This is a genomic window from Saccharopolyspora karakumensis (assembly GCF_004349225.1).
Classification (GTDB): domain Bacteria; phylum Actinomycetota; class Actinomycetes; order Mycobacteriales; family Pseudonocardiaceae; genus Saccharopolyspora; species Saccharopolyspora endophytica.
The window spans coordinates 1-55,929 of sequence record NZ_SMLA01000044.1 but is presented as its reverse complement, the minus strand read 5'-3'; the positions used below and the strand labels follow the sequence as shown (position 1 = coordinate 55,929).

The window sequence follows — 55,929 nt, the reverse complement described above, 5'->3', positions numbered from 1 at the left end:
GGCCATCAGACCCGGCATCTCGTGCTCGGCCAACCGAATCTGGTGCCGACCCGCCTCGGCCAAACCCAGATCCTTCACGGCGAACTCCAGGCCGTTGACCTTCTGCAACTTGACGCTCATGACTTCCCTTCTGTTTCTTTCTGATCAGCAGCTGATGGACAGCGGAATCAGGTGTTGAAGTACTTGGCTTCCGGGTGGTGCGCGATGATCGCGTCCGTGGACTGCTCGGGGTGCAGCTGGAACTCCTCCGACAGCACGACCCCGATCCGCTCCGCCTCCAGCAGGTCGACGAGCTTGGCCCGGTCCTCGATGTCCGGGCACGCGCCGTAGCCGAAGGAGTAGCGGGCGCCCCGGTAGCCGAGCTTGAAGAACTCCCGCACGTCGGAGGGGTCTTCCTGCGCCACGTTCCCGCCGTTGGCCCAGGCCATCTCGCGCCGCACGCGGCGGTGCCAGTACTCGGCCAGCGCCTCGGTGAGCTGCACGCCCATGCCGTGCACCTCCAGGTAGTCCCGGTAGGCGTTCTTGGCGAACAGCTCGTTGGCGAAGTCGGCGATCGGCTGGCCCATGGTCACCAGCTGGATCGGCAGCACGTCGACCTGACCGGTCTGCTCGGCCTGCTCCCGCGTGCGGAAGAAGTCGGCCAGGCACAGCCGGCGGTCGCGCTTCTGCCGGGGGAAGAAGAACCGGTGCCGCTCCTGGGCGTCGGGCTCCTCCTTGTCCAGCACGACGAGGTGGTTGCCCTCGGTGACGCACGGGAAGTAGCCGTAGACCACCGCCGCGTGCTGCAGGATGCCCTGCGTGGACAGCTCGTCGATCCAGTGGCGCAGCCGCGGCCGGCCCTCGGTCTCGACGAGTTCCTCGTAGCTGGCGCCCTCGCCCTTCTTGGCGCCGCGCAGACCCCACTGACCGAAGAACGTGGCCCGCTCGTCCAGCAGCTGCAGGTAGTCGTTGACCGCGACTCCCTTGACCACCTTCGAGCCCCAGAACGGCGGCGTCGGGACCTCGACGTCGGCGGCCACGTCGGACCGCGTCGTGTCGTCGTAGCCCGGCTCGTCACCGGCCTCGGCCTTGCGCTTCTCGGCGATGCGCTGGGAACGCGCGCGGCGCTCCTTGCGCTCGGCCTTCTTGGCCTCCTCGGCGGCGTCCTCCTCCGGTGAGTCACCGCGCTTGATGGCCATCAGGCGGTCCATCAGGTGCAGGCCCTCGAAGGCGTCCTTGGCGTAGCGCACGTCGCCCTCGTAGACCTCGTCGAGGTCCTGCTCCACGAAGGAGCGGGTCAGCGCCGCGCCACCGAGCATCACCGGGTACTTGTCGGAGATCCCGCGGGAGTTCATCTCCTGCAGGTTGTCCTTCATGATCACGGTGGACTTCACCAGCAGACCGGACATGCCGATCGCGTCGACCTTGTGCTCCTCGGCGGCCTCGATGATGGCGTTGATCGGCTGCTTGATGCCGATGTTGACCACGTCGTAGCCGTTGTTGGAGACGATGATGTCGACCAGGTTCTTGCCGATGTCGTGGACGTCGCCCTTGACCGTGGCCAGCAGCAGCTTGCCCTTGCCGCCGGAGTCGTCCTTCTCCATGTGCGGTTCGAGGTAGGCCACCGCCGCCTTCATGACCTCGGCCGACTGCAGCACGAACGGCAGCTGCATCTGGCCGGAGCCGAAGAGCTCACCGACGACCTTCATGCCGCCGAGCAGGTCCTCGTTGATGATCTGCAGCGGGGCCTTCTCCTGCATGCCGGCCTCGAGGTCGTCCTCGAGTCCGTTGCGCTCACCGTCGATGATCCGCTTCTGCAGGCGCTCGAACAGCGGGAGCTTGGCCAGCTCCTCGGCGCGCGAGGCGCTGGAGGACTTGGCGGTCTGACCCTCGAAGAGCTCCATGAGCTTCTGCAGGGGGTCGTACTCGCCGTCCCGCCGGTCGTAGACCAGGTCCAGGGCGACCTTGCGCGGCTCCTCGTCGATCTTGTTCATCGGCAGGATCTTCGAGGAGTTCACGATCGCCGAGTCCAGCCCGGCCTCGCGGCACTCGTTGAGGAACACCGAGTTGAGAACCTGGCGCGCGGCCGGGTTCAGACCGAAGGACACGTTGGACAGACCCAAGGTGGTCTGCACGGCCGGGTGGCGCTTCTTGAGCTCCTTGATGGCCTCGATCGTCTCGATGGCGTCCTTGCGGACCTCTTCCTGACCGGTGGTGATCGGGAAGACCAGGCAGTCGATGATGATCGCGGACTCGTCCAGACCCCAGTTGGTGGTCAGGTCCTCGATCATCCGCTCGGCGACGCGCAGCTTCCAGTCCTTGGTGCGCGCCTGGCCTTCCTCGTCGATGCAGGTGACCACGACGGTCGCACCGTGCTCGCGGACCATCTCCATGACCCGGTGGAACCGGCCGCCCGGCTCGGTGCCGTCCTCGTAGTTGACCGAGTTGACCGCGCAGCGCCCGCCCAGGTGCTCCAGACCGGCCTCGATCACGTCGGGCTCGGTGGAGTCGACCATGATCGGCAACGTCGAGGCGGTGGCCAGCCGCGAGGCCAGCTCCCGCATGTCGTGCGTGCCGTCGCGGCCCACGTAGTCCACGCACAGGTCGAGCATGTGCGCGCCCTCGCGGGTCTGGGCCTTGGCGATCTCGACGCAGTCCTCGTAGCGCTCCTCGAGCATCGCCTCGCGGAACGCCTTCGACCCGTTGGCGTTGGTGCGCTCACCGACGTTGAGGATCGAGGCGTCCTGCTCGAACGGGACGCTCTGGTACACCGAGGACACCGACGGGATGATCTCCGGCGTGCGCTGGGTGGGGGTGGTGCCGCCCACGGCCTCGGCCACCGCGCGGACGTGGTCGTTGGTGGTGCCGCAGCAGCCACCGACCAGCCGTGCGCCGTAGTCGCGCACGAAGCCCGACAGCGCCTCGGCCAGCTCCTCGGGCTGCAGCGGGTACACCGCGCCGTTGGGGCCCAGCTCCGGGAGGCCGGCGTTGGGCATCACCGACAGCGGGATGCGCGAGTTCTGGGCCAGCACCCGCAGGTGCTCGCTCATCTCGGCCGGACCCGTCGCGCAGTTCATGCCGATCAGGTCGATGCCGAGCGGTTCCAGCGCGGTCAGCGCCGCGCCGATCTCGGAACCGACCAGCATCGTGCCGGTGGTCTCCACCGTGACCTGCGCGATGATCGGCAGCTTCTGGCCGGTCTGGGCCATCGCGCGCTTGGCGCCCACGATCGAGGCCTTGGTCTGCAGCAGGTCCTGCGAGGTCTCGACCAGGAAGACGTCGATACCGCCGTCGAGCATGCCCAGCGCCTGCTCGCAGTAGGCGTCGCGCAGCTTCGCGTAGGGGGCGTGCCCCAGGGTGGGCAGCTTGGTGCCCGGTCCCATCGAGCCCAGCACGAACCGCTTGCGGTCCGGCGTGGAGAACTCGTCGGCGGTCTCCCGGGCCAGTCGCGAGCCCACCTCGGCCAGCTCCCGGATGCGCTCCGGGATGTCGTACTCGGCGAGGTTGGCCCAGTTGGCGCCGAAGGTGTTGGTCTCGATCGCGTCCGAGCCCGCTTCCAGATAACCCCGGTAGATCGAGGTCACCACGTCGGGTCGGGTCACGTTGAGGATCTCGTTGCAGCCCTCCAGGTTGGCGAAGTCGTCCAAGCTGAGGTCGTAGGCTTGCAACGCGGTTCCCATGCCGCCATCGGCGACGAGCACGCGCTCGTCGATGGCGGACAGGAACCCGCTGGGATCGTGGTCTGACATGCCGCTACTCCCCGTTCGTCAGCGCAGCTTCGGCCCGACCTCGGCGGCAGCCTCGTCGCCGTAGGCCTCGGCGATGCGAGCCAGGAACGAATCCCGCTCGACGTCGTATTCCTGCGGGCCGTCGGTCTCCAGCGAGACGGTCGCCAGCGTGCAGCCCAGCTGCAGCGACCGCTCCAGGCTCAGGCCGCCCTTGAGGCCCGCGAGGAAGCCGGCGCGAAGCGCGTCGCCCACACCGGTCGGGTCGCCCTTCTGCTTCTCCTTCGGGGGCTCGACCAGCAGCGTCGGCTCGCCCTTGGCCTCGACCTGGACGCCCTTCGCGCCGAGCGAGGTGACCCACTTGCCGACGCGGCCCAGGACGTCGTCCTTGGTCCAGCCGGTGCTCTGCAGCAGGAGGCCGTGCTCGTACTCGTTGGTGAACAGGTACTGCGCGCCGTCCACGAGTTTACGGATGTCGTCGCCTTCCATGCGGGCCAGCTGCTGGCCCGGGTCGGCGAGGAAGTTGTAGCCCCGGTCCCGGCACTCCTCGGTGTGGCGCACCATCGCCTCGGGGTCGTTGGCCGAGATGACGACCATGTCGAGACCACCGAGGCGGTCGGCGACGGGTTTGAGCTCGATCTCACGGGCCTCGGCCATCGCACCGGCGTAGAACGAGGCGATCTGGTTGAGATCGGTGTCGGTCGTGCACAGGAAGCGCGCCGTGTGCTTGGTCTCCGAAACGTGCACGGACTCGGTGTCCACGCCGTGCCGGTCCAGCCACGCGCGATAGTCGTTGAAGTCCTGCCCGACGGCGCCCACCAGCGTCGAGGTCACGCCCAGCTTGCCGAGGCCGAAGGTGATGTTGCCGGCGATGCCGCCGCGACGCACCTCCAGCTCGTCCACCAGGAACGACAGCGAGACCTGCTCCAGCCGGTCGGCCACGAGCTGGTCGGTGAACCTACCGGGGTAGGACATCAGGTGGTCGGTGGCGATCGAACCGGTCACCGCAATCCGCACTTCAATAACTCCTTCACCAGGGCAGGCTGCGGGGAACTGCCATGTGGGCGGCGCCCCGCAGCCTGCGACAGCTTCGTCGGTAGTGCCCGGAGGACACGTGGAATGGCTCGCGGCCGCGGCAGGCGGCGCAATCGCCGCTCACCCGGCCACCTGCAGCGTGCACCGTCGCGGGCCCGGCGGCCGGTTCTCCTGCGAGGACGCCTCGACGTCGTGCACGTGAGTGCATGCGTCGGGGCGTCCTGCGCAGGGGGTCGGCCTCAGGTGCCCGCCGGCACCGCTGCGTTCGCCGTTCCGCTCTTACAGACCGGCAGCGCTCTTGAGAGCCTCGGCGCGGTCGGTCTTCTCCCACGGCAGGTCGACGTCGCTGCGCCCGAAGTGACCGTAAGCCGCGGTCGGGGCGTAGATGGGCCGAAGGAGGTCGAGGTCACGGACGATGGCGCCGGGACGCAGGTCGAAGACCTCGTTGACCGCGGCCTGGATCTTGACCGGGTCGACGTTCTCGGTGCCGAAGGTCTCCACGAACAGCCCGACCGGGGCGGCCTTGCCGATCGCGTAGGCGACCTGGACCTCGATGCGGCCGGCCAGACCGGCGGCGACCGCGTTCTTGGCCACCCAGCGCATGGCGTAGGCCGCGGAGCGGTCCACCTTCGACGGGTCCTTGCCCGAGAAGGCGCCACCACCGTGGCGGGCCATGCCGCCGTAGGTGTCGACGATGATCTTGCGGCCGGTCAGACCGGCGTCACCCATGGGGCCACCGACGACGAAGCGACCGGTCGGGTTGATCAGCACGCGGGCGTCGCCCGAGTCCAGACCGGCCCGCTCCAGCTCCGGCGCGATGACGTGCTTCTGGATGTCGCCGACCAGCTGGCCGTCGAGGTCGATCTCCTCGGCGTGCTGGGTCGAGAGCACCACGGTGTCCAGGCGAACGGCCTGGTCACCGGCGTACTCGATGGTGACCTGGGTCTTGCCGTCGGCGCGCAGGTACGGCAGCGTGCCGTCCTTGCGGACGTTGGTCAGGCGACGCGACATGCGGTGCGCCAGCGTGATCGGCAGCGGCGCCAGCTCGTCGGTGTCGTTGCAGGCGTAGCCGAACATCAGGCCCTGGTCGCCGGCACCCTGCTTGGCGATCTCGTCCTCGCTGCCCTCGACGCGCTTCTCGTGCGCCTCGTCGACACCCTGGGCGATGTCCGGGGACTGCTGACCGATGGCAACGTTCACGCCGCAGGAAGCGCCGTCGAAGCCCTTCACCGACGAGTCGTAGCCGATCTCCAGGACCTTCTCGCGGACCAGGGTCGGGATGTCCACGTAGGCCTTCGTGGTGACCTCGCCGGCGACGTGCACCTGGCCGGTGGTGACCAGGGTCTCCACGGCGACGCGCGAAGCCGGGTCCTGGGCCAGCATCGCGTCCAGGATCGAGTCGCTGATCGCGTCGCACATCTTGTCCGGGTGGCCCTCGGTCACCGACTCACTGGTGAACAACCGGCGGTTGATCTCACTCACGACTGCTCCTCACCTCACAAGCTTTGCAGCTTTGATCCTTGCGTACGGTAGTCAGGTTGTTTACCCGGGGGACCTCACACTCGGGCGTGAATGATGCCCCACGCGAGGTTCCCCGCCTTGCCCCCCGACACCCAGTTCTTGAGGCCGGTCTTCATCTTGTTGCGGTAGGCGTCACTGATCTTGTCGGCGAGATCACCCTCTCGCGATTCCAGCTCCTGCAGGACTCGGCCGTAGTGGATGGCCAGGTACTCGGTCAGGTCCTCGAAGTCGAAGGTCTGCAGACCCAGTCGGGCCAGCTCACGCCGGTAGAAGCCGGGCGACCCCATCGTGTCCAGGCTCAGCCGATCGAGGATCGGGCCGAGCTCCGAGCGCTTGGCGGTGTCGGCCGCCATCGGGTCGGTGAACAGGAAGGACCCGGTCGGCTTGAGGACGCGGCTGACCTCCTCCAGCACGCGCGGGCGGTCACCGCTGTGCAGGATCGCGTCCTGCGACCAGACGATGTCGAAGGCGTTGTCCTGGAACGGGATGTCCTCGAAGGAGCCGTCCTTGACCTCGATGAGCTCGTCGAGCCCCTCGGCCCGGTTGAACTCGATGTTCCGGGCGTTCTCCACCTCGGAGAGGTTCAGGCAGGAGACCTTGCAGCCGTAGGTCTTGGCCAGGTATCGGGCCGCGCCGCCGTAGCCAGCGCCGATGTCGAGGATCCGGGTGTCCGGGGTGATCTCGACCTTGGAGGCCATCCGCTCGACGGTGCGCCGGGAGGCGGTGTCGATGTCCTGGTCCGGGGTCTCGTAGAGGCCGACGTGGATGTCGTTGCCGCCCCAGACGTGGTAGTAGAAATTGTCCGCGTCTTCGGAGTTGTAGTAATCGCGGGCGGTGTGCACCGCGGTCGAGTAGACGTCGGCAAGATCGTCTTCCTCGACGTACTTCTTCTCCGCGACGTGGATGTAGAAGTCCGGCTCGCCTTCCTGGTAGGTCTCCTGGAAGTCGCCGTAGGTGTCGATCCGCTGGAACCCGACCTCGCGCATGAGGCGGCGGACGTAATTCTTCCGGAGCGGGTACATGTTCAGGAAGAACTCAGATTTGTCCGGGAAGGTGTACTTGAACCTCGCCAGACCTTCGTCGACGTAATCCGGCTCGGCGGAAACGTCCTCACCCGCGTAGTAATAGGTGTGCTTCGAGCTGAACCCGTCGTCCAGAATTGAGTCGTAATTCCGCTGGTCGATGATCAGTACGCCGTCGTGCTTCAGCATGGCGTAGAACTCGGCCAGGGTCTTGCGCCGGTCCCGCTCCGAGAACAGGTGCGTGAACGAGTTCCCGAGGCAAATGATCGCATCGTATTCGCCGTGGACGTCACGATTCAGCCAGCGCCAGTCGGCGTGGACGACGCGCAGAATGTGCCCACCGTACTCGAGCCCGTTCTGGAATGCTTTGGCCAGCATCTGCGGGCTGCCGTCGGCGGAGACGGTTTCGAAGCCCTCCTCCAGCAGCCGGACCGAGTGGAACCCGGTTCCGGTGGCCACATCCAGGACGGACTTGACCCCACGAGCCTTGAGCTGATCGATGAAGAAGCTGCCCTCGCTCTCGTAGCGCTTCTTCCAGTCGATCAGATCATCCCACTTCTCCACGAATCCACCGACGTACTCGTGGGTGTAGTGGTCCGACTCGCGGACTTCCAACGGATTCTCGCCGAAAACCTGCTCTTCACGTGCCACCAGATCGGCCGTGTCAGGCGAACCAGCCTCGTCAGAAGTCAAGTCGTCCACGCTCTTGGCCATTTTCACTCCCACCACTCACGTTGGTCATGCGCCAGCCCACGCACTTCAGGCATGCGCAAATCCGTGCCGCGAGCATGTCGTCTCGCGGCCGTGCGGGTCGCCACTGCGAAAAAAGGCAACACCTCCGACCGGCGCGGGCAGCCGAGAAAATGCTCAAGGCCGCAGCACCAACGCCGATCGCACTCGGTCGGCACCCTTGCCAACCGGCGTGACGCATTTCCGTGCGTCGCTTAACCAACCTAGGCGAAGGAGATCACGAAGCAAGCGTACAAACGTGTGACGGTAATCACCGCAATGCGATGAATGCGTGATTCCCATTGTCACCCTGGGTGAAAAAATGCGCGACCACCAGGGAATATTGGAGATCATTTTGGGGTCGATAACGATCACGCAAGTGCAATAAAACACCGGGAGATGTACGCTTACGCGCGCCCGATATAGCACAATTTTTGCGCCATATCAAGAGTTCCGATCGACAAAGATTTTGTGAATAGCCGATGCGGCGGTTGACTTTTTGCTCCCCGTAACCCTTGCATCGAAGAGCGGAGCACGGATGTTACGGCTTTCCGGTCCGCAGCGCCATAGCTTTTTCAGGACCGTCCGTCAATCGGTGCATCCGCTCCTGGAGCGCCGAACCGATCCAGCGCCCCGGACGGTGCCGACACCGTCCGGGGCGGGAGCGAACCCGGCCCGGAACACGGCGCCAGCGGCCCTCAGTCAGCTCCTGAGGCCGGGGAAGTCGTCATCGCGGTGCTCACCCCGCGCGCGCTCCCCCGAACCGTGCAAATCGCTCTCCCTGCCTCGCAGCTCCACCCGCCGGATCTTGCCGGAGATGGTCTTGGGGAGTTCGTAGAACTCCAGCCTCCGCACGCGCTTGTACGGCGCGAGGTTCTCCCGGGCGAACCGCAGGATGGACTCCGCCGTGCGCTCGTCGGGCTCGTGACCGGCGGCGAGCACTACGTAGGCCTTGGGCACCGACAACCGCAGCTCGTCCGGCGCCGGCACCACCGCCGCCTCGGCGACCGCGTCGTGCTCCAGCAGCACGCTCTCCAGCTCGAACGGCGAGATCCGGTAGTCGGACGCCTTGAACACGTCGTCGGTGCGCCCGACGTAGGTGATGTAGCCGTCCGCGTCCCGGGACCCGACGTCGCCGGTGTGGTAGTGACCGCCGCGGGTGACCTCGTCGGTGCGCTCGGTGTCGTCGGCGTAGCCGGTCATCAGGCCCACCGGCCGGGGCTGCAGGGCCAGGCAGATCTCGCCCTCGTCGGCCTCCTCCCCCGTGGCCGGATCCAGCAGCGCCACCTCGAAACCGGGCAGCGCCCGGCCCATCGATCCCGGCCGCACCTGCTGACCGGGGGTGTTGGCGACCAGGACGCTGGTCTCGGTCTGACCGAACCCGTCGCGGATGGTCACGCCCCAGGCCCGGCGCACCTGCTCGATGATCTCCGGGTTCAGCGGTTCACCCGCTCCGACGACCTTGACCGGCGGGGTGCTCAGCGAGCCGAGATCGGCCTGGATGAGCATCCGCCACACCGTCGGCGGCGCGCAGAAGCTGGTGATCGCGCACCGCTGCATCTGCTCCAGCAGCGCGGCCGGGTCGAAGCGCGAGTAGTTGTAGATGAACACCGTCGCCTCGGCGTTCCACGGCGCGAAGACGTTGCTCCAGGCGTGCTTGGCCCACCCCGGCGAGGAGATGTTGAGGTGGACGTCCCCGGGCTCCAGGCCGATCCAGTACATCGTGGACAGATGACCCACGGGGTACGAGATGTGCGTGTGCTGAACGAGTTTCGGCTTGGCCGTGGTTCCCGAGGTGAAGTACAGCAGCATCGGCTCGTCGGCTCGGGTCGTGGCATCGGGGGTGAAATCCTCGTCCGATCCCGCGCTGTCGCCGTAGGAGTGCCATCCCTCCACGGTGGACCCGACAGCGATGCGGGTGTAATCACCCGGGACGTCGGCGAATTTCGCCGCATCGTCCGATGTGGTCACCACATGCCGCGCACGGCCGCGGTCCACCCGGTCGCGCAGGTCCGCCGAACCCAGCAGCGGGGTCGCGGGGATGATCACCGCACCCAGCTTCATCGCGGCCAGGATGGTCTCCCACAGCTCGACCTGGTTGCCCAGCATGAGGATCAGCCGGTCGCCGCGCGCGACTCCGAGCCCGCGGAGCCAGTTGGCGACCTGGTTGGAGCGGCGGGTCATCTCCGCGAAGGTGATCTTGCGCTCGCCACCGCCGTCCTCGACGATCCACAGCGCCAACCCGTCCGGGCGACGCTCGGCGATGGTGTCGAACCACTCCAGCGCCCAGTTGAACTCCTCGAAGCGGGGCCAGCTGAACCCCCGCCTCGCCACCTCGTAGTCCTCGCGATGCCGCAGCAGGTAGTCGCGTGCGGCCAGGAACGTCTCGCCAGGCGTACTCGCCGTCGCTTCGCCGAACACTCCGGCCCCCTTTTCGTCTCGGCTGCGCTGCCGGGGCAAGAAGTGGACCATGTCCACGACGGGCTCGGCCACTCCGACGAGCCGAGCCGATTGCTCCGATGTGCGGGTCCTGGCTCGTCGGCGTTGACTCCTCGTGCGGTTGTGGTCATTGTTGTTGATTACTGGTGATTTTCTTTCGGAATTTCCGGCGTCAAGGAGGACACCGTGTTCCGACCTGTCACAACGATTGCCACCGCCCTCCTGCTCACCTTCTCCGGAGTACCCGCTTCGATGGCCGCACCCGAACCAGCCTGGCAACCCGAGGCACCACCGCTGACCACCCCGTGGACCGACCAGGTCGGCCCCGACAACGCCCTGCCCGAGTACCCGCGCCCGCAACTGACCCGCGAGCGCTGGCTGAACCTCAACGGCCTCTGGGACTACACCGGCGGCGACAACGCCACCGAGCAGATCCTGGTCCCCTACCCGCCGGAATCCGGGCTTTCGGGGGTGCAGCGCCACGACGACCAGATGCTCTACGAGCGCACCTTCGACGTGCCCGCCGACTGGTCCGGCCAGCGGCTGATCCTGCACTTCGGCGCCGTCGACCAGCGCGCGGAGGTCTCGGTCAACGGCAAGCAGGTCGCCGTGCACGAAGGCGGCTACACCGCCTTCTCCGCCGACATCACCGACGCCGTGACGCCCGGTGCGCCCCAGCGGCTCACGGTCGCCGTCTCCGACGGCAACGAGACCCAGCCCTACCCGGTGGGCAAGCAGCGCAACGATCCCGGGGGCATCCTCTACACCGGCGCCTCCGGCATCTGGCAGACCGTCTGGCTCGAACCCGTCGCCCCGGCGCACATCACCGGGCTCGACATCACCCCCGACCTGACCGGTTTCGGCCTCACCGCCGACGCCGCCGCCGGCAACGGCGAGCAGGTCGAGATCGCGGTGCGCGATGCCGAGGGCAACGAGGTCACCAGGACCAGCGGCCCGGCACGCGAGCCGGTGCGCGTCGACGTCCCGCAACCGCACCTGTGGACCCCGGACGACCCGTACCTCTACGACCTGACGGTGCGGCTGCTGGGCGCCGGCGGAGCCGTGCTCGACGAGGTCGGCAGCTACACGGGCCTGCGCACGACCGGCCTGGTCAACGACGAGCAGGGCCGGCCGCGGATGGCCCTCAACGGCAAGATCGTGTTCCAGCACGGTCCGCTGGACCAGGGCTACTGGCCGGACGGCATCTACACCGCGCCGACCGACGAGGCGCTGCGCTTCGACCTGGACAAGACCAAGGAACTGGGCTTCAACATGGTCCGCAAGCACGTCAAGGTCGAACCGGCGCGCTGGTACTACTGGGCCGACAAGCTCGGCCTGATGGTCTGGCAGGACATGCCGTCGCTGCCGATCGACCTGGCCATCCCGCCGGAGGAAAGCCCGCCGCCGACGGAGGAGATGGAGGCCAACTACCGCTCCGAGTGGGTCGACATCATCGACCAGCTGCGGAGTTCGACCTCGATCGTCGCGTGGGTGCCGTTCAACGAGGGCTGGGGCGAGTTCGACACCGCCGAGATCACCGACCTGACCCGGCGCACCGACCCGACCCGGTTGATCAACCCCTCCAGCGGGGTGAACTGCTGCTACTCGCTGCCCGACAGCGGCGCGGGCGACATCTACGACGACCACACCTACGTGGGCCCCGGTGCGCCGACGGTGAAGGACGGCCGGGCGATCGTGGACGGCGAGTACGGCGGGCTGGGCCTGGCCGAGGAAGGCCACCTGTGGCCCGGCGAACCCAGCGCGTACGAGATGACCGAGAGCAGGGAGCAGCTGACCCAGCGCTACGGCGAGGTCAGCGACGAGCTGGCGCGCATCATCGGGGCCAACGGCCTGTCGGCGGCGATCTACACCCAGACCACCGACGTGGAGAACGAGGTCAACGGTTTCCTCACCTACGACCGGCAGATCATGAAGCCGGACGTGGCCTCCGTGCGCGCGCACAACACCGCCGCCATCGAGGCGGGAAGCCGGTGAGGAGACCGATGAGATCAACGAAGATCAACAGACGTGGCGCGCTGCTGGGGGCGGCAGGAGCGGCAGGAGCGGCCGGTGCGATGGCGGCCCTGCCCGGGGTCGCGCACGCCGCGCCCGGCGGTCCCCCGACCGCCAGCGGCCACCTCTACGAGATCGGCGCCGGGAAGCAGCGGGTGGTCGTCGGCGGCGTGGCCGCCTCGATGCTGTCCTGGAAGGCCGACGGCCAGGAGATGCTGCTGACCCACGACCCCGACGACGTCGGCGAGGGGTACCAGGGCAAGACGATCCTGCCGTGGGCCAACCGGATCGACCACGGCGCCTACACCTTCGAGGACCAGGAGCTGCAGGTCGCGATCAACGAACCGGAGCGCGACGCCGCGCTGCACGGGCTGATGAGCTTCGTGGAGTGGTCGCCGGTGCACCACCGCGCCGATGCGGTCGTGCTCGAACACGTCCTGCCGCCGGACTACGGCTACCCGTTCCAGCTGGCGTTCCGCATCGAGTACCGGGTGGACGACCGCGGTTTCTCCAGCACCCTGTCGGCGACCAACGTCGGGCGCGGCCCGGCGCCGTTCGGCACCGCCAACCACACCTACCTGGCGGCGGCTCCGGGCACCCGGATCGACGACATCGTGCTGGAGATCCCGGCCGACACCTACTACGTGGTCAACGACCGGCTCATCCCGACCGGCACCGCGCAGGTGGAGGGCACCGACTACGACTTCCGCACCGCCCGTCCCATCGGAGACACCGAGATGGACACCGCCTTCACCGGCCTGCACCACGCGGGCGGTGAAGCGGTGGTGCGCTTCGGGCGGCCGGACGTCGACGTCGAGCTGTGGGTGGACGGGACCCACCGGTACCTGCAGGTCTACACCGACGACGATCCCAGCACCGACCGGCCGGGCCGGGCGGGGCTGACCGTGGAGCCGATGACGTTGGCGCCCAACGCTTTCGTCACCGGTGACGGATTGATCGTCCTGCAGCCGGGGCAAACCCACACCGGCAGCTGGGGCTACCGCCTCGCCGGGTGACCGCCTGCCGTTCGGGGGTGGAGGTTCCAGCGCGAACCTCCACCCCCGGATGACCGTTAGGGTGTGTCCCGTGGCCGAATACATCCAGATCCCCACGCCGGCAGGCAAGTTCGACGCGTTGACCGCGGGCCCCGAGGAAGGGCGCCCGGTGCTGCTGCTGCACGGCTTCCCCGAAGCGGCGGTCGAGTGGAGCGAGCAGCTGGGCGTCCTCGGTGGCGCCGAGTGCTTCGCCGTCGCACCCGATCAGCGCGGCTACTCCCCCGGCGTGCGCCCGGAGCAGGTCGCCGACTACCGCATGAGCGAGCTCGTCGGTGACGTGCTGGCCATCGCCGACCACTTCGGCTGGGACCGCTTCGACCTGGTCGGGCACGACTGGGGCGCGGCGGTGGCGTGGTCGGTCGCGGCCGAGCACCCCGACCGGATCCGCACGCTCACGGCGGTGTCGATCCCGCACCTGGACGCCTTAACCCAGGCGGTCCGCGAGGACGAGGACCAGCAGCAGCGCTCGGCCTACATGCAGGCGCTGCGCTCCTCCACGGCGGAGAAGACGCTGCTGGCCGACAACGCCGCCAAGCTGCGCCGCATCTACTACCCCGGCGTTCCCGAGCACCACGTCGACGACTACGTGCAGCGGCTCACCGAGCCGGGCGCGCTCACCGGTGCGCTCAACTGGTACCGGGCGTCGCGGTTCAACGAGGAGATCGGCCCGATCACCGTGCCGACCCTGTTCGTGTGGAGCACCGAGGACGTCGCCGTCGGGTCGACCGCCGCGCTGGCCACCGAGCAGCACGTCACCGGCCCCTACCGGTTCGAGATGCTGCAGGAGGTCTCGCACTGGATCCCCGAGGAGGCGCCCGAGTCGCTGACCCGGCTGCTGCTGCAGCACCTGCTCGCGCACCCCGAGTGACGTCTTGCCGGTCATCGTCCGGGCGGTGAGCATGAGATCGGTCCGGGTTTCCGACGCGCCGTAGGAGTGCTCGTGAAGGGTTCCGAAGGTCTGCTGGCCACCGCAGCCGCCGCCGGTGTCGACATCTGCTTCGCCAATCCCGGCACCACCGAGATCCCGCTGGTCGAGGCGTTCGACCAGGAAGCCGGGGTGCGCGCGGTGCTGGGGCTGTCCGAGGGCGTGGTGACCGGTGCGGCCGACGGCTACGGCCGGATGACCTCCGAGCCCGCGCTCACGCTGCTGCACCTCGGGCCGGGGTTCGCCAACGGCATCGCGAACCTGCACAACGCGCGTCGTGCTCGCACCCCGATCATCAACCTGATCGGTGAGCACGCGTCCTGGCACCAGTCGGCCGACGCCCCGCTCAACAGCGACATCGAGTCGCTGGCGCGTCCGGTGTCGGGCTGGGTGGGGCGCACGACGTCGGCGGCGACCGCTGCCGGCGAGTTCGCCGAGGCGTACCTGGCGGCGTTGCGCGACCGGCTGCCCGCGACGCTCATCGCCGCGGCCGACCACATGTGGGGCCAGGGCTCCATGCCCGTCGAGGTTCCCGCCGCACCCGACCGCCCGCAGGTGGACGAGCAGCGGATCGCCGAGATCGCCAAGGTGCTCTCGTCCGGACGCCGGCCCGTGCTGCTGCTGGGCGGGCAGGCTCTGGAGAACCCCGAGGCCATCCGCACCGCCGTGCGCATCGCGACGAAGGCCGGTGGCGAGGTGCTCGCCGAGCGCGGCAGCGCCCGCGTCGAACGCGGTCCGAAGATTCCTCCGGTGCGGATGCTGCCCTACTTCCCGGAGGCCATGAGCGCCACGTTCGAGGGATTCTCGGATCTCATCCTCGTCGGGGCCCGCACGCCGGTGTCGTTCTTCGGCTACAAGGGCCAGCCCAGCCATCCGCTGCCCGACGGCGTGAAGGTCCACGAGCTGGCCGATGCCGACGTCGACGCGCTCAACGCCCTGGCCGCGCTCGCCGAAGCCACCGACAGCGCGGCGGAGAAGCTCCCGCAGGCCAAGCGTCCCGAGGTGGCGGCCCCGACGGGAGCGCTGGACGCGGACGCGATCGCGGCGGCGATCGTGCTGACCCAGCCCGAGAACGCGATCGTCGTCAACGAGGGCGTCTCGTCCTCGGCGGCCTATCCCGCGATCGCCGACGCCGCGCCCGCGCACTGCGAGCTCTCGCAGACCGGCGGTGCCATCGGCATGGGGATGCCCGTGGCCACCGGTGCCGCGATCGCCTGCCCGGACCGCGCGGTCATCAACCTGCAGGCCGACGGCAGCGCCGCCTACACCGTCCAGGCTCTGTGGACCCAAGCGCGCGAGAAGCTCGACGTCACCACGGTGATCTGCTCCAACTCGCGCTACCGCATCCTCGACGAGGAGCTCCGGCGCGCGGGCATCGACGATCCCGGCGCCGCCGCGGCGTCGATGACCAGCCTCGCCGATCCGGCCCTCGACTGGCTGCAGCTGGCCCGGGGCTTCGGCGTGGACGCCACCCGCGCCACCACCGGCGAGGAACTCCGCGCCGCCCTGAGCCGCGCCTTCACCGAATCGGGCCCGCACCTCATCGAAGCGGTCCTGTGACCCGCTGAGGAGTCGACGTGCGAAGAGCCCCACCGCTCGGTGGGGCTCTTCGCACGTCATCGGGCTCGCCTCAGATGGTCCAGGTGTCGTTGCCGTGGAGCAGCTTCTGCAGGTCCGCGGGCTTGGAATCCGCCGCCTGAGCGACCTGCTCGCGGGCGAGGTCGTCGTAGGTGGGGCGGACGGTGTTGCGGAAGACGCCGGTGATCGCCGGGCTGAGGTCCTGGCCGCCGAGGCGGGACAGGGCGAAGGCCAGCGACGGGTCCTCGCGCTCGGCATCGTGCACCACGACGTCGGCGGAGTCCACTTCGGACAGCTTGGCGACGCGGAGCCCGTCCGGCCCCTGCACGACGCCGTAGCGCTCGTCCTCCGGTCCGAACACGATCGGCTCGCCGTGGGCGAGCGAGACGATCCGGCGCTCCTTCTCCTCGTTGTCCTTGAGGACGTCGAAGGCGCCGTCGTTGAAGATCGGGCAGTTCTGGTAGATCTCCACCAGCGCGCTGCCCCGGTGCTCGGCGGCGGCCTTGAGCGTCTCGGTGACGCCCGCGCGATCGGAGTCGATCACCCGCGCCACGAACGAGGCCTCCGCGCCCAGGGCCAGCGACACCGGGTTGAACGGGTAGTCCAGCGAACCGGCCGGGGTCGACTTGGTGACCTTGCCGACCTCGCTGGTCGGCGAGTACTGGCCCTTGGTGAGCCCGTAGATCCGGTTGTTGAACAGCAGGATCTTCAGGTTCACGTTGCGGCGCAACGCGTGGATCAGGTGGTTGCCGCCGATGGACAGCGCGTCGCCGTCACCGGTGACCACCCACACCGACAGGTCCGGCCGCGAGGTCGCCAGACCCGTCGCGATGGCCGGGGCACGTCCGTGGATGGAGTGCATCCCGTAGGTGTTCATGTAGTACGGGAACCGGCTGGAGCAGCCGATGCCCGAGACGAACACGATGTTCTCGCGCTTGAGCCCCAACGACGGCAGGAAGCTCTGCACCGCGTTGAGCACGACGTAGTCGCCGCACCCCGGGCACCAGCGGACCTCCTGGTCGGACTTGAAGTCCTTGGCCTTCTGCGGCGCATCGGCGGCCGGCACCCCGGCCAGTCCGCCGAGCGACGGCATTCCCAGCTCGGTGGCGGTCACGCGGACACCCCCTGCAAGACATCGGTGAGCACGTTCTGCAGTTCTTCGGCCTGGAAGGGCAGGCCTGCGACCTTGGTGTAGGACTGCACGTCGACGAGGTAGCGGGCGCGCAGCAGCATCGCCAGCTGGCCGAGGTTCATCTCCGGCACGATCACCCGGTCGTAGCCGCGCAGCACCTCACCGAGGTTCGCGGGCATCGGGTTGAGGTACCGCAGGTGCGCCTGCGCGACCTGCAGGCCCTGCGCCCGCACCCGGCGGCACGCGGCACCGATCGGCCCGAACGACGAGCCCCAGCCCAGCACCAGCACGCGGGCCTCGCCGGAGGGGTCGTCGACGGTGAGGTCCGGGACCTTCACGCCGTCGATCTTGCGCTGCCGCAACCGGACCATGTGGTCGTGGTTGTCCGGGTCGTAGGAGATGTTGCCCTTGCCGTCGGCCTTCTCCAGACCACCGACCCGGTGCTCCAGCCCCGGCGTGCCCGGAACCGCCCAGTCGCGGGCGAGGGTTTCCTCGTCGCGCACGTAGGGCCAGAACTCGCCGGAACCGTCGGTGGCGTTGGGCTCGGTGGCGAACTCCACGCTCAGGTCCGGCAGCGACGTCACGTCCGGGATCAGCCACGGCTCGGACCCGTTGGCGATCGCCCCGTCCGACAGCAGCAGCACCGGCGTACGGTACTCCAGCGAGATGCGGGCCGCGTCCAGCGCGATCTCGAAGCAGTCCGCAGGCGAGCACGGTGCCAGCACCGGCACCGGCGACTCGCCGTTGCGGCCGTAGAGCGCCTGCAGCAGGTCGGCCTGCTCGGTCTTGGTCGGCAGACCCGTCGACGGGCCACCGCGCTGGATGTCGCACACCAGCAGCGGCAGCTCCAGCGCCACTGCGAGGCCGATCGTCTCCGACTTCAGCGCCAGGCCCGGTCCGGACGTGGTCGTCACGCCCAGCGAACCGCCGAAGGAGGCACCCAGAGCGGCGCCGACACCGGCGATCTCGTCCTCGGCCTGGAAGGTGGTCACGCCGAAGTTCTTGTGCTTGGCCAGCTCGTGCAGCACGTCCGAGGCCGGGGTGATCGGATACGTCCCGAGGAACACCGGCAGCTTGCTCTGCTGCCCGGCCGCCACGATCCCGTAGGCCAGGGCGGTGTTGCCGGTGATCTGCCGGTAGGTGCCCTCCGGCAGCTTGGCCGGGGCGACCTCGTAGGTCACCGCGAACGACTCGGTCGTCTCGCCGTAGTTCCAGCCCGCCCGGAACGCCAGCACGTTGGCCTCGGCGATGTCGGGCTTCTTGGCGAACTTCTCCCGCAGGAACCGCTCGGTGCCCTCGGTCGGCCGGTGGTACATCCACGACAGCAGCCCCAGCGCGAACATGTTCTTGCAGCGCTCGGCGTCCTTCTTCCCCAACCCGGTGTCCGCCAGCGCGCCCTGGGTCAACGTCCCCATCGCCACGCGGTGCACCGCGTAGAGCTCGTCGAGGACCTCGCCCTCCAGCGGGTCGCCCTCGTAGCCGACCTTGGTGAGGTTGCGCTTGGTGAACTCGTCGGTGTTGACGATCAGGATCCCACCATGCGGAAGATCGCCGAGGTTCGACTTCAGCGCCGCCGGGTTCATCGCCACCAGCACGTCCGGCCGGTCGCCGGGGGTGAGGATGTCGTAGTCGGCGAAGTGGAGCTGGAAGCTCGACACACCCGGGAGCGTGCCTGCGGGGGCCCGGATCTCGGCCGGGAAGTTCGGCAGCGTGGCCAGGTCGTTCCCGAAGGCCGCGGCCTCCGAGGTGAACCGGTCGCCGGTCAGCTGCATGCCGTCACCGGAGTCACCGGCGAAGCGAATCACGACCCTGTTGAGCTTCCGGGTCCCGTTCGTCCGGTGTCCGTTCGTCGCACCCAATTGATCCGTTCCCCTTCAATTGCAGGCAACGTTCGTCCTGTGGCGAACGATACAGGTACGGGAGTGGCCGCGATCACGGAGTCGATCTTGGCGACCACCGTGCGCGATCCTCTGCGCGGAACGATCCAGTTCCAGATCTCCGCGCAGGCAGGAGTACCTGTATCGATGGTGCAACCGGGAGGTGAACGGACGCTACGGGCTGCTCATCGACAAATTTGTGATCTGCCACACGATGACCGCTTCCCAAGATGCGGGAAAACGATCGCTCAACTGGCCGATGCCCACCCGGGGCCGGGTCGGATTACATCTCAAACCGGACTACAAGTCCGATCGAGCCTGCCCGTGGAGGACACCATGCCGCTGCATCCGGAAGCCGAACCCTTCGTCGCACAGGCGAAGCAGCTGTTCCCCGACCTCGGCGGCGAGGTGACCGACGCCGCGACGGCCCGCAGGCTCTCAGCGGCCAGAGGCGATGACCGGCCGCGCCAAGCGGTCGAACGCGTCGAGGGCCGGCTGATCCCCGGCTCCTACGGCGTGGAGATCCCGGTGCGGATCTACTGGCCGAGCCCCGGGACCGGCCTTCCGCTGCTGGTGTACTTCCACGGCGGCGGCTGGGTCTTCGGCGACCTGGAGTCCCACGACGGCCTCGCGCGCTCGCTGGCCAACGAGGTCGGGGCCATCGTGATCTCGGTCGACTACCGGCTCGCACCCGAGCACCGCTACCCCGCCGCAGTCGAAGACGCCTACTCCGCGACCGTGTGGGCCGCCGCCCACGCCGCCGAGCTCGGCGGCGACGCCTCCCGGCTGGCCGTCGCCGGCGACAGCGCAGGCGGCAACCTCGCGGCGGTGACGTGCCTGCAGTCCCAGGAGCGCGGCACCCCCGAGGTGGCCTTCCAGCTGCTGATCTACCCGGTCACCGACCACGACTTCACCACGCAGTCCTACGTGGACAGCGGGCCGGACTGCCTGCTGACCAAGCAGCACATGATGTGGTTCTGGGACGAGTACGCCCCCGACCTGGAGGTCCGCGACCACCCCCACGCCTCGCCGCTGCGCGCCGACGACCTCACCGGCCTGCCGCCCGCGCACGTGCTCACCGCCGGCATGGACCCGTTGTGCAGCGAGGGCAGGCGCTACGCCGAGCGACTCGAGGAAGCGGGTGTGCCGACCTCGACCCAGCACTGCCCCGGCCTGTTCCACGGCTTCGCCCCCGACGCCGCGGCGATGCCGGTCGCGGCCGAGGCGATGCGCGAGGTCTACGCGGTGCTGCGCACAGCGCTCGGCTAGCGTTCCCGCGCCTCCAGTGGTGCGCTGGGGACGAGACGAGAGCGGGGGTGGGCCAGGTGGCCGACGAGGTCGATGTCGTGGTGATCGGCATGGGGCCGGGTGGCGAGGACGTGGCCGCCCGGCTCGCACGTGCCGGGTTGTCGGTGGTCGGAGTCGAGTCCCGTCTGGTGGGCGGCGAGTGCCCGTACTACGCGTGCATCCCGACCAAGATCATGGTGCGCGCCGCCGACGCCCTGGGCGAAGCTCGCCGCGTGGGGGAGCTGGCCGGGTCGTCGACCCTCCGGCCGGACTGGTCCCCGGTGGCCGCCCGCATCCGCGACGAGGCCACGACCGGCTGGAACGACGAGATCGCGGTCCGCCGGTTCGAGGGCACCGGCGGCCGCTTGGTGCGCGGCGTCGGGCGCATCACCGCGCCCGGTGAGGTGACGGTCGGCGAGCAGGTGCTGCGGGCCCGGCGCGCCATCGTGCTCAACCCCGGAACCGAACCGGCCGTCCCCCCGATCGAGGGCCTGGCCGGCACTCCGTTCTGGACCAACCGCGAGGCCGTGTCGATCGAGAAGGTCCCGGAGTCCCTCGTCGTGCTGGGCGGCGGCCCCGTGGGGCTGGAGTTCGCACAGGTCTTCGCCCGGTTCGGCAGCGAGGTCACGGTCATCGAGGCGCAGTCGCAACTGCTCCCGCTGTCCGAGCCGGAGGCCGCCGAGGTGATCACCGATCGCCTGCTGGCAGAAGGGGTGCGCGTCCGGGTCGGCGATGCCGTGCAGCAGGTGTCCCACGACGGGCGCTTCCAGATCTCCACCGAGGGCGAGCAGTTCGAGGCCGATCACCTGCTGGTCGCCACCGGTAGGCGCACGGATCTGGGCGCGCTCGGCGTGGCGACCGTGGGCCTCGACGACACCGCCCGCACGATCTCCGTCGACGGCCGGATGCGCGCCACCGACGGCGTCTGGGCGGTCGGCGACGTGACCGGGCACGGAGCCTTCACCCACTCCTCGGTCTACCAGTCGCGGATCGCCGCGGCCGACATCCTCGGCGAGCAGGTCACCCCCGCCGACTACCGCGCGATGCCGTCGGTGACGTTCACCGATCCGGAGGTCGCCGCGGTCGGGCTGACCGAGATCCGAGCCGTCGCCGAGCTCGACCGGGTGCGCACCGCGATCTCCCGGTTGCCCGAATCGACCAGGGGTTTCATCCATAAGGTCGGCAACGAGGGACTGGTGAAACTGGTCGCCGACGGCGATCGCGGTGTTCTGGTCGGTGCCACGGCCGTCGGCCCGTCCGGCGGTGAGATCATCGGCGCGCTGGCCGTCGCGGTGCACGCCGAGGTCCCCATCGCCCGGCTCAGCGAGATGATCTTCGCCTACCCCACGTTCCACCGGGCGATCGAACCCGCTCTCGACGAGCTCGCCGCCGGCTAGTCGCGGGCCGCGCCCCGCCGGCGCTTGCGTTCGTACATGTCCTTGTCCGCGGCGTGCACCAACTCGTCGCGGGTGGCGTGCGGATCGGTGGTGACGGCGAGCCCGACGCTGGTGCGCAGCCGCAGGGTCGTTCCGCTCACCGTCACCTCCCGGTTGAGGCGCTGTTCGATGCGGTCCCGCAGCGCGGCGGCTTCGGCTGCGCTCTCGACCAGACCCACCACGACGAACTCGTCGCCGCCGAGGCGCGCGACCGCGTCGCCTCCCGGGACCGCCTCCTGCAGCTCGTGGGCGGTGGCGATGATCATCTTGTCCCCCATCAGGTGGCCGTACTGGTCGTTGAGCGGTTTGAGCTCGTCGAGATCGGCCACGATGACGGCGAGCATCCCGTCTCCCCGGGCGAGCCGCCTGAGCCCCAGGTCCATCAGGTCGGCCAGCATCGTGCGGTTGGCCAGCCCGGTGAGCGGGTCGTGCAGCGCGAGCTGCGCCAGGCGCGCATCGGCGAGGCGGCGCTCGCCGATGTCGTCGTACTGGCTGACCACGAAGGCCGGCCTCCCGCTGGCCCCGGGGACGGCGGTGGCGCGGATCAGCATCCAGATCGCGTGGCCGTCCTTGCGCCGGTAGCGCTTCTCGATGTTGACGCTCTCCACCACGCCGTTGACGAGATCCTCCAGCGCCGCGCGTCCGCGATCGTCGTCGTCCTCGAAGGTGACCTCGCTGAAGTGCTTGCCGAGCATTTCCTCGCGGCTGTAGCCGAGCATGTCGCAGAGCGTGTCGTTGACCTCGGTCCAGTACCCCTTGAGGTCCAGCAGCGCCATGCCGATCGGAGCGTTGGCGAAGCTGCGCTGCCACAGCAGTTCGGCCTCGCGGCGCCTGGTGATCTCCTGGCTCTGGGAGAGGAAGTAGACGGGGGCACCGAGGGCGTCCCGGATGAACGAGCGCGAGACCAGCACCCAGATCACGGTCCCGTCGGAGCGGATGTAGCGCTTCTCCAGCGGCACGTCCGACTCGATCGGCCCACCGGCGTCGATGTCATCGGGGTGCGTGACGCTGCGGTAGTCGCGACCGACCAACTCCTCCGGGCGGTAACCCAGCATCGTGCAGAACGCATCGTTGACGTGCAGGTACTTGCCCTGCAAGTCGATGATCGCCATGGCTGCCGCAGCCTGTTCGAAGAGCGGCTGCCAGGGGTTCGGCGCAGCGTTTCCGCCCGGTGGTGAGGAGTTGGACATACGAAACGCACGATAGCCGCCGCGCACCGGGCACGCATCGACTGACGAAGACCACATCTCCGCGTAAGACTCCGAACACGGTGCGTTACTATCCCGGCACCGATCCAGTCGAGCGCGGAGCGTGTGCAATGGCGGGAACCTCGGTGGGGCGCGCCGTCGATCAGATCCGGCGGATGCTGCGCAGTCAGGAACTGCTTCCGGGACAGCCCCTGCGCCAGGAGGCGCTGGCCGAACGACTCGGGATGAGCCGGGTTCCCATCCGGGAAGCCCTCAAGTCGCTGGAGGCCGAAGGCGTCGTGCGCCACCAGCCGAACGTGGGCTACACGGTGACCCGGCTGTCCTCCGACGAGCTGCAGCAGTCCTACCTGATGCGCGCCGCGCTGGAGTCCACGGTGCTGCGCCGGGTTCCGCAGTTCAGCGACGCGCAGCTGGTCGACCTGCGCGAGCTCAACCGGAGCATCGAGGCCGCCGCCGAGGCCACCGACGTCCTGCGGATGACCGAGCTCGACCACGACTTCCACTTCGTCATCTTCCGGAGCTCCCGGCTAGACCTGATCGTCGACGAGATCGAGCGAATATGGACCATGACCGAGCCCTACCGCTCGGTCCACTTCTACGACCAGGGCACTCGGCGAAGGCTGGTGCGCGAGCAGCGCATGCTGATCGACGCGCTGCGCAAGGGCGAGACGGCCACCGCGATCTCGATCATGGACGCGCACCGCAACAGGCCGGTGCTCCCGGTCCCCGCCACCTGCGGAGCCGCGATCCCCTCAGCGCGCTGACGTCTTCGCGGCGCTAGAGCGAGTCGATGCGGGCGGCGATGCCGTCGAGGACTCGGCGCAATCCGTACTCGAACGGAACGTCGGCCTTGCGCGGGCGGCGTTGGGCCACCGCGGCCATGACCTCGCAGACCGTCGGGAAGGCCTCCTGCTGACCGAACTCGGCCAGCATCGCCGCGCTGATCATCTGCGGCCCGTCGGAACCCCGGTCGGCCACGAAGGGGGCGCTGCCCCGCACGAAACCGTTGACCAGCAGCACGATGTTGAGCATGTCGGCGGGTTCCAGGCCGGTACCGCGCAGTGCCGCCAGCCCCGCTTCCAGGAAACCGACCTCGTTCGGCCCCATCACCCGCGGTCGGGTCACCAGCGCCAGCGCCCACGGGTGCCGTTCGAAGACGCTGACGTTGGCGCGGGCCCAGGTTTCCATCGCACTGCGCCACCCGGTCCGCTCGCCGATGTCCGGTGGAGCGCCGATGGCCGTGTCGAGCATCAGGCTGGTCAACTCGTCCTTGCTCGGCACGTAGCGGTAGAGCGACATGGTGCCGACGCCGAGTTCGCCGGCAAGCCGTTGCATCGACAGCGCTTCCAGGCCTTCGGAATCGGCGAGCCGGACCGCGGCCTCGACGATGCGCGGCAGGCTCATCGTGGGTTTCGGTCCGCGCGGTGGGCGGCTCCTGTCGCCCCAGAGCAGTTGAGCGCCACTGGGCTGGACGTGTCGATCGGTCATCGCTGTCCATCCTCGTGCTCGACGTCGGCGTCTGCGTCGCGCGTAGAGGCTACGCCGAACGGGTTAACAACCCGTGTTCTGCACGGCGTGTTCGGAGATCTTCGCGAGTCCGGTTCGGCGGCATCACCCCCAGCCGATGCCGCCGAACCGCCCCGACCCCATCGCTTCGCAATCCCCTATTGCGTGCGGCATACGCATATTACCGCACGGCCCCGACGGCGAGTTCTAGAGGAGCTCCTCCGGCACGTCCACCAGCCGGGCGCGCAGGAACTCCCCCACTGCCTTGCCGATCGGGTCGACGCGCAGGTTGCTGGACCCACCGGTGCCCAGCAGTCCGCGCAGCACGAAGTGGACGGCGCGCAGGTTCGGGAACTCGTGCCGCACGATCTCCAAGCCCTCGGCCTCCGGCATCAGCCGGCGCAGCTCATCGGCGGTGAGCAGGCTCCGCAGCCACGGCCAGGCGTCCGGGTTTGACACCCACAGTCCCACGTTGCTGTTGCCGCCCTTGTCCCCCGCCCTGGCGTGCGCGACGCGACCCAGCGGTGCACGCCGAGTGGCACGCGGTTCCAGCGGCGGCGGTTCTGAATGCTCCGGCTGGGCGGGCTTTTCGACGACCGCGGGAGGTTCGATCTCGATGCGGGATCCGTCCTCGAGGACCACGACGTGCCCGACCGCCCCGACGTCCAGCAGCGCGGGCCAGTAGTCGATGCGCGTGCTCGGTGTCGCCGCCTGCCGAGCGGCGGTGTCGGTGAAGAACCCCGGGATGCTCGACAGGTACAGCTGACCCACACCGGAGACCAGCCGTTGCAGCGGTTCGCGCTCGGCCGCGGTGGCCATGATCCGCACCTGCACGGTGGCGTCCCACTGCCGCTGCGGATCCGCAGCGGCGACACCGATCGCGGAGACGTCCAGTTCGGCCTCGGAGTCGTCCAGCAGCGCCGCGGCCTGCTCGCGGATCAACGCCACCTTCTCCTCGATGTCGAGACCTGTGGCGTAGAGGGTGGTGACGATCTGGTGGCCGATCGGCGCGAACAGCGCCACCTTGGTCGTCGGCGGTGGCGGCGAGCCGGTGGTGCCCGACAGCTGCACCCGGTCCGGCCCGATCTCGCTCAGCCGCACGGTGTCCAGGTGCGCGGTGACGTCCGGGTTGAGGTAGCGCGGGCCCTGGATCTCGTAGACCAGCTGCGCGGTCACGGTGTCCACTGTGACCGCTCCGCCGTGCCCGGAGTGCTTGGTGATGACGGTCGTTCCGTCGGAGTCGATCTCGGCGATCGGGAAGCCGGGTGCGGCCACGCCGGGGATCTCGGCGAAGCCGGAGAAGTTGCCGCCGGTCGTGTGCGGCCCGCACTCGATGATGTGCCCGGCGACGACGGCCGCCGCGAGCCGGTCGAAGTCGGTGCGCTCCCACTCGTGCCACCAGGCGGCGGGGCCGACGGTCAGGGAGGCGTCGGTGACCCGCCCGCACACCACGACGTCGGCTCCGGCGCGCAGCGCGGCGGCGATGCCCCAGCCGCCGAGGTAGGCGTTGGCCGCGACCGGCCGCGCTCGCCAGCTCGACAGCGGTTCGCCGGTGTCCATGCCGGCCAGGTCGTGCCCCTCGGACTGCAGCTCGTCCAGTTTCGGCAGGACGTTGTCGCCCTCGACGTGGGCGACCCGCAGGTCCGCTCCGACTTCCGCGACCAGGCGCCGGACCGCCTCGGCCAGCCCCGCCGGGTTGAACCCGCCCGCGTTGACGACCACTCGCGTGCCGCGCTCGGCGATGGCGGGCAAGTGCGGTTCCAGCTGTGTCAGGAAGTACTCGACGTAGCCGCGCGACGGGTCGTTGCGGTGCCGGGCGGAGAGCATCGCGAGGGTGAACTCGGCGAGGTAGTCACCGATGAGGACGTCGACCGGATCTCCCGCCATCGCCTCGTCGAGCGCGCTGCGCCTGTCTCCCAAGTAGCCCGAGAACCCTGCGATCCGGATCGGCCCAGCCATAGATCCCACCTCATCCTGGGTCGGCGAACTCGTCGGTGACGCTAGGCACAGTGAGGCGACGAGCACAAGAACGCGGCCGGGGCCCGATCTTGACTGCGCGCACGCGCGGCCCTTAACGTTCGCTAAGTTCCGCCGTGCACGGTTTCGCCCTGCAGCGCGCGGTTTTCGCAACCCTGCCTGGAGGAAGAGCCCGTGTCGACAGCAGAGCGGATCAGCTGCACCGTCACCGATGGAGTGGCCGACGTGCGGTTGAACCGCCCCGACAAGCTCAACGCCATCGACCAAGCGATGTTCGAGGAGCTCGTCGCCACCGGCGAACGGCTGCGCGCCGATTCCAGCGTGCGCGCGGTCGTGCTCTCCGGCGAGGGGCGCGGGTTCTGCGCCGGGCTGGACTTCAGCGTCTTCGGCGAGATGGCCGAGGGCGCCCGCCCGCCGCGCCTGGAGACCGACGGCCCGGCCAAGGCCCTCGCGCAGCAGGCGGTGCACATCTGGACGCTGCTGCCGCAGCCGGTGATCGCCGCGGTGCACGGCGTCTCCTACGGCGGCGGGCTGCAGATCGCGCTGGGCGCCGACATCCGGCTGGTGGCCCCGGACGCCCGGCTGTCGGTGCTGGAGATCAAGTGGGGCATCAACCCCGACATGACCGGCACCCAGGTGCTGCCGGAGCTTGTGGGCCGCGATGTCGCCAAGGAGCTGACGTTCACCGGCCGCGTGGTCAGCGGCGAGGAGGCCGTCGCACTGCGGCTGGCCACCCGCGTCGAGGAGCACCCGCACGCGGCCGCCCTGGCGCTGGCGCGGGAGATCGCGGGCAAGAGCCCGCAGGCCATCCGCGAGTCCAAGCGGCTGCTCGACCTGGCCGGGCGCATCCCGCTCGACGAGGGCTTCGAAGCCGAGCAGGTCGCGATCCACTCGCTGATCGGGACGCCGAACCAGCTGGAGGCCATCTCGGCGAACCTGGAGAAGCGCACCCCCCACTTCGCCGACCCGGCCTAGTCCAGGTCGCTCGCGGCGCTGGCCTGCACCGCGTCCGCCACAGCAGCGAGCGCGGGCGAGTCGAGCTTCCACTGCTGCCAGTACAGCGGCACGTCCACGCCGCGGTCCGGTGCGATGTCGACCAGCGCACCGGACCTCAGCAGCGGATCGGCCTGCACCCGCGGAACCATCCCCCAGCCGAGGCCCACCACGATGGCCTCGACGAACCCCTCCGAGGAGGGGACGAAATGCCGGGGGCCACCGGCGCCCCGACCTCGGCTGATCGTGCGCGCGAAGGCGTCCTGCAGATCGTCGTGGCTGTCGAAGATCAGCACCGGCACCTCGTCGAGGACCTGCGCGAGCGACCGCTCCCCCTTCCGCCCCGGAGCCACGCACGCCAGGTAGCGCATGTGCCCGAGCCGGCGCACCGAGCAGCCCTGGACGGGGTCCGGGGTCGAGGTCACCGCCGCCATCACCCGGCCTTCCCGCAGCAGCGTCGTGGTGTGCGACTCGTCGGCGCGGTGCAGCTCGAAGCAGATCCCCAGGTCCTCGCGAACCCTCGCCAGAGCCGGCACGAACCAGGTGCTCAGCGAGTCGGCGTTGACCGCGATGGGCAGTGTGTTCGGCGCACCGCTGCCCGACATGCCGAGCTCGGCGGCGACGTCGCCCTCCATCCGCGCCAGCTGCCGGGCGAAGCGCACCACGACCTGGCCGGAGTCGGTGAGCTGCACCGGCTTGCTGCGGATCAGCAGGACGCGCCCGGTGCGCTGCTCGAGAGCTTTGAGCCGCTGGCTGACCGCCGACGGCGTCACGTGCAGCGCGGCGGCAGCGGCGTCCAGCGTGCCGCCGTCGACCACGGAGAGCAGCGTCCGGACGTGCTCCAGGGGCAGATCGAGATTCACATTCTCTAATGGTAGTTCAGAATCTTTAGCTGTACTGTCCGTCGATCGGGCCCTAGCGTCGGTCGCATGGCAAACGCCCTGCTCCCGATGTCCGCGGGTTTCGCGACCTGCATGTCCCTGATCGTCTCGATCGGAGCCCAGAACGCCTTCGTGCTGCGCCAAGGCCTGCGACGGCACGCCGTGCTGCTGGTGGTGACCATCTGCGTCGTCTCGGACGTCATCCTCATCGCCCTGGGAGTGGGCGGCTTCGGAACGCTGGTGACCAGCTCGCCCACGCTGCTCACCCTGTGCACGGTGGTCGGCGGCTGCTTCCTGCTCTGCTACGGGATCCTCGCCGCCCGGCGGGCGCTGCGCCCCGCGTCCGGCCTCGACGCCGGCACCGGCGAGACGGGATCGCGCAAGCGGGCGGCGCTGACGTGCCTGGCCATGACGTGGCTGAACCCGCAGACCTACCTGGAGACGATCCTGCTCATCGGGTCGGTGGCGGCCGGTTACGGCGCGATGCGGTGGGAGTTCGGAGCGGGTGCGCTGGCGGCCAGCTGCGTGTGGTTCGTCGCCCTCGGGTTCGGGGCGCGACTGCTGACCGGGTTCTTCTCCCGCCCGGGTTCGTGGCGCGTGCTCGACGGCGTGATCGCGGTGATGATGGTGTCGTTGGGGACCAGCCTGCTGGCAGGCGCGTGACCTCTGGATTCACCAAGATGGTCACTTGATGGTGTTGTCTTGCAGCGGCTTTCGAGCCTGACCACCTGATCGTGTAGGCGCTTCTCGCTCGCACTTTCGAACGCCGAGATGCACCATTGACACATGCGTTCGACAGGGATCACCCGAGCCTCCTCGTCCACCTCTGATGAAATCCTGCGCACTTCACCACTGTTCGGCTACCTGAAGCCGGACTCTGTTTCCGAAGCACGTCATTCGCTTCGACATGGGGCTCATACCCATGTCGGACAACGCTGCCGGGCCGTGGCCCGAGAGCCACCGCCCCGCACGCGCTGATGCCCGAGCGTCCTAGACCTCATCGATCCTCATTTGGCCGGTGCTCCCGGCGACATGGTGCTTGACAACTGCAGAGTGGGAAGAAGCGGGCGCTCACACCCCCTCCGGGCGAGCAGGCCACTCCGGCATGAACTCGGGGTAGTCCTGGCTCACCCGGAGGGGGAACTCCGGAGGACGCTTGGCCAGGAACGAACCGATCCCCTCGGCCGCGTCCGCCCCGGCGCCGAGCACGTTCATGCCCTTGGAATCCAACCGGTGCGCCTCCCACGGCGACGACGCGGAGAGCATTCCCCACATGAGCTGGCGGGCCACCGCCACCGAGACCCCCGAGGTGTTCTCGGCGATCTCTCGGCAGATCGACCGGGCGGTGGGGATCAGCTCGTCGTCGGCGACCACCCGGGACACCAAGCGGCCCGACAGCGCTTCCGCGGCGTCGAAGAGACGTCCCGTAGCGGCCCATTCCATCGCCTGCGAGATGCCGACCACCCTCGGCAGGAACCAGGACGAGGCCGCCTCGGGGAGGATTCCCCGGCGGGTGAACACGAATCCGAACTTGGCGCTCTCGGCGGCGATGCGGATGTCCATCGGCAGCGTCATGGTCACTCCGACGCCCACCGCGGCACCGTTGAACGCGCCGATCACCGGCTTGCGCATCGCCGCCACCCGCAGGGCGACCGTGCCGCCACCATCGCGCGGAACCCCGTCGACCTCGCCGAGTTCGCGGTGGGCGTGGGCCCGCACGTCGTTGTTCTCGCCGTTGAAGGTGTCCTCCCCCGCGCTCAAATCCGCGCCGGCGCAGAACGCCCGGCCCGCACCGGTCACGATGACCGCGCGGACCGCGTCATCGGCCTCCGCGGCGTCGAAGGCGCCGATGAGCTCGCCGCGCATCACGTGGGTGAACGCGTTGAGCTTCTGCGGGCGGTTCAGGGTGATCGTGGCGATCCCCTCGGAGACCTCGTATCCGATCTCGGTGTACGTCATCGCACCATCCGTTTCGCGGGTTTGAAAACGACCTTGCGCAGTGGAAAAGTCCGTGATGCAAGCACGAGTGCAGAAAGCGGGGCACCATGTCCGACGTCGAGTACCGGCAGTCCGCGTTCACACCGCCCGCCGGTGCCACCGACATCCTGCTGGTCCGGCACGGCGAGTCCGCGCCTGCGGTCCCGGACAGGCCCTTCGACCTCGTCGACGGGCAGGGAGATCCGGAACTGGCCCCGGCGGGCCGGGTGCACGCCGAGCGCGTCGGCCGGCGACTCGCCGACGAACGACTGGACGCCCTCTACGTCACCAACCTCCGTCGCACGACCGAGACCGCCGCTCCCCTGGCCGCCAGGCTCGGGTTGGTCCCGCAGGAGGAGAAGGACCTGCGCGAGGTCCACCTCGGCGAGTTCGAAGGCGGGCTGTTCCGGCAGAAGGTCGCCCAGAACGACCCGGTCATCCAGCGGATGCACAGCGAGGGCAGGTGGGACGTCATCCCCGGTGCCGAACCCGCCGAGGCGCTGCGCGGTCGCGTCGCCGGAGCGATCGGCCGGCTCGCCGCCGCCCACCCCGACGAGCGCATCGCCGTGTTCACCCACGGCGGCGTGATCGGCGAGATCATGTCCATCGCCAGCGGCAGCCATCCGATGGCGTTCCTCGGGGCGAGCAACGGTTCGATCTCGCAGGTCGTGGTGACCGCCGGACGCTGGATCGTGCGGCGGTTCAACGACACCGCGCACCTGGACGGCGGGCTGGACGAAGAGCCCGCCGCCCTGAGCTGATGCCTCGGGCAAGGCGCTACTTCAGGCCCAGCGCCCGGACGGCCTCGGTCGGGTCGCCCGGCGCGACCAGCGCCATCGCCGGTGTCGTCACACCGTTGTCGACGTACTGCTGGACGCGTTCGCGGCAGTATTCGGCCGGGCCGTGCACCACCAGATCGTCGACCACGCTGTCCGGGATCGCCGCGAGCGCGGCCTTGCGATCACCGGCGTCCCACGCCTGCCACATCGGGGTGAGCTCGTCGCGACCCAACCACTCGTGGAAGGCGCGGTAGACCGGCACGTTCATGTAGGCGGCGATGTGCCGCCGCGCCAACGCCCGCGCGGTGTCCGGGTCGGTGTCGGGCATGACGAAGATGCGCGCCACGACCTCCTTGTCCGGGCCGCCCTCCCGCACGTAGGGCACGACGGTGCGCACGTCGTCCGGCGACAGCCAGTTGATGATCGCGCCGTCGGCCTCCCGCCCGGCCAGCTTCAGCATCCCCGGGCGCAGCGCGGCCACCAGCACGGGCGGTACCGGATCGGCCACCAGGCCGGCGGTGAAACCCTTGACCTCGAAGGTGTCGTAGGACTCGGTGACCTTCTCGCCGCTCAGCGCGCGGCGCAGGAAGCGCACGGTGTCGCGCACCCGCTTGTACGGCTCGTCGAAGGGGATTCCGTTCCAGCGCTCCACGATGACGTTGGACGAGGTGCCCACGCCCAACGCGAATCGGCCCGGGGCCGCCGCGGCGAGGGTGGCCGCGCTCATCGCCAAGGTCGCCGGCCCGCGGGTGTAGACGGGCACGATCGCCGTGCCCAGCCGCAGTTGCGGAGCCCACGTGGCGGTAAGCGCCAGCGGGGTGAACGCATCGGCGCCGTTGGCCTCCGACGACCACACGTCGGTGTAGCCGAGGTCGGGCAGTTCGGCGATGAGTTCGCGCTGCTCCGGCAGCGAGAGCTCGGGCAGCGGAACGGAGATGCCCCAACGTCGATCCACGGATATCCCTTTCAGTTCAGTTCGCGTAGCGGGCTTTGAGCTTGCCCTTCACGAGTTTTCCGGTCGGTGTGCGCGGCATCTCGTCGACGAAGTCCACGCTGCGCGGCACCTTGTAGTGGGCCACCCGCTCGCGCGCGTGGTCGATGATCTGCCGCTCCAACTCCGGTCCCGGTCGCGCGCCCGGCGCGGGTTGCACGACGGCCTTGACCGCCTCGCCCATCTCGGGGTCCGGGACGCCGAAGACGGCCACGTCGAGGATCGACGGGTGCAGCGCCAGCACGTCCTCGACCTCCTGCGGGTAGATGTTCACCCCGCCGGAGATGATCATGAATGCCTTGCGGTCGGTGAGGAACAGGTATCCGTCCTCGTCGAGGTACCCGAGGTCGCCCATCGTCGCCCAGTTGAGGTGGCCGGGGTGTTTGGCCGAGCGGGTCTTCTCGGGATCGCCGAGGTACTCGAACTCGATCTCCTCGCGTTCGAAGTACACGGTGCCGACCTCACCGGCCGGCAGTTCCTCGCCCGCTTCATCGCAGATGCGGACGATGCCGAGCAGGGGCTTGCCCACCGAGCCCGGCTTCTCCAGCCATTGCGCCGAGTCGATCATCGTCATGCCGATGCCCTCCGTGGAGGAGTAGTACTCCTGCAGGATCGGGCCCCACCACGCGATCATCGCCCGCTTGACCTCGATCGGGCAGGGCGCGGCGGCGTGCACGGCGTTGCGGTGGCTGGAGAGGTCGTAGCGCTGGCGGGTCTGCTCGTCGAGCTTGAGCATCCGCACGAACATCGTCGGCACCCACTGGCTGTGGGTCACCTCGTAGCGCTCGATGGCCCGCAGCGCCTGCTCGGGGTCGAAGCGCTCCATCATCACCACGGTCCCGCCGATGGCGTGCACCGACGCGCAGTAGCGCAGCGGAGCCGCGTGGTAGACGGGCGCCGGGGACAGGTAGACGGTGTCCTCGTCGAAACCGTAGAACCCGCGCAGCAGGTCGACCAGGATGTTGCCCGGCTCGTGAACCTGGCGGTCGGGCAGTTCGGGACGGATTCCCTTGGGACGGCCGGTGGTTCCGGAGGAGTACAGCAGGTCGGCGCCGCACGGTTGCACCGCCGGGACCTCGGTGGAGGCGGTGGCCAGAGCCTGCTCGTAGTCGCCGTACCCGGCCACCGGCCCTCCGTAGGCCAGCCGGACGCGCACCTCCGAGGTCAGTTCGGCGACCTGCTCGGGCAGCGCCCCGAGGCCGGCCGAGACCACGAGCGCGTTCGCTCCGGAGTCGTTGACGATGTAGGCGACCTCGTCGGGCTGCAGGTGGCTGTTGACGGCGCAGACGTACATGCCCGAGCGCACGGCGGCCCAGTACACCTCGTAGGCGTGCAGGTCGTTGTCGGAGAGCACGGCGACCACGTCGCCCTTGGACAGCCCGGCGGCGCGCAGCGCGTTGGCCAGTCGCAGCGAACGCTCGTCGAGTTCTCGATAGGTCAGCACCTCGCCCGACCCGGCCATGATCAGGGCAGGTTTGTCGGGCGTGGTGACGGCGTGGACACCTGGGTACATGCGGCTCCTCCTTGAACCTCGCGTACCGCCTTCGATTACCTCACTTGACGAGTCCCTCGACCTTCCCGAAGAGCCGGCTCGACTGCTCTGCGCTCGGCACCACGAACTTGCCCTCGGCCTCCACCAGCACCGCGTCCGGTGCGTCCGCGGTGCAGATCGTGGCCTTCGACTCGGTCCAGCGGCCATCGACCCGCTCCACGCGGCCGACGATCCGCAGCGGGGTGGTCAGCGGCACCGGGCGTCGGTAGCGCAGCGACAGCTGCACCGTCATGCCCGGCGGCGCTCCACCTGCGGCGTGGGCGTGCCCGAGGATCTGGTCGAGCAGCAGCGCGCTCATGCCGCCGTGCACGTAGCTGGGCGGCCCCTCGTAGGCCAGCCCGAGGGTGCAGGTGCCCACAGCAGCACCGTCGACGATCTCCACCTGCATCGGAGGGGCGATCGGGTTCCCAGGGCCCACGGCCGGGCTGTAGAGGCGGCGCGGGCGCCGACCGTCGTCCACGGCCGCCAGCTGCCCGCGCTCGCGGCGCACCGCGTCCAGCGGGGGCACGAGCGCCCTCACCTGCGAGGTGATCTCGCGCAGGGTCTCGGTGTCCGCCTCGGTGGACACGGCGGCGTCGGTGAGGTCGCGCAGCGCGGAACCGAGGTCTCGCACCGCCTGCCGGCGTTCCCGCAGTTCGTCTTCGCTCTCGGCGGTCACGTTCGCTGATCCCTCCGGGGTCCCGATCAGATTTCGGCCTTCAGTTAAACCCGTCGCCCGCCCTTCAGTCCAGACAGACCGGCCGGTCGGTATGAGTTCCTTCCGAGACCGCACCGGATAGGCTTCACGGGAAGCGAGTCGGGAGGTGTCGTGCCGCAACAGCGTGGAGAGCACTTCGTCCGCGCGGTGGAGCGGACCATGTCCGTGCTGCGGGCGTTCACCGCGGAGCGGGCCGAGCTGTCGCTGACGGAGGTCGCGCAGGCCGCGGACCTGGACAGGGCCGGCGCTCGCCGCATCCTGCTGACCCTCGTGGAGCTCGGTTACGTGCAGCAGACCGAACGCCGCTACGCGCTGACGCCCCAGGTGCTGGAGTTCGGCCACGCCTACCTCACCAGTCGGTCGTTGCCGCAGATCGCCGAGCCGCACCTGCAGGAGCTGACGCGGCAGGTGCGGGAGATGACCGCGATGGCAGTGCTGGAGGGCACCGAGATCCGCTACATCGCTCAGGTGCCGAGTCCGAAGCTGCTGTCGGTGACGATCCCGGTCGGCACCCGGTTCCCCGCGCACGCGACCTCGATGGGCAAGGTGCTGCTGGCCGCAGTACCCCCGGAGCGGCTGGAGGCCAACCTCCGCTCTGTCGAACTGGCACCGGTCACCCCGCACACGGTCACGACCCGCCAGGAGCTGCTGGCGGAGCTCGCCGCGGTGCGCAGGCGCGGATTCGTGATCGCCGACGACGGGCTGGAGGAAGGGCTGCGCGGCGTGGCGGTCCCGGTCCGCGACGCCGACGGCCGGGTGTTCGCCGCGGTCAACGTCTCCCTGTACAAGCACGGCTCCACCGAGGAAGGCGTTCAACGCGAGATCGTGCCGCTGCTGGCGCGCACGGCGGCGCGCATCGAGGCCGACCTGCGGGTGCGGCCCGGAAACCGCTGAACAGCGGTTTCCGGGCCGCCTGGCGTCCCCGTGGCGGGTCTAGGAGCAGGCCCCTCAGGCGTCGGGGTTCTCCACGTAGGTCTTCTCCGCGACGTGGATGTAGAAGTCGGGCTCGTCGACTGGGTTCTCCTGGAAGTCACCGAAGGTGTCGATGCGCTGGAACCCGACGTCGCGCAGCAGCCCGCGCAGGTAGTCCCTGCGCAGCGGGTACATGTTCAGGTGGTACTCGCTGCCGTCCGGGAACTCGTAGCGGTACCGGGCCAGCCCGTCGTCGACGTGGTCGGGAACCGCTTCGACCTCGGTCCCGCAGTAGTAGTAGCTGCTCTTGCCGCCGGCCTTGCCATCCAGCAGCGCGTCGTAGTTGCGCTGGTCGATGATCAGCACGCCGTCGTGCTTGAGCATCGCGTAGAACTCGGCGAGCGCCTTGCGGCGGTCGTGCTCGCTGAACAGGTGCGTGAACGAGTTGCCCAGGCAGATGACGGCGTCGAACTCACCGTGCACGTCGCGGTTGAGCCAGCGCCAGTCGGCGTTGACCACGCGCAGCAGGTGGCCGCCGTTGTCCATTCCGTTGCGGAACGCCTTGGCCAGCATTTGCGGGCTGCCGTCGGCGCTGACGGTCTCGAACCCGGCCTCGATCAGCTGGACGGAGTGGAATCCGGTCCCGGTCGCCACGTCCAGCACGCTGCGCACTCCACGGGCCTTGAGCTGGTCGACGAAGAACCGGCCCTCCCCCGCGGCGCGACGCTCCCAGTCGATCAGGTCGTCCCACTTGTCGACCATCCCACCCACGTATTCCTGGGTGTAGTGGTCGGTTTCGCGGACCTCGAGCGGATCGTCGCCGAAAACCTGCTCGCGAATTCCGGTCAGGACGTTCTCGGTCATGCCTTCTTTTCCTCACATCGCTCGACAGTGTTGCGGCGCGCGCGATCGCCGAATTCAGCAGCGGAATTCCGATGCGCCCGACGCTAGTCCGATGAACCCGAACAGCAAGACCTCGTTGTCGACCCAGCCCACCGAGACCAGCGCGGGGCGTTGGTGAGAAGCGGCGGAGAAGGGCGCTTCGACCAGTGCGTTCGCGCGAGATCACCTCGGTGCTCGGCCGGTCGGGTCCACGCGTTCGATCGGGTTCGCCCACCGAACCCGGCGATCGCTGAGCGAATTCCCAGCCTCCCCGGAACGGGGTACCCCAGTGATCTCGAATGCCACGCCGAGGTGCGGAAATCGGTCCACCCCGGCCGCATTCGAAGGACGGTGAGCAGAGTGCGACACCGATCAGCTCTCTCCCGCAGAACCTTGCTCACCGGGGCACTGGCCACCGGAGCGCTCACCATGACCGGCAACACCACGGCCTGGAGCTCGCCCAAGCGCTTCGACAACCCGCTGGCGCACAGACGTGCTGACCCGCACATCGTCCGCCACGCCGACGGCACCTACTACTTCACCGCGACGGTCCCGACCTACGACGGCGTCGTGCTGCGCCGATCGGCGACGTTGCAGGGGTTGGGCACGGCCGAGGAGCACCTGCTCTGGCGCAAGCACGACAGCGGCGAGATGAGCAGGCACATCTGGGCACCGGAACTGCACCACGTCGACGGACGCTGGTACGTCTACTTCGCGGCAGGCAGTTCGGAGGACGTCCAGTCCATCCGGATGTACGTGCTGGAGAACTCCAATCCCGATCCTCTGGCCGGAAACTGGGTGGAGCGGGGGCGGATCAGCACCCCGTGGGACACCTTCGCCCTCGACGCCACGACCTTCGAGCACCGAGGCGACCGCTACCTGTCCTGGGCCCAGCGCGAACCCTGTGTCGAGACCAACTCAAACCTCTACCTCGCCCCGATGGACGATCCGTGGACGCTGGGCGACCGGCCTGTGCGCCTGTCGATGCCGACCCACGACTGGGAGACCCGCGGGTTCCGGGTCAACGAGGGACCGGCGGCGCTCGCGCGCCACGGCAAGGTGTTCCTGACGTTCTCGGCCAGCGCCACCGACAGCAACTACTGCCTGGGCCTGCTCACCGCGCCCGCCGACGCGGACCTGCTCGATCACGCGTCGTGGGAGAAGAGCCCGGAACCGGTGTTCACCACCAACACCGGCACCGGTCAGTACGGGCCGGGGCACAACAGCTTCACCGTCACCGAGGACGGCGCTGACGTGCTCGTCTACCACGCGCGCCCGTACGACGCCGAGGTCGGCGACCCCAACCGGCACACCCGGTTGCAGACCTTCGAGTGGAAGCACGACGGTTCGCCGGACTTCGGTGTGCCGGTAGCGGACTGAGAACGCGAAAAAGCGGTGCCCCGGCCGAAACCGGGGCACCGCCTCACACGCTCGAACTCAGACCATCGGGCGTTCGGTCGGCTCGATCGAAGCCGGCAGCACGTCCCGGCCGACGAGGTAGCGGTCCACCCCGGCGGCCGCCGAACGGCCTTCGGAGATGGCCCACACGATCAGCGACTGGCCGCGACCCATGTCGCCCGCGCTGAACACGCCGTCCACGCTGGACATGAAGTTCTCGTCGCGGGCGACGTTGCCGCGCGCGTCGAGTTCCACACCCAGGTCCTCCAGCAGACCGGGCTTCTCCGGGCCGACGAAGCCCATCGCCAGCAGCACCAGTTGGGCCGGGATCTCCCGCTCGGTGCCCGCCACCGGCTCGAAACCGGAGTCGGTGCGCTGGACCTCGACCAGTCGCAGGGCCTGCAACCGGCCCTGGTCATCACCCACGAATTCCTGGGTGTTGACCGAGTACAACCGCTCACCACCCTCCTCGTGGGCGGAGGTGACCCGGTAGAGCATCGGGTAGGTCGGCCACGGGTGCGCCTCGGAGCGCTCCGCAGGCGGCTGCGGCATGATCTCCAGCTGCGTCACCGAGGCCGCGCCCTGGCGGTGCGCGGTGCCGACGCAGTCGGCACCGGTGTCGCCACCGCCGATGACCACGACGTGCTTGCCCTCGGCGTGGATCGGCGAGCGCTCGAAGTCGCCCTCCTGCACCTTGTTCGCCAGCGGCAGGTACTCCATCGCCTGGTGCACGCCGTCCAGCTCCCGGCCCGTGGCGGGCAGGTCGCGGGCCTGCGTGGCCCCACCGGCGAGCACCACGGCGTCGTAGTCGGCGCGCAGCTGCTCCACGGTGACGTCGACGCCGACGTTCACCCCGATGCGGAACTCGGTGCCCTCGGCGCGCATCTGGCCGAGCCGCCGGTCGAGCCGGCTCTTCTCCATCTTGAACTCGGGGATGCCGTAGCGCAGGAGTCCGCCGATGCGGTCGGCACGCTCGTAGACCACGACGCTGTGACCCACGCGCGTCAGCTGCTGCGCGGCGGCGAGCCCGGCCGGACCCGAGCCGATGACGGCGACCTTCTTGCCGGTCCGCTTCGCGGGCAGCTGCGGCTTGACGTAGCCGGCTTCCCAGGCCTTGTCGATGATGGAGATCTCGACCTGCTTGATGCTCACCGGATCGTCGTTGATGCCGACGACGCACGCGGCCTCGCACGGGGCGGGGCACAACGTCCCGGTGAACTCCGGGAAGTTGTTGGTCGCGTGCAGCCGCTCGATCGCGGACTCCCAGTCGTCCCGCCACACCAGGTCGTTCCACTCGGGAATCAGGTTGCCCAGCGGGCAACCCTGGTGGCAGAACGGAATTCCGCAGTCCATGCAGCGGCCGGCCTGCTTGGTCAGCCGCGGCTGCTCGAATTCCAGGTAGACCTCGCGCCAGTCCTTGATGCGCACGTCCACCGGGCGACGCTGCGGAGTCTCCCGCGGCGTCGTCATGAATCCCTTGGGATCAGCCATGAGCCGCCTCCATGATCGCCTCGTTGACGTCGCGCCCTTCGCGTTCGGCGGCGCTCTGCGCCTCCAGCACCCGCTTGAAGTCGCGAGGCATGACCTTGCCGAACCGCTCGACCGCGGTGTCCCAGTCGGCCAGCAGCTCGCGGGCCACCGCCGACTCGGTCTGCTCGTAGTGCCTGCGCACCCGGTCGTGCAGGAATTCGCGGTCTTCGTCGTCCAGCGCTTCCAGGTCGACCATCTCGGGGTTGATCCGCTGGGGATCGACGTCGAGCACGTAGGCGATTCCGCCGGACATGCCTGCCGCGAAGTTGCGGCCGGTCGTGCCGAGGATCACCGCGCGACCACCGGTCATGTACTCGCAACCGTGGTCGCCGACGCCTTCGACGACGGCGGTCGCACCGGAGTTGCGGACGCAGAACCGCTCGCCGACGATGCCGCGGACGAACAGCTCACCGCTGGTCGCGCCGTAGAGCAGCACGTTGCCCGCGATGATGTTCTGCTCGGCCACGAACGGTGCCTTCGCGTCGGGCCGGACCACGATCCGGCCACCGGAGAGGCCCTTGCCGACGTAGTCGTTGCCGTCGCCCAGCAGCCGCAGGGTGATGCCCCGCGGCACGAACGCGCCGAAGGACTGCCCGGCGGAACCGGTGAAGGTCACGTCGATGGTGTCGTCCGGCAGGCCCTCGCCGCCCCAGCGCCGGGTCAGCTCGGAGCCGAGCATGGTGCCCACGGTCCGGTTGACGTTGCGCACCGGCAGATCCAGGCGGACCGGAGTGCCTTCCTTGAGCGCGCCCTCGGACAGCTGGATCAGCGTGTTGTCCAGCGCCTTCTCCAGACCGTGGTCCTGCTCGGTGGTCTGGTGCAGCGATGCGCCCGCGGGCAGCTCCGGGACGTGGGTGATCGGCGCGAGGTCCAGGCCCTGGGTCTTCCAGTGCCGCACGGCCTCGGAGGTGTCGAGCAGGTCGGCGTGCCCGATCGCCTCCTCGAGGGAGCGGAAGCCCAGCCCCGCCAGGTACTCCCGCACTTCCTGGGCGATGAACTCGAAGAAGTTCACCACGTACTCGGCCTTGCCGGAGAACTTCTCGCGCAGCTTCGGGTTCTGCGTGGCCACGCCCACCGGGCAGGTGTCGAGGTGGCAGACCCGCATCATGATGCAGCCCGAGACGACCAGCGGTGCGGTGGCGAAGCCGTACTCCTCAGCACCGAGCAGTGCCGCGATCACGACGTCGCGCCCGGTCTTGAGCTGGCCGTCGGTCTGCACCACGATCCGGTCGCGCAGGTCGTTGGCCAGCAGCGTCTGCTGCGTCTCGGCCAGGCCCAGCTCCCAGGGACCGCCGGCGTGCTTGATCGACGACAGCGGCGAAGCGCCGGTGCCACCGTCGTGGCCGGAGATCAGCACCACGTCGGCGTGCGCCTTGGACACACCCGCCGCGACCGTGCCGACGCCGACCTCGCTGACCAGCTTGACGTGAATGCGCGCCTGGGGGTTGGCGTTCTTCAAGTCGTGGATCAGCTGCGCCAGGTCCTCGATCGAGTAGATGTCGTGGTGCGGCGGCGGCGAGATCAGCCCGACGCCCGGCGTGGAGTGCCGCGTCTTGGCCACCCACGGGTAGACCTTGCCGCCGGGCAGCTGACCGCCTTCACCGGGCTTGGCGCCCTGGGCCATCTTGATCTGAATGTCGTCGGCGTTGACCAGGTATTCGCTGGTCACGCCGAAGCGACCGGAGGCGACCTGCTTGATCGCCGAGCGCCGCGAGTCACCGTTGGCGTCCGGGGTGAACCGGTCGGCGTCCTCGCCGCCCTCACCGGTGTTGGACTTGCCGCCCAGCCGGTTCATGGCGATCGCCAGCGTCTCGTGCATCTCCTGCGAGATCGACCCGTAGGAGATGGCGCCGGTGGCGAAGCGCTTGACGATGGACGAGACGGGCTCGACCTCGTCCACCGGAACGGGCTTGCGCACGCCGTCGCGGAACTTGAACAACCCGCGCAGCGTCATCAGGTCGCGCGACTGGTCGTCGACGGCCTGGGTGTACTCCTTGAACACCTCGTAGCGCCCGGAGCGCGTGGAGTGCTGGAGCTTGAACACCGTCTTGGGGTTGAACAGGTGCGGTTCGCCCTCGCGGCGCCACTGGTACTCGCCGCCCACGGCGAGCGAGCGGTGCGGCGCCTGCACGCCGTCGACCGGGTAGGCGCGGCGGTGCCGTTCGGCGACCTCCGCGGCCAGCACGTCGAACCCGACGCCGCCCAGCCGCGAGGTGGTGCCGGTGAAGCAGCGCTGCACGACCTCTTCGCCCAGGCCGATGGCCTCGAAGATCTGCGCACCGGTGTAGGAGGCCACAGTGGACACGCCCATCTTGGACATGGTCTTGCGGACGCCCTTGCCCAGCGCCTTGATCAGGTTCGCGGTGGCCTGCTCGGCCTCGGTTCCCTTGATGACGCCGGTGCTGACGAGATCCTCGACAGTGGCCATTGCCACGTAGGGGTTAACGGCAGCGGCTCCGTAACCGATGAGAAGAGCGACATGGTGCACTTCGCGGACGTCGCCGGCCTCGACGATCAAGCCCACCTTGGTGCGGTCCTTCTCCCGCACGAGGTGGTGGTGCACGGTACCGGTGGCCAGCAGCGACGGGATCGGCGCCCGCTCGGCGTCGGCCTGGCGGTCGGACACCACGAGCACGTGCGCACCGTCGGCGACGGCGGCGGAGACCTCGTCGCAGATCTCGTCCAGCCGCGAGCGCAGCGCCGCTCCCCCACCGGCGACCCGGTAGGTGGCGTCGATGACGGCGGGCTTGAGGTCAGGCCGGTCGCCGTCGTCGTTGATGTGCACGATCTTGGCGAGCTGGGCGTTGTCGAGCACCGGGAACGGCAGCACCAGCTGGTGGCACGCCTCCGGAGCGTGATCGAGCAGGTTGTGCTCGGGTCCGACGTGGGTGCCCAGCGAGGTCACCAGCTCTTCGCGGATCGCGTCCAGCGGCGGGTTGGTGACCTGCGCGAACAGCTGGGTGAAGTAGTCGAACAGCTGCCGCGGGCGCTCCGACAGGGCGGCGAAGCCGGTGTCGTTGCCCATGGAGCCGATCGGTTCGGCACCCGTGGTGGCCATGGGCTGCAGGAGGACGCCCAGCTCTTCCTGGGTGTAGCCGAAGACCTGCTGCCGGTGCACGAGCGAGTCGTGCGAGGGCAGTTCGCGCTCGCGCTCGGGCAGGTCGCCCAGCCGCACGACGCCCGCGTCCAGCCACTCCTGGTACGGGTACTCGTCGGCGAGCTCGCCCTTGATCTCGTCGTCGTCGATGATCCGGCCGGCGTCGGTGTCGACCAGGAACATGCGGCCCGGCTGCAGCCGGCCCTTGCGCACGACCTTGTCGGCCTCGAACTCCAGCACGCCGACCTCGCTGGCCAGCACGACGAGTCCGTCCTCGGTGACCCAGTAGCGACCGGGGCGGAGACCGTTGCGGTCCAGCACGGCGCCGATCTGGGTACCGTCGGTGAAGGCGACCAGCGCCGGGCCGTCCCAGGGCTCCATCAGGTAGTTGTGGAACTCGTAGAACGCCTTGCGCTTGGGGTCCATCTCGGCGTGGTTCTCCCACGCCTCCGGGATCATCATCAGCACCGAGTGCGGGAGCGACCGGCCGCCGAGGTGCAGCAGCTCGAGGACCTCGTCGAAGGTCGCCGAGTCGCTGGCCTCGGGCGAGGCGATCGGGTACAGCCGCTTGAGCTCACCGGGGATGAGGCCGGTGTCGAGCATGCTCTCGCGGGTCCGCATCCAGTTGCGGTTGCCCTTGACGGTGTTGATCTCACCGTTGTGCGCGATGAACCGGTACGGGTGAGCCAGCGGCCAGGACGGGAACGTGTTCGTGGAGAACCGCGAGTGCACCAGGCCGATCGCGCTGGCGAAGCGCTCGTCACCCAGGTCGGGGTAGAACGCGCCCAGCTGCGCTTCGGTGAGCATGCCCTTGTAGACGATGGTGCGCGCCGACAGGCTCGGGAAGTACACGTCGGCTTCGTGCTCGGCGCGCTTGCGCACGCAGAACGCCCGACGCTCGAACGCCAGCGCCGTCTCGGCCTGCTGCCCGTCCTGGGCGCCGATGAACAGCTGCCGGAAGTTCGGCATGGTTTCGCGCGCCGAGGTGCCCGCGCAGTCCGCGGCGATGGGCACCTCGCGCCAGCCCAGCAGTCGCAGCCCTTCCTCGGCCACGATCCGCTCGATGACGGCCACGGCTTCTTCAGCGGCGGCGTCGTCGGCGGGCAGGAACGCGGTGCCGGCGGCGTAGGTGCCGGCTTCGGGGAGCTCGAACGGCACGACTCCGCGGAAGAACGCGTCCGGGATCTGCGTCAGCAGCCCGACACCGTCACCGGTCTCGGGATCGGCACCCTTGGCGCCGCGGTGCTCCAGGTTGCGCAACGCTGTCAGTGCTTTGTCAACCAGGTCGTGACTCCGCCGACCGCGAAGGTCGGCGACGAACGCGACACCACAGGCGTCGTGCTCGTAGGCCGGGTCATACAGACCACTGGCTTGGGCGCTACGCTGCGCCACGCTTCTTGCATGGTGGGATTGGGGCATCGGACCTCCCGTCGACAGGTCACGGCGTGCAGCAGGGCATGACTCAGCCACTGCGAACCGCGGAACCTTTGGGGGCACTGACGAATAAGGATGCGCCGTTGCACTCTCGGTCAGTTTGAGGCACTGTACAGACCCAGCGGCCGGAAAGCTACCGCTAGGTAACTCGACGTTAAGTAAACGTGACGACTCTCAGACTGTGAGACGTCGTTGTCGCAAAGGCCGGGAGCCCGAGAATTGTGCACCACACATCTGTCCTAAGGCGACAGCTGTGGCCCATCAGTGGCGTTGTTCACGATCTTCTTGCGCGGCACCGAATGCAGTCCGAATCGCAGCTCACGCCATTCGGATTCGGTTCAGACCCGCACATTTCCGTAATTGTTGGTACACGGTCCGCTATCGGGGGCGCAATCACCCGAATGCGAGGGCCTTTTCAGACACCGGCCGGTTCCGGCAACGGCGAGGGCCGCGGCGCGGAGCCGGCCTGCTCACCGCGGGCGTAGCGCACCAGCAGGACGACGAGAACCAGCCCCAGCGCCGCGTAGGGGTTGCCGAACAGGTGCGCCACCACGTCCCACGGGGGTCCGGCGGGCATCCAGTTGAACGCCGCCGCCAGCAGAGTGACCAGCGTCCACGCGGCCACCGCCAACCAGGCGAAGCTGCGACGCCGGACGGCGAAGGCGAGCAGCACCAGCAGGCCGGGAGCGCACCACACCCAGTGATCCGACCACGACGTGGGTGAGATCAACAGCGCGAGAAGGGCGTTGGCCGACACCGCGAGCACTGGTTCCACCCGTCGGATGGAGAAAGCGACCGCGATCGTGGCAGTGACCGACAGCATCAACCACAGCCCGTTCTGGGCGACGGCCGAAAGTTCCATGCGGACCAGCGCGCCCATGATGGACTGGTTGGTGTGGAACGCCGACCCGCTCACCCCGTGCGCGGGCCCCTTGCCGAACCAGTACTCCACGGCGGCGGAGTAGTTCAGCGCGAAACCGGACAGCGTGGCCAGCGCCGCGGTGAGCACCGCGACGACCGCGGCGCGATAATCCTTGCGGAAGACCAGGAACAGCAGGAACGCGGCCGGGGTCAGCTTGACGGCCGCGGCCAGACCGATGAGCAGTCCGCGCGGCCAGCGGGGTGATTCGGCCAGGCAGTCGGCCATGACCAGGCCCATCAGCAGGATGTTGACCTGCCCGAGACCGAAGGACGAGTAGACCGGCTCCAGGAACAGCGTCAAGGGCAGCAGCACCATGGCCACGGCCAGCGCCCCGCGCTGGCCCACGGCGGGCCACAGGTGCCGCGTGACCAGGTACAGCGTGCCGCCGATGGCGACCAGGTCCAGCAGGTAGAGCGTGATGAGACCGGCGCTGAAGGGCAACAACGCCAGCGGTGCCAGCGGGGCCAGCGCGAACGGCGGGTACACCCAGGGCAGGACGCGTCCGATGCTCACCGTCGGAGCGGTGTTCATGATGTCGCCGCCGGCCAGCCAGGTCTGCACCGCCCAGCGGTAGACCTGGTAGTCGATGGCCGACTCCTCGCCGATCCCGGCGCGAGGGGTGAGCAGCAGCAGGCCTAGCGAGGCCAGCACCAGAGGAACGGATATCAGCGTGATCGCGCGCGAGTTCGCCACCACGAAGGCGCGCAGGCGGCCAGGCAGACCGCCGAGGTCCAGATCAGGAACGGAACCGATCCGTACCGTGGCCACCCTGTGTCCTCTCGTCCGAGCGGCACCGGCCGTGGAGCGTGATCGTCCGATCACAGCGAGTTCGCCGAGCCGCGGGAATTCCCCGGTGAAGCCGGAAAACCTTAACCCACCTCGCGCGCGCTCCGGCATTCGCCTCGCCGGGCGCGATCGGATCTTCAGCCGACCAAATCCACCGGCCGCAGGACCTTCGCCAGCAGTTCACCCAGCTGCGCCCGCTCGGCTTCGCTGAGCGGCTCCAGCAGCGCTCGCTCGCGCTCCAGCTGTGCCGGGAAGACCCGGTCCATGATCTCCCGGCCGCGATCGGTGAGCCGCACGTCAACCTCACGCCGGTCGCGGGCGGAGGTGCTGCGGGTGATCAGGCCTTCCTCCTCGAGCCGCGCGAGCCGCTTGGTGGTGGCGGCACCGGACGAGAGCATCTCCTTGGTGAGCTGGCTGGGGCGCAGGCCACCGCCTGCCCGGCGCAGGGCGCTGAGCACCTCGAGCTCCATCCGGGACAGACGCAGGTCGTCGAGGACCTCGTCGTGCCGCTGGTTGGTCAGCGCCGCGAGCCTGCGCACCCGCCCGATGACCTCGATCGGGGACAGGTCCAGGTCCGGGTACCGCTCGCGCCATTGATCGCGGATCCGTCCGACGACGTCCAACGTCACACTCCTTCACCAGTAAAACACCTTGTAACATTTTACTAGTGAACGGTTCTTCGCTCCAGACCTTGCGCACCCGGGACGCCCTGCGAATCACGTCGATCTTCGGCGGAGTGCTGGTACCCGCTCTGCGAGTCGGCGCCTCCTACGCCGTGCCGATCATCGTGCTGCTGGCGGCGGGACGGCTGGACCTCGCACCGTTCGCCGCGCTGGGCGCCTTCACCTCGCTGTACTGCCGCGTCGACCCCTACCCGCGCCGGGCGTGGCTGCTGCCGGTGGTGGCCGCAGGCCTGACCGCGAGCGTGGCCGCCGGGGCGGTGACCTCGGCGTTCGACGCCGGTGGAGTGGTCAAGGTACTGGTCCTGACCCTGGTGGCGACCCTGGCCAAACTGCTGGCCGACGTGGTGCGGCTGGGTCCGCCCGCAGGCCTGATGTTCGTCTTCGCGGCAGGTGCCGCCGCGTACTCGCCTCAGACCTGGAGCGGTTTCGCGGAGGTCGTCGCGATCACCGGGGCCTCAGCGGCGCTGTCCTACGCGCTCAGCATGGTGGGTGGTGCGCTGCACCCGACGGGCCCGCACCGGTTGGCCACCGCGCGGGCGCTGCTGGCCGTCGCCGACCACCTGGAGGCACCGAACGCCGCCGCCCGCCGCCGGGCCCACGCCTCCCTGCACCACGCGCTGACCGCCCTGCCCGCCGGTGAGCGCAGAACGACGCTGCTGCTGCGCGGACATCTCGCGCACGCGCTGCACCTGCTGCACCACCCGGCCGACGCGGCCGCCGAACTGCGCACCACCGCCAAGCGGTTGCGCCGCGGTCGCGTTCCGGGACCGGCCCAGGACAGGCCGCTGCCGCGGCCGGTGGTCGCCGAACGCGCGGGGCTCGCCGAGTTCCGCACGAACGCGCTGCGGATGGCGGTGGCCTCGCTGGTCACCGGGCTGCTGGCCTCGACCTTCCAGCTCGACCACGCCTACTGGGCGGTGGTCTCGGTCAGCTCGGTGCTCCAGTCGCACAACACCGCGACGACCTGGCAGCGCGCGGTGCAGCGCACCGCGGGCACCGTCGCCGGTTCGCTGCTCGCGCTGGGCATCTTCGCGGTCGATCCCGCGCCGGTGACGATCCTGGTGGTGATCGTGGTCTGCCAGATCGCCGCGGAGCTGGTGGTGATGGCCAACTACGGGCTCGGTCTGACCTTCGCCACCCCGCTGGCGCTGTGCCTGGCAGCGCTGAGCCAGCCGACCGACCGCCTGCAACTCGTCGTCGAGCGGGTCGGCATGACCGTGTTCGGTGCGCTGCTGGGCGTCGGGGTCTGCCTGGTGCTGACCAACAGCCGGGCGCGCACGCGGTTGCGCGACGCGATGGAGCTCTGCCGTCGTGCCGCTCGGGACCTTCAGCGCTCCCCCGCCGATCCGCAGGCGCGCGAGCACCTGCTGCGCGCGCTCTTCGGGTTGCGCGACGCGCATCAGATCGCCGCGGGCGAGCCGCTGCACGCCCACCACGGGGACCAGGAGGTCCTCGACATCGAGCACGAGGCCTACCGGCTGCTGGCCGCCACTACGGCTCCGGCCGGGCGAACCCCGTCCGGCTGACGCCTCTCACCGCATCCGACCGATCATTCGACGCCGAGGCGGGCGAGCAGCTCCGCGCGCATGGCGACGAACTCCGGATCGCCGACCTCGCGCGGGCGCGGCAGGTTCAGGACCTTGTCGTAGCCGATGCGGCCCTCGTGCATGACCAGCACGCGGTCGGCCAGCAGCAGCGCCTCCTCGACGTCGTGGGTGACCAGCAGGATCGCGCAGCCGTGCCGCTGCCACAGCTCCCCGACGAGTTGCTGCGCCTTGAGCCGGGTCAGCGCGTCCAGCGCCGAGAACGGTTCGTCGAGCAGCAGCAGGTCCGGTTCGCGGACCAGGGCGCGGGCCAGGGACGTCCGCTGCGCCTCGCCACCGGAGAGGACCTTCGGCCACACCTCCACCCGGTGGCAGAGTCCGACCTCCTCCAGCGCCGCGACGGCGCGCGGCTTGTCCGGTCGGCCGGGCAGGCCGAGAACGACGTTGTGCCACACGCGCTTCCAGGGCATCAGCCGAGGTGACTGGAACGCGACGGCACGGCGTTCGGCGACCTCGACGTCCCCGGTGACCTCCTGATCGAGGTCGGCGAGGATGCGCAGCAGCGTCGACTTGCCGCAGCCGCTGGGTCCCAGCAGCGCGACGAACTGGCCGGGCTCGATGTCCAGATCCAGCTCGCGCAGGACCGTGCGATCTCCGAAGCTGCGCGAAAGGCCCCGGACGGCAGCCGGTTTCGTGGTCACTTCCCGCTGAAGGCCGGTCGCCATGCCAGCACCACCCTTTCCAGTCCGCGAACGATGAAGTCGGCGACGAGGCCGAGCAGGGCGTAGAGCACGAGGCAGACCACGATCACGTCGGTCTGGAAGAACTCGCGCGCGGTGTTCATCTCGTAGCCGATCCCGGCGGAGGCGTTGATGGTCTCGCCGAAGACCAGCGCCAGCCAGGCGGATCCGAGCGCGTAGCGCAAGCCGACCAGTGCGTTGGGCATCGCGGCCGGCAGGATCACGTGGCGGACCTGCGCGAACTGCCCCAGCCCCAGGGTCTTGGCGGCCTCGACCAGTCCGGCGTCGACGTTGCGGATGCCGCCGTAGATGTTCATGTACAGGGGGAAGGTCACCGCCAAGGCGATGAGCACGATCTTGGGCTCTTCGCCGATGCCGAACCAGATGATCAGCAGCGGGATCAGCCCGATGACCGGGACGGTGCGCAACATCTGCATCGGCGCGTCGATGATGTCCTCGCCGCGCCGGAACAGCCCGGACAGCGTGGCCAGCAGGGTCGCGGCCACCACGCCGATGACCAGGCCCGCGCCGACGCGCTGCAGCGACACGGCGATGGCCTCCTGCAACCGTCCTTCGGCGAACAGGTCCACGCCGGTCGCCAGGACGGTCGCCGGGGAGGCGAGCGTGTCGTCGATGAGCACTCCGGTGGCGCTGAGCGCCTGCCACAGCGCCACGAGCGCGGTGGGGCTGATGATCTTGAAAGTCCAACGGGGGATGCGGGATTCACGTCGGGCGGTGCGGGTGCGCACCGTGGTGACGGCTATCTGCTCACCCGTGCGCACGGGTGTCAGGTGTGTGGTCATGAGGGCTCCACGGGCGTGGGCGGACATGCGGCAGCGACCACCGGAGACGGCTCAGCACGGTGGCGCGGGAGGAGAGGAGGAGAGCTGCGTCAGGCGCGACACAACGCCGAGGACACGCGGGAGAAGTCCACGTAGCCCTGGGTCGTCAGTGGCACCGACGGGATCATGATGATGACGCTAGACCGCACGTCGCCGGCTGTAAACGACGCTCCACGCACTGGGACGTCACACCGTCTGCCCAGGTCAGATACCGGATGGGCTAAGTTGTCGGGGTGATCGAGGAGCTCTTGCCCGCCGTGGTGGCCACCGCCGAGACCTTCGACGACCCACCCGAGGCGACGCTGTTCGACGCCGAAGCGGTCGAGATCGAGAAGGCGGTCGCCAAGCGGCGCCGCGAGTTCACCAGCGGCCGCTGGTGCGCGCACCGGGCGATGCGCGCGCTGGGCGTTGCGCCGGTGCCGCTGCTGCGCGGCGAGCGCGGAGCACCGCAGTGGCCCGCGGAGGCGGTCGGCAGCATCACGCACTGCCTCGGCTATCGGGGCGCGGCCGTGGCACGGCGGCACGAGATTCGTTCGGTGGGCATCGATGCCGAGCAGCACGAGCCGCTTCCCGACGGAGTGCTCGACGTGGTCTCGCGACCCGAGGAGCGCGAGCACATCGCGGAGCTCAGCGCCCGCGACCCGGGCACCTGCTGGGACCGAATCCTGTTCAGCTGCAAGGAATCGGTCTACAAGACCTGGTACCCGGTGACCGGCGAGTGGCTCGGTTTCGAGGACGCGGAGCTGGAGTTCGGCGCGGGCAGCTTCACCGCCCGGCTGCGCAAGAGCGCCGGCGGGCTGACTGGTTTCAGCGGTCGCTGGCTGGTCCGCGACGGACTCGTCCTCTCCGCCATCGCGCTGGAGGGATGACCGGAACGGGTCTTCCCGCCTCCCGAACGGTGCGGGAAGCGGGAAGACGTCGTTCTCAGCGCGGATTCGGTGCGGTCACGCACCGTTCTTGAGGGCGCGGGCGACCTTGACCACGCGGCGGGCCTGCACGGCCGCGGCGGCGCGGGTGACGTCGTCGACCTTGTTCTCACCCTGCGCGTCGACGTGGCTGGTGCCGTAGGGGTTTCCGTCGACGAACTTGCTGCCGTCGGTGTAGCCCGGCGCGACCACGATGCCGCCGAAGTGGTGGATGGTGTTGTACAGCGCCAGCAGCGTGGACTCCTGCCCGCCGTGGGCGGTCGAGCTCGAGGTGAAGCCGCTGTAGACCTTGTCGGCGAGCCCGCCCTGCGCCCACTCGCCGCCGAGGGTGTCGATGTACTGCTTGAGCTGGGCGGCGATGTTGCCGAAGCGGGTCGGCGAACCGAAGATCACCGCGTCGGCCCACACGACGTCGTCTGGGGTGGCTTCCGGCACCGAGCGGGTGGCTTCGACGTTGGCGCGCCAGGCCGGGTTGCTGTCGATGGCCGAGTCGGGGGCCAGTTCGGGCACTCGGCGCAGCCGCACCTCGGCACCCGCCGCCTCGGCTTCGGCGACCAGGGTGTTGGCGATCTCGACGCCGATCCCGGTGGACGAGTAGTAGATGACGCTGACCTTGACGGCGTTGCTCACGGTCCAAAACTCCTGTTCACGCGGCAGATCGCCCGAATCGGTCGATCTCTTGCAGGCAAGACAATATCGAGGAATTCTCTTCCTCGCAAGCGACTTTCCGGAAAACGTCTTTCATGTAACATCGGGTTCCACGAACATGCAGTGAAGGAGCGTTGCGTTGAACGAGGCGATCGGTCCGGACAGCGCCGTCGACGACGACGAGATCGTCACCTGGTGGGGCCTGGTCATCGAGGGTTACCACGTCACGGCCGACAAGCTGGCCTCCGCGATCATGGACGGGTACGGCCTGCCGATGGCCTCCCTCGACATCCTGCTCCGGCTCGTGCGCTCCCCCGACAGCAGGATGCCGATGACCAAGCTCGCCCGTGAGGCGGCGCTGAGCAGCGGCGGGTTCACCAAGGTCGCCGACCGGCTGGCCAAGGCCGACCTGATCCGTCGCGTGCCCAGCGAGACCGACCGCCGGGTCACCTACGCCGAGCTGACCGACCACGGCCTCGACGTGGCCAACCGCGCCCGCGAGACCGCGGCCCAGGTCCTGCGCGAGCACGTCCTCACGCCGCTGGGCCAGGACGACTCGCGCGCCTTGGCCCAGGCCATGCGCACGCTGCGCGAGGCCAACACCCCCGAGGACTGAGCCTGCTCAAGCCCTGACGCGGTTCTCCCGCATCGGCAGTGGCGCGGAATCCGCTGCGGGCGCGGCTCTAGCGGACGTCGGCGACCGCGGTGCCGATCTCGTCCAGCGCCAGGCCGAGGTCGGCCCGTTCGACCAGCCAGCGACTCGGCCGGTAACGCGGGTCGCCGGTCGCGGAGTGCAGCGCGCGCAGGATCGTCAGCACCCGGCGCGCTCCCACCTGCTGACCCCACTCCAGCGGCCCGCGCGGGTAGCCCAGCGCGAGGCGCACGGCGGTGTCGATGTCGCCCGGTGTGGCCAGCCGCTGCTCGGCGATGAAGCAGCTGGTGTTGACGATCGCCGCGAGCAGTCGCTGGGCGATCATCCCCGGGCCGTCGCGCACGATGGTCACCGCGCGCCCGGTGGCGGCCAGCGCCGCCCAGGCCGCGCGGGCCACGTCCGGGTCGGTGGCCGGGTGCACGGTCAGAGTGCAGCGGGTGGCGTTGCTCAGCGGGTCCACGCCGCAGACGCGTTCAGCGGGCAACCGGGCCGACAACGCCGCCGAGGCCGCGCTGTGCCCGTCGGGAGTGACCAGCACGATCTCCGCCGAGGACGGTTCGTCACCGCGCTCGACCGGCACGCCCGCCTCCGCCAGCGATTCCAGCAGCGCGGTGTCGTCGGCCCACACCGTCGCGCCGGTCGCCTCCGGTGCGACGGCCTCGGGCCGCTCCTGCTTGACGCCGTCCTCGTAGCGGTAGAACCCCTCCCCCGTCTTGCGGCCGAGCAGTCCGGCCTCCAGCCGAGCGCGGGTGATCGGCGACGGGCGCAGCCTGGGATCGCCGTAGTAGCCGGTGAAGATGCTCTCCATCGCCGGGTGCGTGACGTCCAGGCCGGTGAGGTCCATCAGCTCGAACGGCCCCATCTTCAGCCCGAGGACGTCGCGGGCGATGCGGTCGACGTCCTCCGGCGTCGCGAGGTCCTCGGCGAGGACCTGCAGCGCTTCGGTGACCAGGCCGCGCCCGGCGTGGTTGACCAGGAAGCCGGGCGTGTCGGTGGCCCGCACCGGCGTGTGCCCCAGCCGGCGGACCAGTTCGGTGAGCGCGTCGGGCAGGTCGGCTGCCGTGCGCGCGCCGGGGATGACCTCGACCAGGCGCATCAGCGGCACGGGGTTGAAGAAGTGCAGACCGGCGAGCCTGGTCGGGTCCTGCAGAGCCGTGGCGATCGAGGTCACCTGAAGCGAGCTGGTGTTGGTGGCGAACGCGGTGTGCTGCGGGCAGCTCCGCTCGAGCGCGGCGAAAAGCTCGCGCTTGGTGCCGAGGTCCTCGCGGACGGCTTCGACGACCAGGTCGCAGTCGGTCGCGCTCAGCGGGTCGGCGAGCGGGACGAGCCGGCTCGTCGCGGAGGCGGCTTCCTCGGCGCTCATCCGGCCCTTGCCCGCGAGCTTGTCGTACATCCGGCCGATCTCGGCCAACGCGGTCTCGACGGCCTCCGGCCGGGCATCGGCGAGCTCGACGGTGATGCCGGCGGCCGCGCAGATCTGGGCGATGCCGCGCCCCATGACCCCGGTGCCGATCACCCGCACGGACTTCACGCGCTCCGCCCACTCGCCCGGCAGCATGGTCGACTCCTTCGTTGACGGCACCGATTCCGGTCAGCTTCGCACGCTTCGCCGAGAGCGTCCAATACCGAATTCACACCCCGGTGAGACGCGTTGGGACATAATCGCCGCTCCTTACGATCCGCGCTGAAGCTGTGCTACCAACGAAAGAACGACGTCCGAAACGGCGGCGTGCCAACGCGAAGGAGCAAGTGATGCGCGAAGCGGTGATCTGCGAGCCGCTGCGGACCCCGATCGGCCGGTTCGGCGGAGTGTTCAAGACGGTGTCGGCGGTGGAGCTGGCCGCCACTGCGATCAAGGGCCTGCTGGAGCGCACCGGGCTTCCCGGCGAGGAGATCGACGAGGTCATCCTCGGCCACTGCTACCCCACCTCGGACGCGCCCGCGATCGGCCGGGTCGCCGCGCTCGACGCCGGGCTTCCGGTGGAGGTCGGCGGCACCCAGATCGACCGCCGCTGCGGGTCGGGCCTGCAGGCCGTGGTCGACGCCGCGATGCAGGTGCAGACCGGGGTCAGCGACGTGGTGCTGGCCGGTGGCGCCGAGAGCATGAGCAGCGCGCCGTTCTACACCACCGAGGCCCGGTGGGGCATTCGCGGCAGCGGACTTCAGCTGCACGACTCGCTGGCCCGCGGCCGCACGACGGCGGGCGGCAAGGACCACCCCGTTCCGGGCGGAATGCTGGAGACGGCCGAGAACCTGCGGCGCGAGTACGGCATCGCGCGGGAGGAGCAGGACGAGCTGGCGGTCCGCTCGCAGCAGCGCGCCGCCGAGGCGCAGCAGGCCGGGCGCTTCGACGACGAGCTGGTGCCGGTGCCGGTGCGCTCCCGCAAGGCCGAGGTCGTCGTCGACGTCGACGAGCACCCCCGGCCGGACACCACGCTGGAGCAGCTCGCCGGGCTGACACCGGTGCTGGGCAAGAGCGACCCGGACGCGACCGTGACCGCGGGCAACGCCAGCGGCCAGAACGACGCGGCTTCGATCTGCGTCGTGACCACGCCGGAGAAGGCCGCCGAGCTGGGGCTCCGCCCCCTCGTGAAGCTGGTGTCGTGGGCGCGGGCCGGCGTGCCACCGCGGACCATGGGCATCGGCCCGGTGCCGGCGACGGCCAAGGCGTTGCAGCGCGCCGAGATCCGACTGGCCGACGTGGACCTCATCGAGCTCAACGAAGCGTTCGCGGCGCAGGTGCTGGCCTGCACCCGCGAGTGGGAGTTCAAGCCCGCCGACTTCGACCGGCTCAACGTCAACGGTTCCGGCATCTCGCTGGGACACCCGGTGGGCGCCACCGGTGGCCGGATCCTCGCGACGCTGTCGCGCGAGATGCAGCGCCGGGAGGCCCGCTACGGGCTCGAGACCATGTGCATCGGAGGTGGGCAGGGCCTGGCCGCCGTCTTCGAGCGGGTCTAGAACGCCGCCCAGCAGGCGGCGGTCCACAGTGGAGGGCGAGCGGTCGCCGGGAGCGAGGTCTAGGCTGGACGGCGTTCTCAGCGATCTGTTTCGAGGAGCTGTTCATGGCGATCGCCACCGCTGACAAGGTCGACCGCGAAGCGCTGCTGGAGTTCCTGCGACCGCGGCACAAGGGCGTCCTGGTCACCACCCGAGCCGACGGGCGGCCGCAGATGTCCCCGCTGACCTGCGGTGTGGACACCGAGGGACGGCTGGTTATCTCGACCTACCCGGAGCGAGCCAAGACGCGGAACCTGCGCCGCAACCCGCAGGCCTCGGTGTGCGTGGTCTCCGACGAGTGGAACGGCCCGTGGGTCCAGGTCGACGGCACCGCCGAGGTGCTGGACATGCCCGACGCGCTGGACGGCCTGGTCGAGTACTTCCGCTGCATCTCCGGTGAGCACCCGGACTGGGACGAGTACCGGGAGGCGATGGCCCGCCAGGACAAGTCGCTGATCCGGATCACCATCGACCGCTGGGGCCCCATCGCCACCGGGGGTTTCCCGGCTCGGCTCGCCCAGGACTGAAACCCGTTCACCTGACGCCCCGGTCCCGCGCGGACCGGGGCGTCAGGCCGTCGGGACCCGGACGTTGAAGGCCCGGGAGAAGCGAGCGCTGCGCAGGAACACCGAGAGCAGCATCAACCACCCGAATCCGACGCACAGCGCGATGCGCTGGAAGAGCCCCGCGTGGGGCTCGAGGTCGGGAACCCGGGCGAATCCGAGCACGGCCAGCACGAATCCGGCCGCGCAGGCCACCGCGGTCGCGAAGCAGTAGGCGGCCCACCAGGGGTGCTTGGTCGACCAGAACAGCCGTCCCTGCAACCAGCTCGCGACGGGAACTCCCAGGAGCACGCCGATCGAGAAGAACTGGTGGAGCACACCGGTCGCGGTGATCTCCCCCACCTCACTCGGCGGGTAGCCGTTGATCGGGTCGGTGGTGAAGAAACCGGCACCGATGAGACCGACGCCGATCGCGATGATCAGACCGGGAACCCACCAGTCCCCGCCCAAACGCAGCAGCACCGACCGCGCCCCGAACGCGAAGCTCGCGACGAGGACGCCGCTGATGCAGAAGTTCACCGCCTGCGCCCAGCCGAGCGAACCGATCGCCAACGAACTCACCGAGTGGCGGAGCGGGTCGTAGTCCGACCTCACCGAACCCAGCACCAGGAACACGGCCACGAACAGCACCGCGCCTGCGGTCCCGCAGCGAAGCAGCGTCCGTTCATCCCGAGCCTGCAACATGCGCGGCAGCCTAGCCGGTGACATCACCTCCAGATCCCGCGGTCGTGACCAGCATCGCCGTGCGCTCAGCCCCGTCCCAGCGCGCGGACGGCCGCGCTCCCGCCGATGAGCAGCACCAGGGCGGCCACCGCCCAGCGCCGCTTCTCCTGCGTGGTGTGCCCGGATTCCTCGGCGTCGGGGTCCTCGGACACCGACGCGGGCGAGGCGGTCTCGGACGGTGGGGACGACTCCTCGACCGGTTCAGGCGGGGCGGGGCCGCGAATGTGCGTCAGCGTCGCCGTCGGAGCGGGCCGCGCGGGGGCGGACGTCGTCGGAGGCGCCGGCGTGGATGGTGCGGGAGAGCTCGGCGGCGGAGGCGCCGGCGTCGTCGTG

Annotated in this window: 43 protein-coding genes and 1 pseudogene; 17 read left to right on the top strand and 27 right to left on the bottom strand. The window is 69.4% G+C overall.

From position 1 onward, the window contains the following. The 6 genes from E1202_RS23380 to E1202_RS23355 all read right to left on the bottom strand — a co-directional run. On the bottom strand, nucleotides 1–120 hold a 120-nt coding region (locus E1202_RS23380), incomplete at its 3' end, for an adenosylhomocysteinase (protein ID WP_132676350.1). A 47-nt stretch (nucleotides 121–167) separates the two neighbouring features. After that, nucleotides 168–3,728 (bottom strand): methionine synthase, encoded by a 3,561-nt coding sequence (gene metH / locus E1202_RS23375; protein WP_132685276.1) that lies wholly within the window; start codon nucleotides 3,726–3,728, stop codon nucleotides 168–170. A gap of 18 nt (nucleotides 3,729–3,746) precedes the next feature. Then, nucleotides 3,747–4,721, bottom strand: a complete 975-nt coding sequence (locus E1202_RS23370) for a carbohydrate kinase family protein (RefSeq protein ID WP_132685275.1) — start codon at nucleotides 4,719–4,721, stop codon at nucleotides 3,747–3,749. Between the two features lie 297 nt (nucleotides 4,722–5,018). After that, entirely contained in the window at nucleotides 5,019–6,221 is a 1,203-nt protein-coding gene (gene metK / locus E1202_RS23365; protein ID WP_132676344.1) for a methionine adenosyltransferase, read from the bottom strand. 74 nt (nucleotides 6,222–6,295) lie between these two features. Continuing rightward, nucleotides 6,296–7,996: a glycine/sarcosine N-methyltransferase gene (locus E1202_RS23360; protein WP_132685274.1), complete on the bottom strand. Its 1,701-nt coding sequence runs from the start codon at nucleotides 7,994–7,996 to the stop codon at nucleotides 6,296–6,298. A gap of 717 nt (nucleotides 7,997–8,713) precedes the next feature. After that, nucleotides 8,714–10,483 carry an AMP-binding protein gene (locus E1202_RS23355; protein ID WP_132685283.1) on the bottom strand — a complete coding sequence of 590 codons (1,770 nt, stop codon included), beginning with the start codon at nucleotides 10,481–10,483 and terminating at the stop codon, nucleotides 8,714–8,716. Nucleotides 10,484–10,702: 219 nt separating this feature from the next. Here E1202_RS23355 and E1202_RS23350 point away from each other — a divergent pair, with 219 nt between their 5' ends. The 4 genes from E1202_RS23350 to E1202_RS23335 all read left to right on the top strand — a co-directional run bounded on the left by E1202_RS23350 (nucleotide 10,703) and on the right by E1202_RS23335 (nucleotide 16,003). Continuing rightward, nucleotides 10,703–12,445 carry a glycoside hydrolase family 2 protein gene (locus tag E1202_RS23350; protein ID WP_132685282.1) on the top strand — a complete coding sequence of 581 codons (1,743 nt, stop codon included), beginning with the start codon at nucleotides 10,703–10,705 and terminating at the stop codon, nucleotides 12,443–12,445. Between the two features lie 8 nt (nucleotides 12,446–12,453). Continuing rightward, nucleotides 12,454–13,479 (top strand): aldose 1-epimerase family protein, encoded by a 1,026-nt coding sequence (locus E1202_RS23345; RefSeq protein WP_132685273.1) that lies wholly within the window; start codon nucleotides 12,454–12,456, stop codon nucleotides 13,477–13,479. A 70-nt stretch (nucleotides 13,480–13,549) separates the two neighbouring features. Further along, nucleotides 13,550–14,386, top strand: coding sequence for an alpha/beta fold hydrolase (locus tag E1202_RS23340; protein WP_132685272.1), 837 nt, complete (start codon nucleotides 13,550–13,552; stop codon nucleotides 14,384–14,386). A gap of 72 nt (nucleotides 14,387–14,458) precedes the next feature. Continuing rightward, nucleotides 14,459–16,003 (top strand): acetolactate synthase large subunit, encoded by a 1,545-nt coding sequence (locus tag E1202_RS23335; protein ID WP_132685271.1) that lies wholly within the window; start codon nucleotides 14,459–14,461, stop codon nucleotides 16,001–16,003. A 70-nt stretch (nucleotides 16,004–16,073) separates the two neighbouring features. Here E1202_RS23335 and E1202_RS23330 read toward each other — a convergent pair whose 3' ends face one another. Together E1202_RS23330 and E1202_RS23325 are read right to left on the bottom strand one after the other, a co-directional pair. Continuing rightward, on the bottom strand, nucleotides 16,074–17,135 hold the full coding sequence (locus E1202_RS23330; RefSeq protein ID WP_132685270.1) for a 2-oxoacid:ferredoxin oxidoreductase subunit beta: 1,062 nt from the start codon (nucleotides 17,133–17,135) through the stop codon (nucleotides 16,074–16,076). Then, a complete protein-coding gene (locus E1202_RS23325) occupies nucleotides 17,132–19,012 on the bottom strand; it encodes a 2-oxoacid:acceptor oxidoreductase subunit alpha (protein WP_132685269.1) in 1,881 nt (626 codons plus the stop codon). Before E1202_RS23325 ends, E1202_RS23330 begins: the two co-directional genes overlap by 4 nt. Nucleotides 19,013–19,366: 354 nt before the next feature. On the opposite strand from E1202_RS23325, the gene E1202_RS23320 reads away from it, so the two are divergent. Continuing rightward, a complete protein-coding gene (locus E1202_RS23320; RefSeq protein WP_132685268.1) occupies nucleotides 19,367–20,299 on the top strand; it encodes an alpha/beta hydrolase in 933 nt (310 codons plus the stop codon). A 56-nt stretch (nucleotides 20,300–20,355) separates the two neighbouring features. After that, nucleotides 20,356–21,714 carry a dihydrolipoyl dehydrogenase family protein gene (locus tag E1202_RS23315; RefSeq protein ID WP_165943958.1) on the top strand — a complete coding sequence of 453 codons (1,359 nt, stop codon included), beginning with the start codon at nucleotides 20,356–20,358 and terminating at the stop codon, nucleotides 21,712–21,714. Here the strand turns inward: E1202_RS23315 and E1202_RS23310 are convergent. Continuing rightward, nucleotides 21,711–22,943: a PAS domain S-box protein gene (locus E1202_RS23310; protein WP_132685266.1), complete on the bottom strand. Its 1,233-nt coding sequence runs from the start codon at nucleotides 22,941–22,943 to the stop codon at nucleotides 21,711–21,713. The genes E1202_RS23315 and E1202_RS23310 overlap by 4 nt on opposite strands. Nucleotides 22,944–23,071: 128 nt before the next feature. Between E1202_RS23310 and E1202_RS23305 the strand changes: the two genes are divergently transcribed. Continuing rightward, nucleotides 23,072–23,725: a GntR family transcriptional regulator gene (locus E1202_RS23305; RefSeq protein WP_132685265.1), complete on the top strand. Its 654-nt coding sequence runs from the start codon at nucleotides 23,072–23,074 to the stop codon at nucleotides 23,723–23,725. Nucleotides 23,726–23,738: 13 nt separating this feature from the next. Here E1202_RS23305 and E1202_RS23300 read toward each other — a convergent pair whose 3' ends face one another. Both E1202_RS23300 and E1202_RS23295 read right to left on the bottom strand, forming a co-directional pair. Continuing rightward, a complete protein-coding gene (locus E1202_RS23300; RefSeq protein WP_132685264.1) occupies nucleotides 23,739–24,449 on the bottom strand; it encodes a TetR/AcrR family transcriptional regulator in 711 nt (236 codons plus the stop codon). Nucleotides 24,450–24,674: 225 nt separating this feature from the next. After that, nucleotides 24,675–26,426, bottom strand: coding sequence for an acyclic terpene utilization AtuA family protein (locus E1202_RS23295; protein ID WP_132685263.1), 1,752 nt, complete (start codon nucleotides 26,424–26,426; stop codon nucleotides 24,675–24,677). Between the two features lie 192 nt (nucleotides 26,427–26,618). Between E1202_RS23295 and E1202_RS23290 the strand changes: the two genes are divergently transcribed. Further along, entirely contained in the window at nucleotides 26,619–27,419 is an 801-nt protein-coding gene (locus E1202_RS23290; RefSeq protein ID WP_235878929.1) for a crotonase/enoyl-CoA hydratase family protein, read from the top strand. Here E1202_RS23290 and E1202_RS23285 read toward each other — a convergent pair. Beyond that, nucleotides 27,416–28,300: a LysR family transcriptional regulator ArgP gene (locus E1202_RS23285; RefSeq protein ID WP_132685262.1), complete on the bottom strand. Its 885-nt coding sequence runs from the start codon at nucleotides 28,298–28,300 to the stop codon at nucleotides 27,416–27,418. The genes E1202_RS23290 and E1202_RS23285 overlap by 4 nt on opposite strands. Before the next feature lie 66 nt (nucleotides 28,301–28,366). Between E1202_RS23285 and E1202_RS23280 the strand changes: the two genes are divergently transcribed. Continuing rightward, nucleotides 28,367–28,981 carry a LysE/ArgO family amino acid transporter gene (locus E1202_RS23280; protein WP_132685261.1) on the top strand — a complete coding sequence of 205 codons (615 nt, stop codon included), beginning with the start codon at nucleotides 28,367–28,369 and terminating at the stop codon, nucleotides 28,979–28,981. Nucleotides 28,982–29,389: 408 nt separating this feature from the next. On the opposite strand, the gene E1202_RS23275 is transcribed toward E1202_RS23280, so the two are convergent. Next, complete coding sequence (locus tag E1202_RS23275) at nucleotides 29,390–30,277, bottom strand: enoyl-CoA hydratase-related protein (protein ID WP_132685260.1); 888 nt, start codon at nucleotides 30,275–30,277, stop codon at nucleotides 29,390–29,392. A gap of 86 nt (nucleotides 30,278–30,363) precedes the next feature. On the opposite strand from E1202_RS23275, the gene E1202_RS23270 reads away from it, so the two are divergent. Beyond that, nucleotides 30,364–31,056 (top strand): histidine phosphatase family protein, encoded by a 693-nt coding sequence (locus tag E1202_RS23270; RefSeq protein ID WP_132685259.1) that lies wholly within the window; start codon nucleotides 30,364–30,366, stop codon nucleotides 31,054–31,056. Nucleotides 31,057–31,072: 16 nt separating this feature from the next. Here E1202_RS23270 and E1202_RS23265 read toward each other — a convergent pair whose 3' ends face one another. Genes E1202_RS23265 through E1202_RS23255 form a run of 3 tightly spaced genes read right to left on the bottom strand, consistent with a single transcriptional unit; the run spans nucleotide 31,073 to nucleotide 34,275 of the window. Beyond that, nucleotides 31,073–32,029 carry an LLM class F420-dependent oxidoreductase gene (locus tag E1202_RS23265; protein WP_132685258.1) on the bottom strand — a complete coding sequence of 319 codons (957 nt, stop codon included), beginning with the start codon at nucleotides 32,027–32,029 and terminating at the stop codon, nucleotides 31,073–31,075. Between the two features lie 16 nt (nucleotides 32,030–32,045). Continuing rightward, the gene (locus E1202_RS23260) at nucleotides 32,046–33,578 is read right to left on the bottom strand and encodes an acyl-CoA synthetase (RefSeq protein WP_132685257.1); all 1,533 of its coding nucleotides are present in this window, start codon (nucleotides 33,576–33,578) and stop codon (nucleotides 32,046–32,048) included. Between the two features lie 40 nt (nucleotides 33,579–33,618). Continuing rightward, nucleotides 33,619–34,275 (bottom strand): PaaI family thioesterase, encoded by a 657-nt coding sequence (locus tag E1202_RS23255; protein ID WP_132685256.1) that lies wholly within the window; start codon nucleotides 34,273–34,275, stop codon nucleotides 33,619–33,621. A 150-nt stretch (nucleotides 34,276–34,425) separates the two neighbouring features. On the opposite strand from E1202_RS23255, the gene E1202_RS23250 reads away from it, so the two are divergent. Continuing rightward, the gene (locus tag E1202_RS23250) at nucleotides 34,426–35,208 is read left to right on the top strand and encodes an IclR family transcriptional regulator domain-containing protein (protein WP_235878928.1); all 783 of its coding nucleotides are present in this window, start codon (nucleotides 34,426–34,428) and stop codon (nucleotides 35,206–35,208) included. Nucleotides 35,209–35,280: 72 nt separating this feature from the next. Here E1202_RS23250 and E1202_RS23245 read toward each other — a convergent pair. After that, a pseudogene (locus tag E1202_RS23245) lies at nucleotides 35,281–36,090 on the bottom strand (glycine/sarcosine N-methyltransferase); the annotation flags it as partial. 411 nt (nucleotides 36,091–36,501) lie between these two features. On the opposite strand from E1202_RS23245, the gene E1202_RS23240 reads away from it, so the two are divergent. Then, nucleotides 36,502–37,488 (top strand): glycoside hydrolase family 43 protein, encoded by a 987-nt coding sequence (locus E1202_RS23240; RefSeq protein WP_235878927.1) that lies wholly within the window; start codon nucleotides 36,502–36,504, stop codon nucleotides 37,486–37,488. A 57-nt stretch (nucleotides 37,489–37,545) separates the two neighbouring features. Here the strand turns inward: E1202_RS23240 and E1202_RS23235 are convergent, their stop codons facing one another. The 4 genes from E1202_RS23235 to E1202_RS23220 all read right to left on the bottom strand — a co-directional run bounded on the left by E1202_RS23235 (nucleotide 37,546) and on the right by E1202_RS23220 (nucleotide 45,898). After that, nucleotides 37,546–38,997 (bottom strand): glutamate synthase subunit beta, encoded by a 1,452-nt coding sequence (locus tag E1202_RS23235; protein ID WP_132685254.1) that lies wholly within the window; start codon nucleotides 38,995–38,997, stop codon nucleotides 37,546–37,548. Further along, the gene (gltB, locus tag E1202_RS23230) at nucleotides 38,990–43,552 is read right to left on the bottom strand and encodes a glutamate synthase large subunit (protein ID WP_132685253.1); all 4,563 of its coding nucleotides are present in this window, start codon (nucleotides 43,550–43,552) and stop codon (nucleotides 38,990–38,992) included. The genes E1202_RS23235 and gltB overlap by 8 nt, the downstream gene beginning before the upstream one ends. 430 nt (nucleotides 43,553–43,982) lie before the next feature. Beyond that, on the bottom strand, nucleotides 43,983–45,257 hold the full coding sequence (locus E1202_RS23225) for a glycosyltransferase family 87 protein (RefSeq protein ID WP_235878926.1): 1,275 nt from the start codon (nucleotides 45,255–45,257) through the stop codon (nucleotides 43,983–43,985). A 155-nt stretch (nucleotides 45,258–45,412) separates the two neighbouring features. Beyond that, complete coding sequence (locus tag E1202_RS23220) at nucleotides 45,413–45,898, bottom strand: MarR family winged helix-turn-helix transcriptional regulator (RefSeq protein WP_132685251.1); 486 nt, start codon at nucleotides 45,896–45,898, stop codon at nucleotides 45,413–45,415. 44 nt (nucleotides 45,899–45,942) lie between these two features. On the opposite strand from E1202_RS23220, the gene E1202_RS32670 reads away from it, so the two are divergent. After that, nucleotides 45,943–47,484, top strand: coding sequence for an FUSC family protein (locus tag E1202_RS32670; protein WP_132685250.1), 1,542 nt, complete (start codon nucleotides 45,943–45,945; stop codon nucleotides 47,482–47,484). A 23-nt stretch (nucleotides 47,485–47,507) separates the two neighbouring features. Here the strand turns inward: E1202_RS32670 and E1202_RS23210 are convergent, their stop codons facing one another. Then, entirely contained in the window at nucleotides 47,508–48,227 is a 720-nt protein-coding gene (locus E1202_RS23210; RefSeq protein ID WP_132685249.1) for an ABC transporter ATP-binding protein, read from the bottom strand. Continuing rightward, complete coding sequence (locus E1202_RS23205) at nucleotides 48,200–49,045, bottom strand: ABC transporter permease (RefSeq protein ID WP_132685248.1); 846 nt, start codon at nucleotides 49,043–49,045, stop codon at nucleotides 48,200–48,202. The genes E1202_RS23210 and E1202_RS23205 overlap by 28 nt, the downstream gene beginning before the upstream one ends. Before the next feature lie 272 nt (nucleotides 49,046–49,317). Here E1202_RS23205 and E1202_RS23200 point away from each other — a divergent pair, with 272 nt between their 5' ends. After that, a complete protein-coding gene (locus E1202_RS23200; protein WP_132685247.1) occupies nucleotides 49,318–49,953 on the top strand; it encodes a 4'-phosphopantetheinyl transferase family protein in 636 nt (211 codons plus the stop codon). A 75-nt stretch (nucleotides 49,954–50,028) separates the two neighbouring features. Here the strand turns inward: E1202_RS23200 and wrbA are convergent, their stop codons facing one another. After that, nucleotides 50,029–50,640 carry an NAD(P)H:quinone oxidoreductase gene (gene wrbA, locus E1202_RS23195; protein ID WP_132685246.1) on the bottom strand — a complete coding sequence of 204 codons (612 nt, stop codon included), beginning with the start codon at nucleotides 50,638–50,640 and terminating at the stop codon, nucleotides 50,029–50,031. Nucleotides 50,641–50,797: 157 nt separating this feature from the next. On the opposite strand from wrbA, the gene E1202_RS23190 reads away from it, so the two are divergent. Continuing rightward, nucleotides 50,798–51,274 (top strand): MarR family winged helix-turn-helix transcriptional regulator, encoded by a 477-nt coding sequence (locus E1202_RS23190; protein WP_235878925.1) that lies wholly within the window; start codon nucleotides 50,798–50,800, stop codon nucleotides 51,272–51,274. Nucleotides 51,275–51,341: 67 nt separating this feature from the next. On the opposite strand, the gene E1202_RS23185 is transcribed toward E1202_RS23190, so the two are convergent. Further along, complete coding sequence (locus E1202_RS23185; protein WP_132685245.1) at nucleotides 51,342–52,868, bottom strand: 3-hydroxyacyl-CoA dehydrogenase; 1,527 nt, start codon at nucleotides 52,866–52,868, stop codon at nucleotides 51,342–51,344. 194 nt (nucleotides 52,869–53,062) lie between these two features. Between E1202_RS23185 and E1202_RS23180 the strand changes: the two genes are divergently transcribed. Next, nucleotides 53,063–54,271 (top strand): acetyl-CoA C-acetyltransferase, encoded by a 1,209-nt coding sequence (locus tag E1202_RS23180; RefSeq protein WP_132685244.1) that lies wholly within the window; start codon nucleotides 53,063–53,065, stop codon nucleotides 54,269–54,271. A 104-nt stretch (nucleotides 54,272–54,375) separates the two neighbouring features. After that, nucleotides 54,376–54,837, top strand: a complete 462-nt coding sequence (locus E1202_RS23175; protein ID WP_408007142.1) for a PPOX class F420-dependent oxidoreductase — start codon at nucleotides 54,376–54,378, stop codon at nucleotides 54,835–54,837. 42 nt (nucleotides 54,838–54,879) lie between these two features. Here E1202_RS23175 and E1202_RS23170 read toward each other — a convergent pair whose 3' ends face one another. Beyond that, complete coding sequence (locus tag E1202_RS23170) at nucleotides 54,880–55,557, bottom strand: DUF998 domain-containing protein (RefSeq protein ID WP_132685243.1); 678 nt, start codon at nucleotides 55,555–55,557, stop codon at nucleotides 54,880–54,882. A 65-nt stretch (nucleotides 55,558–55,622) separates the two neighbouring features. After that, on the bottom strand, nucleotides 55,623–55,748 hold the full coding sequence (locus E1202_RS32665; RefSeq protein ID WP_268952357.1) for a hypothetical protein: 126 nt from the start codon (nucleotides 55,746–55,748) through the stop codon (nucleotides 55,623–55,625). Nucleotides 55,749–55,929: the final 181 nt, after the last annotated feature.

Coding starts and splice junctions, on each gene's coding strand:
- metH (WP_132685276.1), bottom strand. CDS start 3,728: ATGTCAGACCACGATCCCAGCGGGTTCCTGTCCGCCATCGACGAGCGC.
- E1202_RS23360 (WP_132685274.1), bottom strand. CDS start 7,996: ATGGCCAAGAGCGTGGACGACTTGACTTCTGACGAGGCTGGTTCGCCT.
- E1202_RS23355 (WP_132685283.1), bottom strand. CDS start 10,483: ATGGTCCACTTCTTGCCCCGGCAGCGCAGCCGAGACGAAAAGGGGGCC.
- E1202_RS23350 (WP_132685282.1), top strand. CDS start 10,703: ATGGCCGCACCCGAACCAGCCTGGCAACCCGAGGCACCACCGCTGACC.
- E1202_RS23345 (WP_132685273.1), top strand. CDS start 12,454: ATGAGATCAACGAAGATCAACAGACGTGGCGCGCTGCTGGGGGCGGCA.
- E1202_RS23320 (WP_132685268.1), top strand. CDS start 19,367: ATGCCGCTGCATCCGGAAGCCGAACCCTTCGTCGCACAGGCGAAGCAG.
- E1202_RS23310 (WP_132685266.1), bottom strand. CDS start 22,943: ATGTCCAACTCCTCACCACCGGGCGGAAACGCTGCGCCGAACCCCTGG.
- E1202_RS23305 (WP_132685265.1), top strand. CDS start 23,072: ATGGCGGGAACCTCGGTGGGGCGCGCCGTCGATCAGATCCGGCGGATG.
- E1202_RS23300 (WP_132685264.1), bottom strand. CDS start 24,449: ATGACCGATCGACACGTCCAGCCCAGTGGCGCTCAACTGCTCTGGGGC.
- E1202_RS23295 (WP_132685263.1), bottom strand. CDS start 26,426: ATGGCTGGGCCGATCCGGATCGCAGGGTTCTCGGGCTACTTGGGAGAC.
- E1202_RS23280 (WP_132685261.1), top strand. CDS start 28,367: ATGGCAAACGCCCTGCTCCCGATGTCCGCGGGTTTCGCGACCTGCATG.
- E1202_RS23275 (WP_132685260.1), bottom strand. CDS start 30,277: ATGACGTACACCGAGATCGGATACGAGGTCTCCGAGGGGATCGCCACG.
- E1202_RS23270 (WP_132685259.1), top strand. CDS start 30,364: ATGTCCGACGTCGAGTACCGGCAGTCCGCGTTCACACCGCCCGCCGGT.
- E1202_RS23260 (WP_132685257.1), bottom strand. CDS start 33,578: ATGTACCCAGGTGTCCACGCCGTCACCACGCCCGACAAACCTGCCCTG.
- E1202_RS23235 (WP_132685254.1), bottom strand. CDS start 38,997: ATGGCTGATCCCAAGGGATTCATGACGACGCCGCGGGAGACTCCGCAG.
- gltB (WP_132685253.1), bottom strand. CDS start 43,552: ATGCCCCAATCCCACCATGCAAGAAGCGTGGCGCAGCGTAGCGCCCAA.
- E1202_RS23210 (WP_132685249.1), bottom strand. CDS start 48,227: ATGGCGACCGGCCTTCAGCGGGAAGTGACCACGAAACCGGCTGCCGTC.
- E1202_RS23205 (WP_132685248.1), bottom strand. CDS start 49,045: ATGACCACACACCTGACACCCGTGCGCACGGGTGAGCAGATAGCCGTC.
- E1202_RS23185 (WP_132685245.1), bottom strand. CDS start 52,868: ATGCTGCCGGGCGAGTGGGCGGAGCGCGTGAAGTCCGTGCGGGTGATC.
- E1202_RS23180 (WP_132685244.1), top strand. CDS start 53,063: ATGCGCGAAGCGGTGATCTGCGAGCCGCTGCGGACCCCGATCGGCCGG.
- E1202_RS23175 (WP_408007142.1), top strand. CDS start 54,376: ATGGCGATCGCCACCGCTGACAAGGTCGACCGCGAAGCGCTGCTGGAG.
- E1202_RS23170 (WP_132685243.1), bottom strand. CDS start 55,557: ATGTTGCAGGCTCGGGATGAACGGACGCTGCTTCGCTGCGGGACCGCA.